This is a genomic window from Achromobacter sp. DH1f, from assembly GCF_000633435.1.
In the GTDB taxonomy this organism is placed as follows: Bacteria; Pseudomonadota; Gammaproteobacteria; order Burkholderiales; family Burkholderiaceae_B; genus Achromobacter; species Achromobacter deleyi.
This window is the reverse complement of sequence record NZ_AYMF01000048.1, coordinates 1-54,420: the sequence shown is the minus strand read 5'-3', so window position 1 is coordinate 54,420 and position 54,420 is coordinate 1. Positions and strand designations below refer to the sequence as shown.

The following is a 54,420-nucleotide window of genomic DNA, read 5'->3' as shown; positions in this document are numbered from 1 at the left end:
TGTTTAATTGTTAAAGAGCGGTACTGCTAAATTCTGTACTGCGTTTACTTCTTACTGCTTCTGCCCCTCAACTTCGGCTAACTTCGCTTTCGCGTCGTCGCTGTCGTTGCAGCAGAGAAAAGAGATTATGAAGAAGTTTTTATCGTTTGTCAAGTCAGCTTTGTTTTCGTTTTTCAACTCGAACTCACCGCCCTGCCTTACGACCTCTTCAGGTCTCGCCCTAGCAGCTATCGAAACATCAGGGTTAACCCTAACTTTTCGGCAACTGCCAAGCCTGAAACTATAACACAACTTTTGCAGATTATGCAACCGGCTTTTGCCTAATTTGCACCCTATCTTGCAACCCCGCTTTCCGGTGAATCGCTTCACTTTCCAGCAGCCCCGGGAAACCCCAGAGGTTGGTTACCGCTCAGTCGGCTAGCAACTTGATTCAGACCACCCTACCGGGTAAACCCTGATTCGCTGTCACCAGCCAAGCCCAAGACTATAGCACAACTTTTGCAGATTGTGCAACTGGCTTCTGCCTGATTTGCACCATCTTTTGCAAAACCCGCTGACTGCTGGTTCGAGAATCAGGTCACAAACTGCTGACCAACTCATCGCCTTGGAGCCCTGCGGCAAATCTGTCTTGCCGAGGCATCCAGATCCGTTGCACTTGCTTGGCTTCGCGGTTCAAAACCGCTTGAACTGCGAAGGAGCGAGACTATAGCACAGAATTTTGCGTTGTCACACGCCGGACGCAAAAAGCTTGATGAATTCCGCTTCGGGCGGCGCAGCAACCGCCTCGCCGGTCCACGATCCCGTCCGCCACCATGGGCCGCGAGCCCCTTACGCGCTGACTTGCCCCACACTTCTCCGTCCGCCACACCAGCCGGCCCTGGCTGGCGGACTGCCCGGGTTGTCGCACAGGGCAGCCATCTACGCACAGAACGGCCTTCTATATATAGAGAGGCGAACTTGCGCTCGTGCGGCGCTCTATATATAGATAGCTGAACTTGCGCCTATATAGATAGAGTTGAACCATCGACTTGCCTGGCCCATAGGTACGTTTACTATTCGGCTTGGCGCCGCGCCCGCGCCCCACCCCTCCGGAGAAGATGCCCCCATGCCCCCAACCATCGCGCTGAGCGAAGATATCCTGATCAACATCACGCCCTTCGAGACGCGCGTCGCGCTGGTCGAGCAGGGATCGGTGCAGGAGCTGCACGTGGAACGCAGCATCCAGCGCGGGCACGTCGGCAATATCTATCTGGGGCGGGTCGTGCGGGTGCTGCCGGGAATGCAGAGCGCGTTCATCGATATCGGCCTGGAGCGTGCGGCGTTCATCCACATTGCGGACTTGCGCGAGAACCGCGGCGAGCGCAGCCAGGGCTTGACGCCGACCCCGATAGAAAAGCTGCTTTTCGAGGGCCAGACCATCATGGTCCAGGTGGTCAAGGACCCGCTGGGTACCAAGGGCGCCCGGTTGTCGACGCAGATCAGCATGGCGGGCCGCATGCTGGTGTACCTGCCGCACGATCCGCACATCGGCATCTCGCAGAAGATCGATTCGGAATCCGAACGCATCCAGTTGCGAGAGCGTTTGCAGGCGCTGATGCCTGCCGAGGAGAAAGGCGGCTTCATCGTGCGCACCCAGGCGGAAGGCGCCAATGACGAAGAACTGACGGCTGACCTGGAATACCTGCGCAAGCTGTGGGCCAGCGTGCAGGCGGCCGCCCGCACACACCCGGCGCCAACACTGCTGCACCAGGACCTGACGCTGGCGCAGCGCGTGCTGCGCGATATGGTGGGGCCCTCGACCGGCTCGATTCTGGTGGACTCGCGCACGACGACTGCCGCCATGCTGGAGTGGGCGCGCATCTATACGCCGTCGGTGGTGGACCGCATCCAGCATTACAGCGGCGAGCGCCCCCTGTTCGACACGGCCAATGTGGACGACGAGATCGCCAGGGCGCTGTCGCGGCGAGTGGACCTGAAGTCGGGGGGCTACCTGATCATCGACCAGACCGAGGCGTTGACGACGGTGGATGTGAACACGGGCGGCTTCGTGGGCGGCCGCAATTTCGACGACACCATCTTCAAGACCAACCTGGAAGCGGCGCAGGCGATTGCCCGCCAGCTGCGGCTGCGCAATCTGGGCGGCATCGTGATCCTGGACTTCATCGACATGGAAGAACAGGAACACCGCGAAACCGTGCTGGCCGAACTGAAGAAGGCGCTGTCGCGCGACCGTACCCGCATGACGGTCAATGGTTTCACGCAGCTGGGCCTGGTGGAGATGACGCGCAAGCGTACCCGCGACTCGCTGGCGCATCAGTTGTGCGAACCCTGCCCCATGTGCGAATCGCGAGGCAATGTGCGTACGCCGCGCACGGTCTGCTACGAGATCCTGCGTGAAATTCTGCGCGAGGCGCGGCAGTTCAATCCGAAGGAGTTCCGCATCCTGGCGTCGCAGGACGTGGTGGATCTGTTCCTGGAAGAGGAAAGCCAGCATCTGGCGATGCTGGGCGATTTCGTCGGCAAGCGGGTGTCGTTGGAAGTCGAGAGCACGTACACGCAAGAGAAGTACGACATCATCCTGGTGTAGGACCCGTCGTGACATCAGGAGCCGGGCGTCGAATCAGACCGAACGCCGCCCTCCGTCAGCAGAACGCCGCCTCCGGGCGGTTTTCTTTTAGCTGCGGCATGGCGGGGTGCCCCGCCCCCTGTGCCGCAAGGTGCAGTGCGCTATCAGTTAACACGCAAACTTTCACGTCAATGTGTGTGAAAGTTGTATCGCTGCGCTTCGATTGAAATGAAGTTTGAAACCCGTGGCAAGGCAGGCGATGACCCGATAAGCTCGCCGGCGGCTGGGCTGGCCTGACGCTTTTCGAGGCCGTGCCCTTTCCTATGCTTTCGGAGAATCACCCCATGAAATCCCTATTCCGTCCGTTCGTTGCACTGGCCCTCGCCTTGCCGCTGATGCTGGCCGCCTGCGGCAGCAAAGAACCCGAACAGCGCGCCGCGTTCATGCAGTTCCTGCAGACCCGCATCGTCGACAAACCCGGCGTGCGCGTGCCCAAGCTGACGGATGAAGAGAAGAAGTCGTTCGGCGACTACGCCTCGCAATACGCGGTGATCACGGACTTCAATTCGGGCATGGATGCGTCGGTCAAGCCGATGGGCAACCTGATGCAGAAAGGCGCGGTGCGTTCGCTGAACGACGTGGTCGCCCGCCGCGATGACCTGAAGACGGTGCAGTCCGGCCTGAAGGACATGGGCGAGGCGCTGACCAAGGAACAGGCCAAGGCGGATGCCGCCCGCGCCCAGCTCAAGCAGCCGGACGACCTGAAGGCGGTCTACGACAAGGCCTACGACAAGACGGTGACCCTGCCGGCCAACACCTTCCGCGAAGTGCTGCCGCAAATCACGGGCACGCTGGATAGCAGCCTGGCGATCGCCGACTACGTGGATGCGCACAAGTCGCAGATCGACCTGTCGGGGCCGGTGGCGCGCGTGCAGGACCCGACCGTGCAGGCCGAGCTGAACAAGCTGCTGCAGGAACTGACTGCCCAGGCGCAGAAGGTGCAGCAAGCGCAGACCCGCCTGCAAGCGGTGATGATGGGCAAGTAAAGACCGCTCACGCGTCGGCGGCCATGACGCGATTGCGGCCCGCCTCCTTGGCCTGGTAGACCGCGGCGTCGGCCGCTTCGACCAGTACGGAGGCGTCATCGCCTGGCTTGGGGGTCACGGTGGCCACGCCGATGCTGACCGTGACGATGCCCCCTTCATTGTCTTCATGCTGGGCGTGCAGGCCGACCACGGCCTGGCGGATGCGTTCCGCGATTTCCACGGCGCGGTCCTGAGCGGTATCTGGCAGCAACGCCACGAATTCCTCGCCGCCGTAGCGCGCCACCAGGTCGCGCGGACGGCGCGCCTTGCCGCGCATCGTCAGCGCCAGGATCTTGAGCAGTTCGTCGCCTTCCTGGTGGCCATAGCGGTCGTTATAGAGCTTGAAGCGGTCCGCATCCAGGAACAGCAGGGACAGCGGCTGGCCTTCGCGGATGGCGCTCTGCCATTCCCGCTGCAGCGTTTCGTCGAAGGTTCGCCGGTTGGCGATGCCGGTCAGGCCGTCGGTCTGGGCTTGTCTTTCGAGCTGGCTTTCGACTTCCTGGCGCAGCCGGGTTTCGCGGCGGTACAGGACGATCTGGGCCATGACCGAGGCGAACAACGCGAGCGTGATGGGGATGATCAGCATCGCGCGCCGCTCCCAGCGCTGGAGCACCTGGTCCACCGCCAACGCCACATCGATGATCAGCGGCGCCCCCGGCACCGTGTCGAAGGTATAGAGCCGTTCGACCCCGTCAGGCGCCAGCGCGCCCACGAAGGCGCCGTCGCGCCGGATCAGGAACTGCTGGAAAGCCTTGGCCTGGCCGATGTCGGCGCCCAGGTCGCCTGAGGAATAGGGCGAACGCGCGATGACGGCGCCGTCGTTGCGCAGGATGGTGATCGAGTCCTGCGGGCCGAGAGACAGCCGCGCGAACCGTTCGCGGAAAAAGGCCAGCCGCAAGGATCCCGTGACGACCCCGGCGAAACTGCCGTCCGGGTTGGACAGGCGCCGGCTGATGCCGATGCTCTCGTCGCCGTCGCGCAAGCGGCTGCGATAAGGCCGGCTGACGTACATGCCGGCATCAGCACTATCGCGATGGACCTGGAAGAAATCGCGGTCGGCGAAATTCGCCTTGGGCGGCTCGATGGTTTGCGAGTCATAGACGACATTGCCGTCGCTATCCAGGATGAGGATGGTGCCCAGAAATTCGGCGCTGGCCGATCGGTCGAACAGAAAACGGTGCAGCGTGGCGCCTGGCAGATCGCGAATGCCTGGTTCCTGCAGGCGTTCGATGACGCCCTGCAATGACAGGTCGTAGACATGGATGGTGCGACCGATGTCGGCCGCCAGCACCTCGGTCAGATTGCTCGCGGACACGTAGGCCTGCGTCCAGGAGGCGCGCCGATCCATCCAGAGCAGCGCGACCGCGGCCGCACAGATGCCGACGGCAATCAGCCCCGCCAGGGCATACAGACTGCGATGTAGTAACCCATGGGACTTCAATACGGCGCTCCTTCGCGATCGCGGGGGGGTGTCGTGCTTTTTTAGGGTCATAATGCCGCAAGCGCGTGTTGACAGGCAAGATGGCGGCGTTCGGTCGCCCCGGCGCGAGCGGCCCGGCCCGTTCCCATTGAACGAATCTATGAATACCCAGGACAGGATTTACAGCTTGCCGAACCGGCGGTTCACCCAGTGGCTGGTGGACCCGGGGCGCAACGTGCCGCCCGATATCCGCGTGGCGTTGCTGGGCGGTCTGTTCGGATCGTTGCCGATCTTTTTTGGCGGCATCATCAATACGCTGCTGGTGGCTGCGCTGATCACCCTGCGCCGGCCGGAACCCCTGTTCTTGCTATGGCTGGGCCTGGAAACGCTGGTGTGCGCCTCGCGCATCGTGGTGCTGGTGTCGGCCCGCCGCCTGGCGCTGACGGGCAAACCGACGCCGACCGACCTGTATGTGGTGCTGGCGCTGTGCTGGGCCGGCAGCGTGGGTTACGGCACCTTTATCAGTCTGACCAGCGGCGACTGGATCGCCGCCACCTTGGCCTGCCTGTCGGCCGCGTCCATGGTGGGCGGCATCTGCGTGCGCAATTTCGGCGCGCCGCGCCTGTCCGCAGCGATGGTGGCGCTGAGCGTGGGGCCCTGCGCCCTGGCGGCGCTGTTCACGCAGGAACCCATTTTCTGGCTGGTGCTGGTGCAGGTGCCGCTGTACATGACGTCGATGTCGATGGCGTCGTACCGGCTGAACCGCATGCTGGTGTCGACCATGCTGGCCGAACGCGAGAACGAACGCCAGGCGCGGCAGGATTCGCTGACCGGACTGCTCAATCGTTATGGCCTGTTTCGCGCGCTGGACCAGGCGGTGGGCCGCGCCAGCCAGGGCACGGCGGAATTCGCGGTGCTTTACCTGGACCTGGACGGATTCAAGGCAGTCAACGACACCTATGGCCACGGGACGGGCGATGCGCTGCTCAAGCAGGTGTCCGAACGGCTGTTGGCGTTGAAGCCGCCCGGCGCGGAAGCCGGCCGTATCGGCGGCGATGAATTCGTGCTGCTGATGCGTCTGGAGGGCGACGAGGACGTCCGGCGGTTTTCCGACCGCATCATCGACAGTGTCCGCCAACCCTATGACCTGCAACAGGGTCTGCCGGTGTTCATCGGCGGCAGCATCGGCATTGCGCTGATTCCGCGCCATGGCGCTGACACCGCCGCGGTGCTGCATGCGGCCGACCGCGCGCTGTACCTGGCGAAGTCGGCCGGGAAAAGCCGGGCGGCGATGGCCCAGCTATAAAGTACTTACTGCCCTGCGGCAAGTCTTGGGCCTTGGCCTGCACCCGCTACCCTACCCTCGCCATCAGGATGCGACGGCAGCGGCGATCCGGAACGGAAAGGCCTTGGCGCCGCGCGCCTTGTCGGTTTCGCGGTGGGCGCTGATCGCCCAGGCCGGACCGGCAGACACCGCAAGTTGGCGCATGGCGCCGGCAGAAAACCCACAGTGCAGGGTCGTGGCTTGACGCCTTGCAAGCTCCATCCCGACAGCGTGTGGGGTCGTGGAAATACGATCCGATTGCAGCATGGCAGCCCCCTGGCAAACGCGCTTCGAAGCGAAGCGCCGTGGAAACCAATCTACCTCAGCCGATCGGGCTTGCGCGTGAAATGATGCGTAAAGTAATGCAAAGAGTCGGTAATAAGCCTGTCATGCCCCAAAAGGATGCAACCTGGGGGCCGTCTGGCTATCAACCGCAGGCGGATTGCCGCCGCCAACGCAACGACGCCGATCAGGCCGGCGCGCCCGGCTCGGCGTGGGAAGCGTGGCCGGTGGTTTCCCGGTCGGGCTGGTCGTTCTTGCCGTCCGCCGGACCCATCATGTTGCCGTAGAGCAGCGACCGGCCGGCAAACAGGCCACCCGCGACTTCCAGTTCGAAGCGATCGGTGTCGCGTTTGCGCACGTCGGCCACGACTTCGGCGGCCTCGTCGGCCGGCACGCCGATGACGCGCAGCGCGGCTTCGCCGAAGGCCAGGGCCGATTCCAGGGTTTCACGCACCTGGTAGTCGACCCCTTCCTTGGCCAGCGCCAGCGAGTGGATCCGGTCGTAGGCGCGCACCACCAATTGCACCAGGGGAAATTCGGCCTTGATCAGCTTGACCATGTGATTGATCGACTGGGGGTTGTCGATACAGATCAGGATGGCCTTGGCGTTTTCGGCGCCCGCCGTGCGCAGCATATCGATGCGCGTACCGTCCCCGTAATACACCTTGACGCCCCACTTGGCGGCGGCGCGGATGGCGTCGGTGTCGGTATCCAGGATGGATACCTTCATGCCGCGCGCGAGCATGGCCTGGGTGACGATCTGGCCAAAGCGGCCGAAGCCGACGATGAGCGCGCACCCGTCCAGGTCCTGGGCGACGTCGACGCCTTCCATCGATGGGGCGGGTTTGGGCAGCAGCCAGCGCAGGGCCAGCACGCACAACGGCGTCAGCGCCATCGAAATGATGACCACCGCGATCAGTACTGCCGCCAGGTGGGCGTCGAAGATGCCAGCGGCTGCGGCGGCACCATACAGGACGAAGGCGAATTCGCCGCCCTGGGCCAGGAGGGCCGCGCGGGTCAGGGCTTCGGCGTGGCTGGCGCGCAGCAGCCGGGCGACCACATAGACGCCCACCGACTTGACCCCCATGAACACGACGACCGCGGCCAGGATCAGCTGCCATTCGCGGGCCACGGCGGACAGGTCCAGCGACATGCCCACGCCCAGGAAGAACAGGCCCAGCAAAATGCCGCGGAACGGCTCGACGTCAGCTTCGAGCTGATGCCGGAAGGTGGATTCGGACAGCAGCACGCCGGCCAGGAAGGCGCCCATGGCCATGGACAGGCCACCCAGTTCCATGACCAGCGCCGCCCCCAGCACTACCAGCAAGGCGGCGGCGGTCATGACTTCACGGGCTTGCGCCGCGGCCAATAGCCGGAACAGCGGATTGAGCAGCCAGCGCCCCGCCGCCAGCAAGGCCAGGATGCAGCCGACGGCGATCGCCGATTGCAGCCAGGGATCGCCGTGTTCGCCGCCGCTCGAAGGCGCCAGCAAGGCCACCAGGGCCAAGAGCGGCACGATGGCCAGGTCTTCGAGCAGCAGGATGGAGACGATGCGCTGGCCCTGGGCGCTGGCGGTTTCGTCGCGTTCGGCCAGGATCTGCATGACGATGGCGGTGGACGACAGCACGAAACCCATGGCCGCCATGAAGGCCGCGGCGCCCGACAGGCCGGCGGCCAGGCCGACCAGGGTCAGCAGCGCACCGCAGGCCAGCACCTGGGCCACGCCCAGGCCGAAGATCTCGCCGCGCAGCTTCCAGAGCCGCGACGGCTGCATCTCAAGGCCGATGATGAAGAGAAACATCACGACGCCCAGCTCGGCGACGTGCAGGATGGACTTGGGGTCGGAGAACCAGCCGATGCCGAACGGGCCGATCACCAGGCCGGCGGCCAGGTAACCCAGGACGGAGCCCAGGCCCAGGCGTTTGAACAGGGGGACGGCCACCACCGCCGCCCCCAGCAAGACCACGACATTGACGAGCTGGTTGCCATCGGCGGGCACGGACATGGGCGGCTCCAGATGGCGCGGCGCCGGGGCGCCGCGCGCGGGGGTCAGTCTTCGCGGAACTGCATCTTGTAGAGCGAGGCGTACAGGCCGTTGGCGGCCAGCAGCTGGGCGTGGGGGCCCTGCTCGACGATCTTGCCGGCATCGAGCACGATGATGCGGTCGGCGTTCTGTACGGTGGACAGGCGGTGCGCGATGACCAGCGTGGTGCGGCCCTTCATCAGGCGTTCGAGCGAGGCCTGGACCTGGCGTTCGGATTCGTTGTCGAGCGCCGAGGTGGCTTCGTCGAGAATCAGGATGGGCGCGTTCTTGATGAGGGCGCGGGCAATCGCCAGGCGCTGGCGCTGGCCGCCGGACAGGCGGGCCGCGTTTTCGCCCACCGGCGTGTTGATGCCCTGCGGCAACCCTTCGACGAATTCGAGCAGGTTGGCGGCTGCCAGCGCATCGCGCACCTGCTGCTCGCTGGCCTGGCCCAGGGCGCCGTAGCCGACGTTGGCAGCGATGGTGTCGTCGAACAGCACGACGTCCTGGCTGACCAGCGACAGGTGCGAACGCAAGCTGCGCAGCTTCAGGTCGTTGATGGGCACGTCATCCACGAAGATGGCGCCGGTATCGGCCAGGACGAAGCGCGGCAGCATGTTGACCAAGGTGGTCTTGCCGCTGCCGGAGCGGCCCACCAGGGCCACGGTCTGGCCGGGTTCGACCACGAACGACACGTCGTTGACGGTATCGCGATCCGCGTCGGAGAAACGGTGCGTGACGTTGCGGAATTCGACCTTGCCGCGCACGGGTTCGGGCAGTTCGCGGGTGCCGGTGTCGCCTTCGGGCACCTGGTCGATCAGGGTGAAGACGCTTTCGGCGGACACCAGCATCTTTTGCATGCGGGCGGCCAGGTTGGTCAGGCGCTTGATGGGGTCGAAGATCTGGGCGAGCGCGGCCATGAAGGACGCAAAGCTGCCCACGGTGAGCGCGCCGCTGTTGGCCTGGCTGAGGGCCACGGCGATGACCGCGCCCACCGAGATCGAGATGCAGACCTGGGTCAAGGGCGTCAGGGCCGCGTCGGCGGTGGCCGTGCGCATGGCGAAGCGACGCAGGCGGGTGCTGACGAAATCGAAGCGGCCGCGTTCGACTTCGTAGCCGTCGAACAGCTTGATGACGCGCTGGCCGTCGATGCCTTCGCTGACCACGCGGGTCAGCTCGGCGTTCATGTTGACCATTTCGCGGTTGATGCGGCGCAGGCGCTTGATGAAGACTCGGGCGATCAGCACCGACACCGGCAGCATGATCAGGATGATCAGGGTCAGCACCCACGACATGTACAGCAGCACGCAGATCAGGGCGATGACGACGAGGGTTTCGCGCACCAGCACCGTGATGACGTCGGTGGCGTAGCCGGTGACGTTGCCCGCGTCGATGGTGAAGCGGTTGAGCAGACGGCCGGTATCGCCGCGCTTGAAATCGGCATCGGGCAGGCCCAGCAGGCGCTCGAACATATCGCGCCGCATCCCCAGCAGCACGTTGTTGGCGACCCACGCCAGCAGGTAATCGCTGAAGAAGTTGCAAACCCCGCGCACGAAGATCAGTCCAACCACCGCCAGCGGCAGGGCCCAGACGTAGTAGGGTTTGGTGCCCGCGAAGCCATCGTCCAGCAGGGGCTTCATAATGACGGCCAGCGTGGGCTGCGTGGCGGCAGCGCCGGCCATCAGCAGGGTCGCCAGCACCAGCCCCTTCCAGTAGGAACCCACCCGGGTGTAGATGCGGCTCCAGAGTTCAGCTTTGACGGGCTGGGAGCCCGCGGGCGCGTTGCGTGCGGCAGAATTCAAGGAATCACTCGCTTTAATACAATTGTGCCCGGGATTGTACCGGCTACGCGCTGCGGCGCGGCGCCCCCATCCCCCCTTCAGCCCTAATTGCGCACCGCGCCTGTCCATGTCCGAAATCAGTTGCCTTTACGTCCGCCTGCCCAATTGGGTGGGCGATGTCTGCATGAGCCTGCCCAGCCTGCGCATCCTTCAGGCCACCGGCGTGCCCCTGGTGATCTGCGCCCGCCCCTGGGCCCGTGATCTGCTGGATGGCGTGGCAAAGCGGGATTTCATTCCCATGCTGGGAAAAGTGGGGCCGGATCGCGCCCAGGTCAATAACCACCGCCGCAGCCTAGGCGCTGAAGGCCGTCGCGCGCGTGGCCTGCTGCTGCCGGATTCCCTGTCCAGCGCCCTGGTGTTCCGGCTGGCAGGCCTGCCGTCGGCCGGCTACCGGGACGACGGCCGCAGCTTCCTGTTGCGTTGGCCGGTGGCCAAGCCGGATGCGCCCCTGCATGCGGTGCAGTCCTGGTACCACCTGACCCGCGAGGCGCTGACGCGCTGGAGCCTGCCCGCCGGCCCCGCCGAGCCGGGCCCGACGCTGGACCTGCCCCTGACGCCCGCCCACGAAAGCGCCGCGTCGCTGGCGCTGGAAGCGGCCGGGCTGGCCGGCCAGCGCTTCGTGCTGATTGCCCCCACGGCCACCGGCCTGCACAAGGGCAAGATCAAGGTGTGGCCGGGATTCGATACACTTACGCGCGCGCTGCAGGCACGGGGTCATACCGTGGTAATGTGCCCTCCTCCAGCGGAAACCGACGACGCCCGACGCAATGCGCCGACGGCGCAGTTGCTGCCTCCCCTGTCGCTGGGCGCCTTTGCCGCCCTGACGGCCCGGGCGGCGCTGGTGATATGTAACGATTCCGGCGTGTCGCACGTCGCCGCGGCCGCCGCCGCCCGGGAACTGACGCTGTTCGGCGTCACCCGCCCGGGCCGCACGGGCCCCTGGTCGCCCAAGGCGGTCTGCGTCGGATCGGAATCGGCATGGCCGTCCTCGGAACAAGTGGAACAGCAGGCAAACCTGCTGCTGGACGGCGCGCAGTAAACGGATTGTTTTGACATGACCCTTTCCAGCTATCTCGCGAATCTGATCATTCCCTACAATTTGTGCGTGACCCTGGTCGTCGTCGGCCTGGTCCTTGGTTTGTTCCGCCTGCGCAAGACGGGCGGCGCCATCATCCTGGCCGGCCTGCTGTGGGCGTTGGCGTGGTCGCTGCCGGCCACGTCGCTGTGGCTGGGCGGCGCGCTGGAAAGCCGCTACCCGCACCTGCCACCTACCGAGTCCCCCACCGCCGACGCCATCGTGGTGCTGGGCGGCAACACCGCCAACGGCCGTGCCAACTGGTTCCTGCCCTACGACAAGGACACGGCGGTCGTGCGTATCGACACCGCCGCGCAGCTGTACCTGGCCGGCCGTGCGCCCAAGATCCTGCTGTCCGGCGGCGCCCTGGAAGGCGACGTCAGCGAAGCCCGCGGCATGGCCCACGCCATCCGCCAGCAAGGGGTGCCGGAATCGGCCCTGATCCTGGAAAACGCCAGCCGCACCACCTACGAAAACGCGGCGCTGACCGAAGACCAGTTGAAAACCCGCGGCATCGGCAAGGTGCTGCTGGTGACGTCGGCGCTGCACATGCCGCGCGCCATGGCGGCCTTCTCCAAGCAGGGCGTGACCGCCATTGCCGCGCCCGCCCCGCCGCAGATCGTGCGCCCGGCCGACGGGTCGCTGAACCCTTGGCTGCCCGACCAGCGCACCTTCGACGCCAGCCGTTCCATCATCAAGGAATACGCCGGGCTGTTCGTGTATTGGCTGCGCGGGTGGGTCTGAGCATGGGCACGGCGCTGGCCTGCCGGCCGGGCTGCGGCGCCTGCTGCATCGCGCCGTCGATCACCAGCGCGATTCCGGGGATGCCGGACGGCAAGCCGGCCGGGGTGCCCTGTATCCAGCTGCTGCCCGACATGCGCTGCGCGATCTTCGGCCAGCCGTCGCGGCCGGATTTCTGCGGCGGGCTGCAGGCCCAGCACGATATGTGCGGCCCGGACCGCGAGTACGCGATCCGCTGGCTGGGCGAATTGGAACAGGCAACGGCGCCGCAGCATTGAAAAACGGGACCTTTCGGGGTCCCGTTTTCATTTGGGGTCCAACCGGAGCGGGCAGAAAGATCAGCCGCGTTCGTCCAGCACCGCCTGATACAGCGCTTCGTAGCGCGCCGCCACGGTTTCCCAGCTTTGGTCGCGGGCGATGGCCAGGCCGCGTTCGGACAGGGCTGCGCGCAGGTCGGGTTCATCGCCCAGACGTTGCAGGGCCTGGGCCAGTTGGGCGCCGTCGCGCGGGTCTTGCAGGATCAGCGCGTCCTTGCCCGCCGAGAGGTACTGGGCAAAGCCGCAGTAGGCGGGCGAGCTGACCACGACCGGCAAGCCATGGGACATGGCTTCCAGGGGCGCCATGGCATAGCTGTCGTTCAGGGTCGGGTGGGCGTAGATGTCGGCCGCGGCGAAATACTGGGCGACGTCGGGCGTGGGGTCGACCAGCGTGACGCGCTGGGCGACCGCCCCGGCCGCGCGCACGCGCTCGCGGGTGGCGTCGTCGGCGCCCACCACCAGCAGACGGTACGGCGCGGGCAAGAGGGCCAGGGCATCGAGCAGCGCGGGCAAGCCTTTGCGCAGCGGGTTACGGGCGACCAGCAGGCAGCCGATGGTGCTGGCATCCCAGCCCAGGCGCGCGCGGGTGGCATCGCGGCCGGCGGCGGCTTCGGGTGCGGGCAGCTTGACGCCGGGCGCGATGATGTCGACCGGCAACTGCGGGCCATAGCTGCGGTGCAGCTGGTCCATGATGAGCCCCGACACGGCCACCACCCGGCGCGCGGGCGCCTGGCGCACGCGGAATTTCTCGAGCAGCAGGTAGGTCGCCAGGCGCGGGCTGAGCCAGGCCAGCGCGCGCTTGGCCGGCTTGACGCGGGTCAGCCGGTTGTAGCGCACGGGGGTGACGTGCATGACCTGGATTTCACCGGCCCAGCCATTCATGTGCGAGTGCACGATGTCGTACTGGCCGCGGGTCAGGCGATCGGCCTTCCAGGCGAAGTACAGCACCCGCATCCAGCTGGGCAGCCAGCCGGGAAAGCGCACGGGCAGGAAAGGGAAAGGCAGGTCGCTGTCGAAGTCGCGGGCGACGATGGAGACGTCGTGGCGCTGGCCGAGCACGCGCATGAGTTCGACGCCGTAAGCCTCGGCGCCGCCGAAGCGGTTGCCGAAGCGGTCGACCAGCAATGCGATGCGCAGCCGCCGCTCAGCCGCGCCCGCGGGAGTCTTCATAGCGGGTCAGGCATTTCTGCAGGAAACGGAAGATGCCGGTGGAACGCGATACCGTTACCCGCGGCAGGCCGAAAGGATCGTCGCTGGCGTTGGCCAGGCCGCGCTTGGTGAGCGTGGCGTTGTCGTAGCCGGCTTCGCGCGCCATGGCCAGGTGCTCGGGGCCGTGGTCGCCGTAGGGATAGCAGAAGGCCGTGACCGGGGCGCCCAGCGCCTGTTCGAGCACGTCTTTGGACTCGACCATCTGGCGGCGGGCTTCGTCGGGCGTCATTTCGGGCAGGTGGACGTGGTCCAGCGTGTGCGAACCGACTTCGTGGCCGGCTGCCGCCCATTGGCGCATTTCTTCGACCGTCATGAGCGGCGAGTGCGGAATGCCGATCTTGGCGTCCCAGACGTTGCCGCCGTCGAACTGGTTGGCCACCAGGTAGTTGGTGGCGGTGAAACCCAGCTTGTCCAGCACCGGCATGGCGTTCTGGACGACGTTGCGATAGCCGTCGTCGAACGTGATACCGAACACCTTGCCGCGGCGTTCGCCCCGCACGTAGGGCATGACGTCGCGCATCGACAGGCCGCGGTAACCCAGGAAACGCATCCAGCGCATCTGCCTGGCGAAGTCGTCGGGGTGCACCGTCAGGCCGCGAAACGGCGTGCCCTTGGGGTTGGGCTCGCCGATCTGGTGGTACATGAGAATGGGGATAGACATAGCGCGGATTATAAAGGCTCAGTGTCCGGCCAATGTACGCTGGTAGACGTCGACGGTGGCTTGGGCGAAACGCGTCAGGTTGAAGTCGCGCAGGCTGGTGGCGCGGGCATTGGCGCCCATGGCCCGGACCTGCTCGGGATGGGCCAACATGTCTTGCAGGCGCGCGGTCATGGCGGCCACGTCGCGCACCGGCACGATCCAGCCGTCGACGCCGTCGGTGACGTTTTCGGGCAGGCCGCCGGCGTTGGTGACCAGGGCGGGCAGGCCCAGGCCCATGATTTCGCGGCAGGCGAACGACAGCGCTTCGCGGTAGGACAGCACGAAGCCCGCATGGCAGGACGCCAGCGCGGCGCGCACGTCGTCGAGCAAACCGGGAAAGCGTACCTGGTCGAGCATGCCCAGCTCGCGCACGCGGGCCAGCTTGGCCTCGTTGGGCGGATCGCCCGCCACCAGCAGCAATACGCGTTCTTTGTCGCCCGGCGGCAAGGCCGCGACGGCGGCGACCAGATCAAGCCAGCCCTTGTCGTAATCGGTGCCGCCCGCGCTGCCCAGGAGCAGCTTGCCGCGCCATTCGGGGCCGAAGAATATCTCGCGCAGCTTGTCCAGGCTGTCGGCCGGCGGCGGCGCGAAGAACTGGGTGTCGATGCCGTGGCGGATGGTGGTGATGGGCCGCCGCTGATAGGGCGAATCGGCCAGCAGGCGATGGATGTAGTCGCTGACCGCGATGCTGTGGTCAGTGGCCAGGGCCACCCGCAGCTTGTGGCCGAAACTGGCGACCGGGTGGTCGTTGTGCTTGGTGAAGACGATGCGCGGCCGGCGCGCCATGGCCAGCGTGGCCAGCATGACCTGCTTGTGGTCGGCCGAGCCGTTGGCGTGGATGACGTCGAAGCGGCCATCCTTGATCAGGCGGCGCAACCGGGCGCGGTCGCCGAACCACGACGACGGGCGCGTGGTGTACCGCATGTCCACGACCGTCACGCCGGGAATCGCCTTGGCGTAGCGGTACAACCGGCTGCTGGCGGGCGCGGCCACGGTGATCTGGTGCTGGGCCGCCAGGGCGCGCGCCAGATTGATGATGTAGGTGACGTGGCCGCCGCCGTTGTTGGCGTGGAAGTTGGTGTAGAGAATCCTCACTTCTTCTTCTCGGCCAGGAACATCAGCTTCGAATAACGGAAGAAGCTGCCGGCGGCGGCGGTGACGGCCAGCACCAGGCCGTGGCGGCCATCCAGGAAGCCGCGCCGGATCAGGTAGATGCGGACAAAGGTCCAGAAGCTGTGGCCCAGCGCGCCGAAGACCGACGTGCGCAGGCCCTTGGCGTACATCATGGCGGCGGCATCGGACGAATAGCGGTTGACCTTGGTGATCAGCGCATCCAGGTTGTCGTAGGGATAGTGATTGAAGTAGCCCTTGAGCTGCAGCGGCTGGCCATTGACCGGCACCACCCGCTCGTGCACCGCGGCGTCGTTGAAACGCGCGGTGCCGCGCTTGAACAGGCGCAGCACGTAGTCGGGCCACCAGCCGCTGTGGCGGATGTCGCGGCCGCAGAAATTCGACAGGCGCGCGATCTCGTAGGTATCGGCGCGCGGGGCGCTGATCGTTTCCTGGATTTCGCGGGCCAGTTCGGGCGTGACGCGTTCATCGGCGTCGATGGACAGCACCCAGTCGCCGGTGGCCAGGTCCAGCGCACGGTTTTTCTGCGGGCCGAAGCCGGGCCAGTCGGGGGTGACTTCGACGCGCGCGCCCAGCGCCCGCGCCAGTTCGACCGTGCCGTCGGTGCTGCCGGAGTCCACCACGATGAACTCGTCGGCGAATGCGACGGACTTCAGGCAATCGGCAATGTTGGCCGCTTCGTTCTTGGTGATGACTATGACTGATAACTTCATCCGCGATTCCTAAGACGCTTTTTCCAGGCTTTCCAGGCGTGATAGCGCGGCCCCCAGAAGGGATCGCGCGACAGCCAGATGCGCCGGTTCAGCCAGGTGCCGCCCTGGTTGCGCACCGCGAAACGGTAGATGTGTTCGGGGTCCGCGGCGGGCGTGTTCTGGCCGAAAGGGTCGGTAGTGTACAAGTGGCGGAAACCCGCCTGCCGGGCGGCCGCGACGTAGTCGGCGTCGAAATACCCCTGCGGCCAGCAGAGGTGGTCGCTGACCTGGCCCAGGCGGCGCGTCAGCGTTTCGCGCGAATCGGACAATTCCTGGGCGATGTGGGCCCGCTTGGCGTCGATATCGGCGCCGCAGACCTTGTCCCAGCGCGTGTGGGTGTGGGTGTGCGAATGGAATTCAAACGTGCCAGCCGCCTGCATGGCTTCGACTTCGCTCCAGCGCAGCATGACGTCGTCGCTGCGGCCTTCGGCCACCAGCTTCTTGCAGGCGTCATGGTCGGGCGTGGCGGGCAGCGGCAGGCCCTGCCCCGCATGCGGACGCACCGGACCATCGCCGATCCAGCCGGTGATGGTGAACAGCACGGCGCGCATGCCGTGGCGCGCCAGGATCGGGTGGGCGTGGACCCAGTTGTTCAGGTAGCCGTCGTCAAAGGTGATCAGCACCGAGCGTTCGGGCACTGGCGCGCCGGCCAGGTAGGCGGCGAACTGGTCGGTGGACAGCGACTGGTAGCCCGCCCGCGCCAGGCGCGAGATCTGGGCCTCGAACACGTCGGGCACGGCGTTGATCATGCCGCCGGCCGGCGTGACGTGGTGGTACATCAGCACCGGGACGTTGGGCGCATTCATGCGCGGCGCTCCGCCAGCCACTGGGTATAGACGGCTTCGGTGGTTTCGGCCAGCCGGGCGGGCGAGAACACGCCTTCGTCCCAGACCATCTTGCGGCCAGCCTCGCCCATGCGGCGGCGCAGGTCGGCGTCGTCGATCAGCTTTTCCAGCGCGGCGGTCAGCGCGGCCGGGTCCTTGGGTGGCACCAGGATGCCGGTTTCGCCGTTGCGGAACATCTCGGACACGCCGCCCACGTCGGTGCCGATGACCGGCAGGCCGCTGGCCTGGGCCTCGACATAGACGGTGCCGGACGCTTCCTGCTGGGTCGCCAGTGCGAACAGGTCGCAGCCGGCCAGCAAATTGGGCACATCGCGGCGGGTGCCCATCAGGTGGATGCGATCTTGCAGGCCGCGCTCGGCCACGTAGGCCTGGGTCTGCTCGAACACGGGCGAACCGCCCCCCACGAACACCAGGTGCAGTTTGGGCCGGCTGGCCATCAGCGGCGCGATGGCGTCGATCAGGTCTTTGTGGCCCTTGGTGGCGCGCATGACGGCCACGCAACCCACCACCAGGTCGTCCGGCGCCAGGCCGAGCTCTTCGCGCAGGGTGGAATGTTCGACCGGCGGCGGCAGCACGATGGGTGAATACACGGTGGCGACCCGGCCGGGGGGCACGCCGCGTTCGATCAGGTGTTCGCGCACGTGGTCGCTGACCGTGGTGACGCGGTGCGGCAGCCGGGTGTAGGACCAGAGCGAGCCGACCTTGTTGGACAAGTGACGGGTACGCACGATGAGCGGCGTGCCCGCCAGCCGGCCGGCGGCGGCGGCAATGACGGTATCGCGGCGGCTGTGCGTGTTGAGCACGTCGAAACGGCCTTCGCGCAGGATGCGGCGGATGGTGGCCACGCCCTTCAGGTAGTTGAGCGGGCCGTCCATGTCCAGCGTGTGCACGGTGAAGCCGGCTTCCGACAGGCGCTGGGCCAGCAGCGCGTGCGGCTGGCAGATGGCTTCAAGGTGATGCCCGCGCGCGCGCATGGCATTCATTTCCTTGAAGATACGCCCTTCCTGGCCGCCGAAACTGGTGGCGGCTTCAGAGTGAACGATACGCATCAGTACGTGACCTCCACGCCGTTCGGCTTGGTCCAGGCGCTCAGGTTGGCCAGCAGCGTGTCGGCCATGCGAACCCGCCATTCTTCGCCCAGCCGCACCGTGCACAGGAAATTGTTCTTGGTGTAGACGATGTCGACCGGCACGCCGGGGATGCCGTTTTCGGGCTCGGCGCGGAACGGGTTCAGCATCTGGCGCAGGCGCACGGCATCGGCCGCGCCGTTGAGCTTGACGCGCAACGACTTGGCGCGCGCCTCGCGCGCCAGCTGCAGGTCATAGAGCTGGTCGGCCACGATGCGCATGCCGCCGGAATAGTCGTCGTTGCTGACCTTACCCTGCACGATGACCAGTTGGTCTTCGCGCAGCCGGTTGCGGTGCTTTTCGTACAGCTCGTTGAACACCGAGATTTCGACCTGCGCGGTGCCATCGTCGAGCACGGCGAAGACCATCTTGCCGCGGCGGGTCATCATGACGCGCACGCTGGCCAGCACCCCGCACATCCATTGCAGGTCGCGCTGCGGTTCGACCCGCGCCAGCTGCATCGGCACGATCTGGCGCACTTCGTCGCGCCAGGCGTCGAACAGGTGACCGCTGTAGTAGTAGCCCAGCGCGGACTTTTCCTCGGTAAGCTTCTTGTGCAGGTCCCAGGGCGCGACCTTGGCCAGTTCGCCGGCCACCACGTCGCTGCTGTCGTCGCCGAACAGGGACGACTGGTTGGCGCTGCGCGCGGCCTGCTCGGCCGCTTCCATGGCGGTGGGCACCGACGCCAGCATGGCGGCGCGGTTCGGTTCGATGGTGTCGAACGCGCCCGCCTTGATCAGGGCTTCGATGGTGCGGCGGTTGACGGCCTGTTTGCCGACGCGGCGGCAGAAGTCGAACAGGTTCTGGAACGGGCCGCCTTCCTTGCGCGCGCGCAGGATGTCTTCGACCGCGCCCTGCCCCGTGCCCTTCACGGCGCCCAGGCCGTAGCGCATGGTGCGCGGCGGCTTGCCCTTTTCGGTGTACTTGTCGGCCACCGGCTCGAAGCGGTAGCCCGAGAAGTTGACGTCGGGCGGCAGGACTTCCACGCCGTTGTCCTGCGCGTCGCGGCAGAAGATCTGGACCTTGTCCGTATCGTCCATATCGGACGACATCGTGGCGGCCAGGAATTCGGTAGGGTGATAGGCCTTGAGCCAGGCGGTCTGGTAAGAAATGAGCGCGTAGGCGGCCGAGTGCGACTTGTTGAAGCCGTAGCCCGCGAACTTTTCCATCAGGTCGAACAGCTTGACCGCCAGGTCGGGATCGTGGCCCTTTTCCTTGGCGCCCTGTTCGAACAGCTCGCGGTGCTTGGCCATTTCCTCGGGCTTTTTCTTGCCCATGGCGCGGCGCAGCAGGTCGGCGCCGCCCAGCGAGTAGCCGCCGATGATCTGCGAGATCAGCATCACCTGTTCCTGGTAGACGATGACCCCGTAGGTGCTCTTGAGGGTCGCTTCCAGGTCGGAGTGGAAATAGTCCACCGCGGCACGGCCGTGCTTGCGGTTGACGAAGTCGTCCACCATGCCCGATTCCAGCGGCCCCGGACGGTACAGGGCCAGCATGGCGATGATGTCTTCGAAGGTGTTGGGGCGCAGCTTCTTGAGCAGTTCCTTCATGCCGCGCGATTCCAGCTGGAACACCGCGGTGGTGTTCGCGTCGCACAGAATCTTGTAGGCGGCCGGGTCGTCCAGGCTGAGCGCCATGACGTCGAAGTCGCGCTTGTCGTCGTTGAACTGGCGCACGTAGCGCACGGCCCAGTCCAGGATGGTCAGGTTGCGCAGGCCCAGGAAGTCGAACTTGACCAGGCCGGCGGCTTCGACGTCGTCTTTGTCGAACTGCGAAACCGCGCTGTTTTCCTGGCCGGGCTGGCAGTACAGCGGGCAGAAGTCGGTGAGTTTGCCCGGGGCGATCAGCACGCCACCGGCGTGCATGCCGATGTTGCGGGTCAGGCCTTCGAGCGGCTTGGCCAGGTCGACCAGGGCGCGCACTTCTTCTTCCTGCTCGTAGCGGTCCTTGAAGGCGGGTTCGTCCTTCAGGGTGCGTTCCAGCGTCCAGGGATCCATCGGGTTGAACGGGATCAGCTTGGACAGGCCGTCGCAGAACATGTAGGGCATGTCCAGCACCCGGCCGGCATCGCGCACCACGGCCTTGGCGCCCAGGGTACCGAACGTGGCGATCTGGCTCACGGCGGCGCGGCCGTACTTTTCCTTGACGTAGTCGATGACCCGTTCGCGGTTGTCCTGGCAGAAGTCGATATCGAAGTCGGGCATGGAGACCCGCTCGGGATTCAGGAAGCGCTCGAACAGCAAGTCGTAGCGGATCGGGTCCAGGTCGGTAATGCCCAGCGCGTACGCCACCAGCGAGCCGGCGCCGGAACCCCGGCCGGGGCCCACGGGCACGCCGTTGTTCTTGCCCCAGTTGATGAAGTCTTGAACGATCAGGAAGTAGCCGGGAAAGCCCATCTGGATGATGGTCTTGCATTCCCAGCGCAGGCGTTCGTAGTACTGCTCGCGCTTGGACTCGCGCTCGGCGACGTTCGGGAACAGGAACTCCATGCGCTTTTCCAGGCCTTCCTCGGACAGCTGGACGAGATAGTCGTCCAGCGTCACGCCGTCGGGCGTGGGGAAGTTGGGCAGGCGCGGCTTGCCCAGCACCAGGCTCAGGTTGCAGCGCTTGGCGATTTCCACCGTGTTGGCCAGCGCCGAGGGCACGTCGGCGAAGCGGCGGGCCATTTCCTCGGAACTGAGCAGGTATTGCTCTTTGGTAAAGCGGCGCACCCGTCGCGGATTGGCCAGCACGCCGCCTTCGGCGATGCAGACCCGCGCCTCGTGCGCCTGGAATTCGTATTCGTCCAGGAACTGCACCGGATGCGTGGCCACCACCGGCAAGCCGGCTTCGGCCGCCAGGCGCATGGCGGCCTGGGTGTAGGCTTCGTCGCCGTCCATGCCGACGCGCTGCAGTTCGATGTAGTAGCTGCCCGGGAACATCAGCGCCCATTGGCGCGCCAGCGCCAGCGCCGACACGGCGTTGCCGGCGTCCAGCGCCTGGCCGACGTCGCCCCCGCGCCCGCCCGACAGCACGATCAGGCCTTCCTGGCCCTGCAGCCATTCGCGGCGAATTTCGGCGCGGCCCTTGCCCTGGTTGGTCAGGAACGAACGCGACAGCAGTTCGCACAGGTTCAGGTAGCCCTGGTGGTTGCGCACCAGCAGCAGTACCCGGAAGGGCTTGGCGGGGTCTTCGTCGTTGGTCAGCCAGACATCGGCGCCGGCGATGGGCTTGACGCCCGCGCCGCGCGCGCCCTTGTAGAACTTGATCAGGCCGAACAGGTTCGACAGATCGGTCAGGGCCACCGCAGGCTGGCCCAGCTTGGCCACGCGCTTGATGAGGTCGGGGATGCGCACGATGCCATCCACCACCGAGAACTCGGAGTGGACGCGCAGGTGGACAAATGGGGACGGAGTTGTTACGGCTTCGGACATAGCGGAATTGTACCTAGTCGAACGGCCCAAAAACGCGTCGTCGGCGATTCCGCCGCCGCCTGCCGGGCGCCCCTGTGTAACAATAGACGATTGGACCTGACTCACCCGCCGCAGGACGAGATTTACGTATGAAATGGCTGATACCCGGGATCTGGCTCGCCGCCATCCTGTTCGCGCACTTCCGTGGCCGCGTCAAGCTGCCACTGGGCCGGCAATTGCTGGATCACTCGGTGCTGCTCGCGCCCGTCAATGCCTTCATGGTGCTGGCGTCGCGCGTGCCGTCCACGCCCTATCTGACCACCAGCGAGATCGCCGAGCTCAAGGTCCTGGACGACAACTGGGAAACCATCCGCGACGAAGCCGTGCAGATGGCCGAGCTGCGCCGCATCAAGGCGGCCGACAGCCACAACGACATCGGCTTCAATTCGTTCTTCAAGTACGGCTGGAAGCGCTTCTACCTGAAGTGGTATGACGCGCGCCATCCGTCGGCCGAAGAACTGTGCCCCAAGACGGTGGCGATCCTGAAGACGCTGCCCAAGGTCAAGGCCGCCATGTTCGCCGAGCTGCCGCCGGGTGGCCAGCTCAACCCGCACCGCGACCCGTTCGCCGGTTCGCTGCGCTACCACCTGGGCCTGGTCACGCCCAACGACGACGGCTGCCACATCATCGTCGACGGCGAACAGTACAGCTGGCGCGACGGCGAAAGCGTGGTGTTCGACGAAACCTACGTCCACGAAGCCTACAACCGCACCGACCAGAACCGCATCATCCTGTTCTGCGACGTCGAGCGACCGCTGAAATGGGGCTGGGCCGAGGCCTTCAACCGCTGGTTCGGCCGGGTGGTGATGTCGGCCGCCAGTTCGCCCAACGACGGCGGCGACCAGACCGGCGCCATCAACAAGCTGACCCACGCGCACTGGGTCATCGACCAGAAGCGCAAGGCCTTCAAGGCCTGGAACCGCACGGTGTACAAGGCCACCAAGTATGGCCTGATCGCGCTGGTGATCGTGGGCTTCATCGCGCTGTAACGCGCCGCGGCGGGCCGCCCGGCCGGCCGCCCCTTCCCTTCTCTACCCCGCGTCGCGGTCCGGCAGCGTCAGCAAGCCGGTGTGGTAGTCGTACCCGTAGATTTCGCCATAGCGGCCCCATTCCACCGCGATCTTCAGCACGCGCTCGGCTTCGTCGGGCTTGAGGAATTCTTCCAGCGAATCCAGGAAGTTCTTTTCCGGCAACGCGCCGGCAGGCTCCTGTTCCAGGCTGTGGCGGATGTGCGCGGCCAGCGGCACGTGCGCCAGCAGCTGGCGCCCGAAGATGATCTGCTTCTGCCCCTGGTCGGCGTGCACGTAGCGCTGGCCCAGCGGCGTCAGGAAGATATCGCCCTTGTCGATCTGGGCCAGCCCGAACAGCCCCAGCGCTTCGCAGGCCGGCAGCAGGTCGTCGTCGGAAATCTCGGCTTCCTCGGCCAGCTTGGGCAGGTCGGCGCGGCCGTTGAAGGGGTCTTCGGCCAGCACGTCCAGCACGCCTTCCATGCGCTCGACCTCGGTCTGCGGGAAGCGGTAGCCCAGGCCTTGCTGGCGCGGGGTGGGCACGTCGTGGGCCGGACGCTGGGTCATCAGCGCGTAGACCTCGTCGATCAGCGCGCGCACCTGCGGCGAATCGGCATTGCGCGGCCGCGGCAGGCCGATCTGGACCTGACTGCGGATGCGGCCGGGATCGCTGGAGAAGATGATGATGCGGTCAGCCATCATGACCGCTTCTTCGATGTTGTGCGAGACGATGAGGATGCCCTTGGTCGAGATGCGGCTTTCGTCCCACAGCTCGAGCATGTCGTCGCGCAGGGTTTCGCCGGTCAGCACGTCCAGCGCCGAGAAGGCTTCGTCCATCAGCAGCACGTCGGGGTTCATGACCAGCGCGCGGGCAATGCCGACGCGCTGGCGCATGCCGCCGGACAGTTCGCGCGGCAAGGCGCCCCCGAAGCCGCCCAGGCCCATCAGGTCGAGCACGGCGTCGGCGCGCTTGGCGCGTTCGGCCGGCGCCACGCCCTGGGCTTCCAGCCCCAGTTCGACGTTCTGCTGCGCGGTCAGCCACGGAAACAGCGCGAACGACTGGAACACCATGGCGATGCCCGACGCGGGGCCATACACCGGCTGGCCGCGATAGGTGACGGTGCCCTGGTCGGCATTGACCAGCCCCGCCATGATGCGCAGCAGCGTCGATTTGCCCGAGCCGGACTTGCCCAGCAAGGCGACGATCTCGCCTTCGTGCAGGATGAAGTCCACGTGTTCCAGCACGTTGCGGGCGGTGCCGTCCGCGGCGCGGAACGATTTACCCACGTCGTGCAGTTCGATCAGGAGATTGGCATTCATGAGGACTCCTACCGGCCGCGGTCTTCGGCCAGCAAATACAGTTTTCGCCAGAAGAACCGGTTCAGCAGCATGACGAAGATGCTCATGACCCCGATGCCGAGCGCGATGCGGTGGAAATCGCCCTGCTCGGTCATCTGCTTGATATAGCTGCCCAGGCCGTCGGCCACCAGCGAGGTATTGCCCCAGGACACGTATTCGGCCACGATGCTGGCGTTCCAGGAGCCGCCGCTGGCGGTGATGGCCCCGGTGATGAAGCTGGGGAACACGGCCGGCAGGTACACCCGGCGCCACAGCAGCCAGCCCTTCAGGCCCAGGTTGCTGGCCGCCAGGCGCAATTCATTCGGAATGGTCGACGCCCCCGCCACCACGTTGAACAGGATGTACCACTGGGTGCCGAAGATGATCAGCGGGCTGAGCCAGATGTTGGGGCTGAGTTTCAACGCCACCATCACGAACACCACGGCCGGAAACAGCAGGTTGACCGGGAATGCCGCCAGGAACTGCGCCACGGCCTGCACCCGCTGCGAATACTTGGGCCGCAGGCCGATCCAGACGGCGATCGGCACCCAGATCATGGACGCCAGGCCGATCAGCACCATCACCCGCACCAGGGTGATGCCGCCCAGGCCCACCACGTGCAGCACTTCGGCCCAGCCCACCTCCGCATGCACGAAGACCACCAGCTTGTAGGTGGCCAGCAGCGCGCCGGCAGCCAGCAGCGAATCCCAGACCCGGGTCCAGCGCGGGTCCGGGGCCTTGGCGCGGGCGCGGATCGAAGTGCCGTCATAGGACACGCTGAACCAGCCCAGCGCGCGGCGCATGCGGGCCCAGAACAGGTTGGACAGGGCCTGCATCCAGCGGCTGCGGCGGGTCCAGTCCAGCAGCCAGGACTGCTGGGCGACGTCGGCCTGCGATTCCTCGAAGCGGAACTTGTCGGCCCAGGCCAGCAGCGGGCGGAAGAACAGCTGGTCGTACAGCAGGATGCCGGCCATCATGGCGCCGATGGCCCAGGCGATGGCGGTGCCGTTCTCGGCATCGATGGCCACGGCGATGTACGAGCCGATGCCGGGCAGCTTGATGTCCTGCCCGGCCACCGAAATGGCTTCGGCGGCGACCAGGAAGAACCAGCCGCCGGACATGGACATCATCATGTTCCAGAGCAGGCCCGGCGTGGCGTAAGGCAATTCCAGGCGCCAGAAGCGCTGCCAGCCCGATAGCCGGAAAACGCGGGCGGCCTCGTTCAGTTCGGCCGGCACCGTGCGCATGGACTGGTACAGGCTGAACGCCATGTTCCAGGCCTGCGAGGTGAAGATGGCGAAGATCGCCGCGCATTCCACCCCCAGCAGGTTGCCGGGGAACAAGGCGATGAACGGCGCGATGGCGATGGCTTGAAAGCCCAGGATGGGCACCGACTGCAGGATGTCCAGCATCGGGATCATCGCTTTTTCGGCCGTGCGGTACTTGGCGGCGATGGCTGCGAAGACGAAGCTGAACAGCAGCGAGAAGGCCAGCGCCGTGAACATGCGCAGGATGGTGCGCAGCAGGTAGTACGGCAGGTAGATCGGGTCCAGCGAGATGGGCAGTTCTTCGCCGACGGCGAAGGGACGGCTCATCTGCGAGGCGCCGTAGGCCATGGCGGCCAGCACCACCAGGACCAGGGGCAGTAGCGCCCAGTCCCAGCGGTTGGGCGAGGAGCGGGACGACGAGGACGGGCGGGTCCGGGTGCTGAAAAGCTCGAACATGTCGGCAATGCTCCAGGGAGCGGCGGGGAAAGGCCCGCGCATTGAAGCATAACCAGATGACGCGTCTCTGAACGGAAAACGACTGAAATCTGTCTGTAATACGGGACGGCTCGCGCCGCCCCGTCGTCAGCGTTGCAGGGACTCCCAGCTTTTCATCAGGCGCTTGACCGAAACCGGCATGGGCGTGCGCAATTCCTGCGCAAACAAGGCCACTCGCAGCTCTTCGAGCAGCCAGCGGAATTCGTCCAGGCGGGGGTCGGGCGCCCCCTTCAGGGCCGAGCGCGCCCGCTGGTACTGGGTGAGCAGCGGCGCCATGTCGGCCACCAGCTTGGCATCCCGCCCCGGGTCGGCGCGCAGCTTGTCGATGCGCGCCACCGCCGCCTTCAGGTAGCGCGGGTAATGGGACAACTGGGCGTAGGGCGTGTCGCGGATGAACCACTTGGGCATCAGCGCCCCCAGCTGCTGCTGCAGGTCGGCGTAGGCGGACGCGTGCGGCTTGGCTTGCGGCAGCTTGCGCTGCAGGGCCGCGTATTCCGTCAGCACCGTGCCGGCCAGGCGCGCGACTTCCTGGGCCAACAGGCCCAGGCGGCCCTTGCCTTCGGCGCGGCGGGCCTCGAACTGCTGCTCGTTGACTGGCCAGGGCTCGGCCAGGCAGGCCTGGCCCAGGGCGCAGTCGATGATCTGGTCGCGCAACTCTTCCTGCGTGCCCAGCGTCATGTAGAGCATGCTGATCCTGGTCAGGTCGGCCAGGTTCTTTTCCAGGAACTTGACCTGCTCGCGCAGGCCCAGCCGGAACAGCTTGAGCAGGCCGGCCCGGTGGGCCTTGCGGGCTTCGTCGGGGTCGTCGAACACGTCCAGGTCGCAATGCGCGCCCCGGTCCACCAGCGCCGGATAGCCGATGACCGACTGGCCGCGGCGCTTGATCTCGAGGATTTCCGGCAATGGGCCGAACGACCAGGAGGTCAGGTTTTCATGCGCCAGCGCCTGGGCCACCTGGGTGTCGCTGGCGGCCAGCTGCTGGAAGGTGGCCTGGGCCTGCTTGCCGAATTCGGCGCGCAGCTGGGCCAGGTTGCGGCCGGCGGACAGCATGCGGCCGTGTTCGTCGACCACCCGGAAGTTCATGAACAGGTGGGCCGGCAGGGTTTCCAGCTTGAAATCGGCCACGGCCGGGCGCACCTGCACCTGGTCCCACATGTCGGCGATCAGGGCATCGACCAGGCCCATCTGGGGATCGGCCATGCGCTCGAACCAGCGGTCGTAGAAGCCGGCGGCGTAGTCGGGCAGCGGCACGCAGTGGCGGCGCAGCTTCTGCGGCAGCGACTTGAGCAGCAGGTGCGCCTTTTCCTTGAGCATGCCGGGCACCAGCCACTCGCAGCGCGCCGGATCGATCTGGTTCAGGGCGAACAGCGGCACCGACAGCGTCACGCCGTCGCGCGGCGAGCCGGGTTCGAAGTGATAGTCCAGCGCCATCGACACGCCCTGCCACTCGACCTTCTTGGGGAAGACGTCGGTGGTGACCCCGGCGGCTTCGTGCCGCATCAGCTCGTCGCGCGTCAGCATCAGCTTGGCGGCCGCGGCCTTGTCCAGGCCGCCCACCCACTTTTCCAACGTGGCGGTCTGCGAGATGTCGGCCGGCAGCTGACGGTCGTAGAAGGCGTAGATCAGCTCGTCGTCGACCAGGATGTCCGGGCGGCGGGTCTGGTGTTCGAGCTTTTCGATGCCGGCGATCAGCTTGCGGTTGTGGGCCACGAAGGCCAGGCGCGTGTCGATCTCGCCCGGCACCAGCGCCTGGCGGATGAACAGTTCGCGCGCCTCGCGCGGATGCACGCGACCGTACTGGATGCGCCGGCCAGTGTAGATGGTCAGCCCATACAGCGTGGCGCGTTCGTTGGCCACGACCTGGCCGGCCTTCTTTTCCCAGCGCGGGTCCGACCAGTTCTTGCGAATCAAGTGGGCGCCCACCTTTTCCAGCCAGACCGGGTCGATGCGGGCCACGCAGCGCGCGTACAGGCGGGTCGTCTCGACCAGTTCGGCGGCCACGATCCAGCGGCCCGCCTTCTTGACCAGGCGCGAGCCGGGGTGGATATGGAAGCGGATGTCGCGGGCGCCCTGGTAATGGCCGCCCTCGTCGCTCTTGAAGCCGATATTGCCCAGCAGGCCCGACAGCAGCGCCAGGTGCAGCTGTTCGTAGGTGGCTTCGACCTGGTTGACGCGCCAGCCCTGCTCGCCCACCAGGGCGGCCAGCTGGGTATGGACGTCGTGCCATTCGCGCAGCCGGATCGGCGACAGGAAGTTCTGCCGCAACAGGCCCACCAGCTTGCGCTGCGAGGCCTTGTGCTGGACCTGTTCGCCGTACCAGCGCCACAGCTTCAGGAAGGAAATGAATTCGGACTTGTCGTCGGCGAACTTGGCGTGCGCGGCCTCGGCGGCCTCGCGTTCCTGCATGGGGCGGTCGCGCGCGTCCTGCACCGACAGGGCCGAGGCGATGATCAGCATTTCGGCCAGGCATTGCTGTTCGCGCGCGGCCAGGATCATGCGGCCGATGCGCGGGTCGACCGGCAGCTTGGCCAGTTCGTGGCCCGTCTGGGTCAGCACGAACGAGGCGCCGGTGCGGGTGGCGTCGGTGTCGTCGTCGGCCGTGGCCAGTTCGATGGCGCCCAGTTCCTGCAGCAGGTGGTAGCCGTCGGCCACCGCCCGCCCCGGCGGGGCCTCGACGAAGGGGAACTGCTCGATGTCGTCCAGCTTGAGCGACTTCATCCGCAGGATGACCGAGGCCAGCGACGAGCGCAGCACTTCGGGGTCGGTGAAGGCGGCGCGGGCGTTGAAATCGGTTTCGTCGTAGAGCCGGATGCACACGCCCGGCCCCACGCGGCCGCAGCGGCCGGCGCGCTGGTTGGCCGAGGCCCGGCTGATGGGCTCGATGCGCAGCTGCTCGACCTTGTTGCGCCACGAATAGCGCTTGATGCGGGCCAGGCCGCTGTCGACCACGAAGCGGATGCCGGGCACGGTCAGCGAGGTTTCGGCCACGTTCGTGGCCAGCACGATGCGCCGCGCGTTGCCGCGCGGATGGAAGATCTGTTCCTGTTCGGCCTGCGACAGGCGTGCGTATAGCGGCAGCACCTCGGTGCCGGCCGGATGGCGTTTGCGCAGGGCCTCGGCCGACTCGCGGATCTCGCGTTCGCCGGGCAGGAACACCAGCACGTCGCCCGGGCCGTGGCGGGCGCATTCGTCCACCGCGTCGACGATGGCGTCGATCAGGTCGCGCTCTTCGTCGCCGGACATGCGTTCGCGGTCGCGCCCGGCCTTGGCGGGCGCTTCGTCTTCGGCGGGTTCTTCCCGCACCGGGCGGTAGCGCAGTTCAACCGGGTACAGGCGGCCCGAGACCTCGATGACCGGCGCGGGCTTGTCTTCGGACGCCGCGAAATGGCGGGCAAAGCGCTCGGCGTCGATGGTGGCCGACGTGATGATGATCTTCAGGTCCGGGCGCCGCGGCAGCAACTGCTTCAGGTAGCCCAGCAGGAAGTCGATGTTCAGGCTGCGTTCGTGCGCCTCGTCGATGATGATGGTGTCGTAGCGGCGCAAAAGCGGGTCGCGCTGCGACTCGGCCAGCAGGATGCCGTCCGTCATCAGCTTGATGGACGCGTTGGGGCCGGTGCGGTCGTTGAATCGCACCTGGTAGCCCACCACCTCGCCCATCGGCGTATTCAGCTCTTCGGCGATGCGCTTGGCCACGGATGTCGCGGCCAGCCGGCGCGGCTGGGTGTGGCCGATCATCTTCTGGCGGCCGCGGCCCAGTTCCAGGCAGATCTTGGGCAGCTGGGTGGTCTTGCCCGAGCCGGTCTCGCCGCTGACGATCACCACCTGGTGATTGGCGATGGCGCGCGCGATCTCCTGGCGCCGCGCACTGACGGGCAGGTCTTCGGGGTAGGAAACGGCCGGAATGGGCCGTTCGGGGCGAGGCGCCCGGCGCTCGGCCTGGGCCGCGCCGTCGGCCCGCGGTTTTCCGGGGGCACGGGTCGACCCGTCGGCCGCTACAGGCGGCCGCGGGCGGGAAGATTCTGGCATGTACGATTTGTCCGGTTAGCTGCCTATTATATAAACGCCCCGCGGCCATATAATTTCGGCACGCCGCCCTTGCGACGGCGCGTTGACGCGGCCCCTGCCGCGTTGTTGCCACTCTCAGGAATTGCCCCACCCATCATGCCCGACCTGGAACCAGACACTGTCTCCGCCCTTGAAGCCCCTGAATTCGCCCCTGCCCAGTTCGTCCGATGGTTCCGAGATGTGGCGCCCTATGTGCATGCGTTCCGAGGCAAGACCTTCGTGGTGGCGTTTGGCGGTGAATTGGTGCAGGCCGGCGCGCTGAACGCGCTGGTCCAGGACTTATCGCTGCTGTCCTCGCTGGGCATCCGGCTGGTGCTGGTGCACGGCTCGCGCCCCCAGGTCAACGAACAACTGCGCCTGAAGGGCTTCACCCAGCAATTCGACCGCGGCCTGGCGCCCACCGACGCCGCCGCGCTGGAATGCGCCAAGGAAGCCGCCGGTGAAATCCGCCTGGACATCGAGGCCGCCTTCAGCCAGGGCCTGCCCAATACGCCGATGTCGCACGCCCACATCCGCGTCATTTCGGGCAATTTCGTCACCGCCCGCCCCACCGGCGTGCTCGAAGGCGTCGACTACAAGCACACCGGCCAGGTGCGCAAGATCGACGTCGACGCGCTGAAGTTCGCCATCGAAAAGGGGTCGTCGGTCGTGCTGCTGTCGCCGCTGGGCTTCTCGCCCACGGGCGACGCCTTCAACCTGGCCATGGAAGACCTGGCCACCAGCGTGGCCGTGGCGCTGCGCGCCGAAAAGCTGATCTTCCTGTCCAGCGGCCAAGGCGTGCTGAACGAAGACGGCACAGTGGACACTGAACTGGCCCGCGTGGACGCCGACGGCCTGCTCGCGGCCGGTTCGCTGGACGAAGAAACCGGCGCCTACCTGCAGTATGCGTCGCTGGCGGTCAAGCGCGGCGTGGCCCGCGCCCACCTAGTGCCCTTCGCGCTGGACGGCAGCGTGCTGCTCGAAATCTTCACCCACGACGGCGTGGGCACCATGGTGGTCGAAGACACCCTGGACGACCTGCGCCCGGCCACCATCGACGACGTCGGCGCCATCCTCAGCCTGATCGAGCCCCTGGAAGCCGACGGCACGCTGGTGCCGCGCCCGCGCAGCGTGGTCGAGCGCGACGTGGAAAACTTCACCGTGCTCGAGCACGACGCCGTGATCTACGGCTGCGCGGCCCTGCACACCTTTGCCGACGAGCAGATGGCCGAAATGGCCTGCCTGATCGTCCACCCCGAATGGCAAGGCTCGGGCGAAGGCGAAATCCTGTTGCGCCACATGGAATCGCGCGCCCGCGCCACCGGCGCCAAGCGCCTGTTCGTGCTGACCACACGCACGTCGCACTGGTTCATGAAGCGCGGCTTCGTGCAGGGCGGCATCACCGACCTGCCGCGCGAAAAGCAGAACCACTACAACCGTTCGCGCAACAGCCTGGTGTTCATCAAGAAGCTGTAGCGCCCGGCCCTACCCGCAGGGCCCGAAGGGGCTTGGCGCCGTCCGCGCGCCAAGCCCGCTAAAATGCCCCATTACCTATTCTTTCCGGCAGCGAACCATGGCCCGTACCGTCAACTGTGTGAAATTGAAGCGTGAAGCCGAAGGGCTGGATTTTCCGCCCTACCCCGGCGAACTCGGCACCCGTATCTGGCAAAGCATTTCCAAGGAAGCTTGGGAAGAGTGGAAGCAGGTGCAGACGCGCCTGGTCAACGAAAACCGCCTGAACCTGGCCGACGCCCGCGCTCGCAAATACCTGCAGCAGCAAATGGAACGTTTCCTGTTCGAGGACGGCAGCGTCGAGGCCCAGGGCTACGTTCCGCCCTCGGCCTGAGCCCCGCCGCGCCGCCGCGCGGCACGCCTGTGAAGCCCCTCGCCCGCGAGGGGCTTCGCGCTTTTGCGGCCCGCCCGGCCGCCCGCCCCCGCACTGGCCTTAAGATTCCGATATCGCAGGCCGTATTAATGCTGTCATGAACGAAGAACCGAGTTCCGCCGCCACGCCCGATCTGCCGCCGGCCATCCGGCGCGCGTTGGGCATTGCCCCCGACCGCAAGCGCGGCACGCTCGACGACGTGCGGCACGTCGTCATCCTGATGCAGGAAAACCGGTCCTTCGACCATTATTTCGGGGCCCTGCCGGGCGTGCGGGGGCTGGCCGACCCGCATCCCGTGCCCACGGCCGCCGGCAACATCCTGACCCAGGCCCATGGCCGGCAGACACTGCGCCCCTATGCGCTGCACGCCGACTACGCCAGCCACACGCCGGTGGGCTACATCACCCCGCATACCTGGGACGACGCCCAGCGCGCCTGGAACGACGGCCGCATGGACCAGTGGCTGGCCGCCAAGAGCCGCCTGGGCCTGGGCGCCTACCGGCCCCACGAAGTGCCGTTCCAGACCGCGCTGGCCAACGCCTTCACCGTGTGCGATGCGTATCACTGCGCCATCCATGCGGGCACCAATCCGAACCGGCTGTTCCTGTGGACCGGCACCAACGACCCGCTGGGACGCGCCGGCGGCCCCGCGCTGGTCAATACGTTCGACCGCCTGGGGCCGGCCGACCAGGGTTACGGCTGGACCACCTACCCCGAGCGCCTGCAGGCCGCCGGCATCGACTGGCGCATCTACCAGGACATGGCCGACAACTTCCACGACAACCCGCTGGCGGGCTTTCGGCAATACCGCCGCCAGCATGCCAGCACGGCCCTGGACGCCCCGCTGCGCGACCGCGCCCTGTCGACCCATACCCTGGATGACCTGGCGCGCGACGTGGACCAGGGGACGCTGCCGCAGGTGTCCTGGATCATCGCCCCCACCGCCGATTCCGAGCATCCGGAAGTCTCGTCGCCGCGCCAGGGCGGCGCCTATACCGAACGGGTGCTGGATATCCTGACGCGCAACCCCGCCGTCTGGAGCGGCTGCGTGTTCCTGGTCACCTACGACGAAAACGACTGCTTCTTCGACCACATGCCGCCGCCCGCGCCGCCGGCCCGCCCCCAGGGCGGCCAGGCGGGCAACCACTCGGGCGGTCTGTCGACGGTGGAACTGGACGGCGAATACCACGACGCCCGCCACGGTCCCAGCGCCGGCACCCCGGACGATCCTCCCGCCCTGCACGGCCGCGGCTTCGGCATGGGCCCGCGCGTGCCGATGCTGGTGGTGTCGCCCTGGAGCCGGGGCGGCTGGGTCAATTCGCAGGTGTTCGACCACACCTCGGTGATCCGCTTCCTGGAGGCCCGCTTTGGCGTGCCCGAACCCAACATCAGCGCCTGGCGCCGCGCCGTGGCCGGCGACCTGACGTCGGCCTTCGACTTCGCGGGCGACCGCGGCTCGCTGCACGCCGACAGCATCCGCCACGCCTGCGCCCTGCCCTACGCGCTGGAGGCCGTGGGCCGCATGACGGCCGACGGCGAGCACTACCGCCTGACCTTCCGCAACCCCGGCACGGCCGGCGCCGTGCTGCACGTGTACGACCGCCTGGCGCTGGACCGCGCCCCGCGCCGCTACACCATCGGCGCGGGCGCGCGGCTGGACGACGGCTGGCGCCTGGACGCCCATGGCGCCTACGATCTGTGGCTGCTGGGCCCGGATGGCTTTCATCGCCAGTTCCGCGGCGACGCGCGCGACGCCGGCCTGCTGGAAACGCAATTGGTGCCGGTGACCTCCGGCGTGCGCCTGCGCCTGATCAACCACGGCGAACACCACCAGCCGGTGCTGATCGAATCGCGCATGGGTGACGGTTGGCGTGCCATGGCGCACGTACAGGCCGGCGGCGCGCTGGAACTGAAATACGCCGGCTGCGAAGGCTGGTACGACCTGGAAGTGACCGCGCAGGCGCTGCCCATGTTCGGCCGCCGCCTGGCCGGACGCATCAACCCCGGCAAGTCCGGCGTACCCGACCCGAGGCTGTGCCAGGGTGCCGCGCTGCCCTCGGCGGCCGCTGCCAGCCTGTAACGCCGACGCCCCCCAAATAAAAAACCCCAAGACGCCAACGCGCTTGGGGTTTTCTCTTGCCTTGCCGGCCTGCGGCAGGGCGTTGGCGCAGATCAGGAATCCTGCGATTCGGCCGGCGTGTCTTCTTCGCCGCGCGCCAGGCGCTCGGTGTTCTTCACGCCGGTGTGGCGCACGTCGGCGCCCTTGACCATGTAGATCACGCGTTCGGACATGTTCTTGGCGTGGTCGCCAATGCGTTCCAGGGCGCGGGCAATGAAGATCATGTCGATGGCGCGCGAAATGGTGCGCGGGTCTTCGATCATGTAGGTGATCAGGTGGCGCAGCGCGCCCTTCCATTCCTTGTCGACTTCCTTGTCGCTGCGCACGACGGCGGCGGCCAGGATCGGGTCGAGGCGGGCGAAAGCGTCCAGGGCCTGGTGCAGCATGGTGCGCACGTTGGAGGCCATGTGGCGCAGTTCGATCACCGGAATGTGCGGCATGTCGGCTTCGTGGATGCGGCGAGCCACGGTGGCCACTTTCTCGGCCTCGTCGCCCGAGCGTTCCATGTCGGTCAGCATCTTGGACACGGCCATCAGCATGCGCAGGTCGATGGCGGTGGGCTGGTGGCGGGCCAGGATGCGGCTGATGCTTTCGTCGATCTCCACTTCGTGGCGATTGACTTCCTTTTCGCGCTCGCGCACTTTTTCAACCAGCGTCAGATCGCCGCTGGCCAGCGCGTCGATGGCCTCCTGGATCATGGCTTCGACCACGCCGCCCATTTGCAAGAACTGCGAACGGACGCTTTCCAGATCAGCGTCGAACTGCTTGTTTGTATGCTCCGTCATCCGGGCTCCCTGCGTGGTTGATCTCATTGCATTGCCCCGATATGAAAGAGTTTCTCGAGATGGGCCTGCACAACCGGCAAGGTTATGACCCAAGTGTGACAGGATTATGAATCGCGGCCCCGCCCCCGGCAAGCGCGGGCGGAGCGCACCGCCCGCACGCTCAGGCGCGGTGGTCCAGGCGGCGGATGCCGCTTTGCGTGGCCAGCAGCGCCACGTCGGCGCCGGCGATGGCGAACAGGCCGACGGTCACGACGCCCGCCAGGTTGTTGATGCGGGCTTCCAGGCCCGGCGCGTCGGTGATCGACAGGCCGGCGACGTCCAGGATGATGTTGCCGTTATCGGTGACGAAACCCTCGCGCAGGCGCGGCTGGCCGCCCAGGGCGACCATGGCGCGGGCGACGGATTCGCGCGCCATCGGAATGACTTCGATCGGCAGCGGGAACTTGCCCAGCACCTGCACCAGCTTGGATTCGTCGACGATGCAGACGAAGCGCTCGGCCACCGAGGCCACGATCTTTTCGCGCGTCTGCGCGCCGCCGCCGCCCTTGATCATGTGCAGGTTGGCGTCGATTTCGTCGGCGCCGTCCACGTACAGGGGCATGGAGGTCACGTCGTTCAGGTCCAGCACCTTCAGGCCGTGGCCCGCCAGGCGCGCCGCGCTGCGTTCGGAACTGGCGACCGTGCCACCGATACGGCCCTTGAAACGCGCCAGGCCGTCAATGAAAAGATCGGCCGTGGAGCCGGTGCCCACGCCGATGATGACATCGGGGCCGGCGACCTGTTCAACGAGTTCCAGAGCCGCGTCGGCGGCTTGCTGCTTGAGTTCTTGCTGGGTGAGCATGGCGGGAAAAAATGCGATTCAGGTGAGTAGAGCGGGGAAATTTAGCATGCGGCCGCGGCGGGCCACGCCCGCGCCAGGATCGCCGCCACGTCGGCGCCCCCCGCCAGCTCGCCGAAGATGCCACCCATGGCGCCCAGGCGGTTGGCGACGAAGCCCTGCGCCACGGCCTGGGGCGCGTGTTGGATCAACAGCGCAGCCTGCCACAGCCGCGCCAGGCCGCCGGCGATGCGGCGGGCCTGGAACTCGGCCTGGGCCGGGTCCGCCAGCAGCGCGCGCCAGGCCGCCAGCGCGGCATCGAACTCGCGGTACTGGCCGGCGGCGAGCGCGAATTCGGCTTCCAGCGCCGGCAACGCTTCAGGTTCGCGCTGCAGCGCCCGCAGCACGTCCAGCGCCATCACGTTGCCCGAGCCTTCCCAGATGGAATTGACCGGGGTTTCTCGATACAGGCGCGGCATCGGCCCTTCTTCCACATAGCCGTTGCCGCCCCAGGCTTCCATGCATTCGGCCACCGCCGCGATGGCCCGCTTGCACACCCACAGCTTGGCGGCCGGCGTGCCCACCCGCGCCAATGCGCGCGCCGCGGCGTCGCCGCGCTCGTCCACCGCCCGCGCCAGCCGCAGCGCCAGCGCCTGCGCGGCCTCGGATTCCAGCGCCAGGTCGGCCAGCACATTGCGCATCAGCGGCTGCGCCAGCAGCGGCTTGCCGAAGGCCTGTCGGTAGCCCGCATGGTGCAGCGACTGCACCACGGCCTGGCGCAGCAGCGCCGCGCTGCCCAGCACGCAATCGAGCCGCGTGGTCGCGGCCATTTCCAGCAGCACCGCCAGGCCGCGCCCGGGTTCGCCCACCATGGCGCCCCAGGCGTCTTCGAACTCGACCTCGGCGCTGGCGTTGCTGTGGTTGCCCAGCTTGTCCTTCAGGCGCCGGATGCGGATGGCGTTGCGCGGCCCGCCCGGAATCCAGCGCGGCACGAAAAAGCAGCTGAGTCCGGCATCCGTCTGCGCCAGCACCAGGTGTGCGTCGGCCTGCGGCACCGAAAAGAACCACTTGTGCCCGACGATGCGGTACGCGCAGCCGCGGCCAGCCGGGCCCAGCGGTTCGGCCCGGGTGGTGACGGCGCGCAGGTCCGACCCGCCCTGCTTCTCGGTCAGCCCCATGCCGATCAGGGCGCCCCGCTTACCGGCCAGCGGCGCGTCGGCGCCATCGAATTCGCGCGAGAACAGCGCCGGCAGCCAGTCGCCGCCGTAATCGACCACGCCCGCCGGTTCGCGCTGCAACAGCGGCACGGCAGCGAACGTCATGGTGGTGGGACACAGCGTACCGGCCTCGACCTGGCCCTGCATCAGGTACGCCGCCGCGCGCGCCACCTGCGCCCCCGGCACCGGTTGCGCCCAGGCCCGGCTGTGCAGGCCGCGCGCGGCGATGCCGCTCATCAGCAGTTGCCAGGCCGGATGAAATTGCACATGGTCGATGCGATGGCCGCTGCGGTCGTAGGCCTGGAGCCGCGGCGGGCAGCGGTTGGCCTCGGCGCCTGCGGCCAGCGTCTGGGCGCGGCCCAGCCAGGCGCCATGCGCGGCCAGGTCGCCGGCCCAGGCGCCCGCGCCCTCGCGCTGCGCGGCGTCACGCAGCGCCGGATCGGTCTCGTACAACGAATAGTCTTCCAGGGGCGGAACCTGGTTCAGCACAGTGTGGGTCGCGAACGAAGTCATGCTGGCTCCCGGCGATGCGTTGATGCGCCGCGCGCGATGGGCGCGCGGCGTTGCCCTGCCCGGCGCCCCCCAGCCTATCTGGCGATGGGCGCCACCCGCTGCCACGGCCGCAGGGCTTCGACCTGGGCGGCCAGTTCCAGCAGCCAGGCCTCGCTGCCCAGCGGCCCCATGACCTGGATGCCGATGGGCAGGCCGTCGGCCGACAGGCCGAACGGAATGGAAATCGCCGGCATGCCCGTCAGGTTGGCCAGCGGCGCGAAGGGGGAATAGCCGATCACGCCCTTCTTGCCCAGACGGTAGGCCAGGTAGTCGGCATTGTCCATGGCGTAGCGGCCGATGGGCGCGGGCAACTGCGCCAGCACCGGCGACAGGAACAGGTCGTGCCCCTGCGCGCCGTCGCGATGCAGGAAGCGGCCGATGCGCCGCGTGATCTCGTGGCAAGCATCCACGCAGGCCACGTACTGCGCGCCGGAAATGGCGCGCGCATATTCACGAGCCCCCAGCGTGGTGGGCTGCAGTTCGTCGGCGGCCAGGCGGCGGTTGCGGGCGCCGACGAAGCTGTCGATGGCATTGGCCGCGGCGCTGGCGATCAGCGGCAGCATGGGCGACAGTACTTCCTCGGACCCCACGGGCGGCGCAGCCGTGACGAGTTCGTGGCCCAGGCCGGCGAAGAACCGCGCGGCCTCTTCGACGGCGGCCGCGACTTCCGGGTCGATCGCCGCGCCTTCATAGGTGGTGCTGATATAGGCGATGCGGCGGCGCGGCGCGCTGGCGGGGTCGGCGCCCACGCGCGAGACGATGTCCAGATAGCTGTCCTGCGGCTTGGCGGGCGACGCATACGGCGCGCCCACATCGGCGCCAGCACTGATATCGAGCGAGGCGGCGCAATCGCGCACCGACAGCGTCATCATGTGCTCGGTGGCCAGGCCGCCCCAGCCTTCGCCCTTGAGCGGACCCAGCGGCATCATGCCGCGCGAGGGCTTCAGGCCCAGCACGCCGCAACACGAGGCCGGAATGCGGATGGAGCCGCCGCCATCGCTGCCGTGCGCGATGCGCACCATGCCGCTGGCCAGCGCCGCCCCCGCGCCGCCGCTGGAACCGCCAGCGCTATGCCCGGTCTTCCAGGGGTTCTGCGTGGGCGCGCCGTAGACGGGCGATTCGGTGGTGGGGCTCAGGCCGAGTTCCGCGCTGGTGGTGCGGCCAAACGGAATGAGGCCGGCGCGGCGGTAGCGCTTGACGATGTCGGCATCGACCGACCAATCGACCTGGCCGTATAGCACCGACCCCATCATGCTGGGCAGGCCCAACGCAGCGGTGCCCAGGTCCTTGAGCAAGGTGGGTACACCCAGGAAGGGGCGTTCACGCAGCAAGGCCAGCCGTTGGGCAGATGTCAGGGCGGCCAGTTCCTGGTCCAGCGCTCGGGCCAGGTCCAGCCCCAGTTCGGCCTGCACGCCGCAGGCCGCATTGATCACGGGGTTGCGCGCCGCCACCCTTTCCACGGCTTGCTGCATCGCGGCAAGCGCGGTCGTGGCTCCTTGGGCGATATCGGCGCCCAGCGCCATCGCGTCGAAGGAAGAGGAATCAAGTCGGTCAGCGGTGCCCATGCTTACGATGCTCCAGATATCGACGGCGAATTGCCGCAATGATGAGGATATCGACAGACCGCCCCGGTCACAAGCGCGAACGGGGTCGGATCAGGCGCCAGGATCAGTTCGCAGACGGCGGCGTGGCGCCGCCTTCGCCCTCGGCTTCGCTGCCGGGTTCGGCATCCGCCGCATCCAGCCCCTCGCCGCCCAGCAGGCGCTGCGCATCCGCTTCCGGCAGCGCCTCGACGCTTTTCAGGTTGCGCAGCATGGCGCGAGTGCGCACCTCGGTCTGGCCGATCTTGCTGCTGGCGGTGTCCAGCGTCTTCTTGACGCCGGCCAGCGCGTCGCCGAACTTGCCGAATTCCGTCTTGACCGCGCGCAGCACCTGCCAGACCTCAGACGAACGCTGCTCGATGGCCAGCGTGCGAAAGCCCATCTGCAGGCTGTTCAAAAGCGCCGCCAGGTTGCTGGGCCCGGCGACGTTGATGCGCAGGTCGTGCAAGCGGTCCAGCAGCCCGGGACGCCGCAGCACTTCGGCATACAGGCTTTCGGTGGGCAGGAACATGATGGCGAAATCGGTGGTGTGCGGCGGCGCCACGTACTTGGACGCGATCAGGCGCGCCTGCACCTCGACCGCCTTGCCCAGCGCGGCGCCCGCCGCTTTGACGCCCTCGACGTCGGCGGCGTCCTGCGCATCCATCAGGCGTTCGTACTCTTCCTTGGGAAACTTGGCGTCGATAGGCAGCCAGACCGGCGCGCCGCCGTCGCCGCGGCCCGGCAGGCGGATGGCGAATTCCACCACCGCGTCGCTGCCCGGCACCGGCTTGATGTTGCTGGCGTACTGCTCGGGCGTCATGTTGTCTTCGATCAGCCGCGCCAGCTGCACTTCGCCCCAGGTGCCGCGCGACTTGACGTTGGTCAGCACCCGCTTCAGGTCGCCCACGCCGGCAGCCAGCGCCTGCATTTCGCCCAGGCCCTTGTGCACGGCTTCCAGGCGGTCCGAGACCTGCTTGAACGATTCGCCCAGGCGTTGCTCCAGCGTGGCATGGAGCTTTTCGTCCACCGTGCGGCGCATTTCATCGAGCTTGGTGCTGTTGTCTGCCTGCAACGCCTGCAGGCGCTGGTCCACCGTCGTGCGCACTTCCATCAGGCGGCGCTCGTTGATCTGGATCAGTCCCTGCAATTGCTCGCCGAAACCCGTGGCGAAACGGCCCAGCGAGTCGGCGGATTCGGCGCGGGCCGCCTGGGCGTCGCGGTTCAGCGCGGCGCGCAGGTCGCCGTGGGACTGGGCCAATTCCTGGCGCAGCGCACGGGTGGATTCCGCGAATTCGGTGCGCAAGCCGCGCTGGCCCTCGGCGATATCGGCGCGCAAGGCCCGTTCCGTGCGCTCCAACCCGTCCAGCAGCGCATCCAGGCGGCCATCGTGGCTGGGGCGCGACAGCCATGCCATCAGGGCAGCCAGGCAGGCCAGCACCGCGCCACCGGCGGCAATCCACAGCAAAACATCATTGGACAAGGTCATTCCCCACGCCGCACCCACGGCGGCTGCCTGAAATTATAGGGCCGCATCCCTGCCCCCTGTAGCCATCCGAAACGACTTGGCCGATCCAACGCAAGACCAATGGCAAGCAACGGCATTAAACTGTTAACAACACAGATAAAAACCTTAAAAAGAGTTGAATACCGCTGATCTCCCCACATCCTGTCCGGCCACCGTCGACTTCGGCTCCGTCTTCGGACCCTTGAATCTCAATGACGAGACACCCGTCGCCATCGGCGGTGACCGCCATATCTTCCAGCACCCCCATGCGCCTTCGCTGCTGGTCAAGGTGATGGACATGCAGGCGCGCGCCGTCTACCTGGAAGCGCGCCCCTTCAAGCGCTGGTACAAGCAGTACCAGCGCGAAAGCGCCTACCGCGTCTACCTGAACGAATTTACCGAATACGTCACCACCACCACGCGCCCGTCCGGCGTGTGGCAGGTGCCGATGGCGCGCATCGTCGGCGTGGCCCAGACCACGCTGGGCCTGGGCCTGCTGGTCGAAAAGATCACCGATGGCCAGGGCAATATCGCCCCCACGGTGGCCGACCTGGCGCGCCAGGGCAAGATGGACGCGGACCTGTCCGCGCAACTGGATGAGTTCGTCGAAGACCTGGCCGATGCACACGTCGTGCTGCATGACCTGTCGGCCAGCAATATCGCCTGTGGCCAGAATGCGGACGGCAAGGCCGGGCTGTTCCTGATCGACGGCTTTGGCGTGCTGCCGCTGGTGCCGGTGTATGCCTGGAGCAAACGGCTGAACCGCAAGCGCATCCAGCGCAAATATGCCGACATGCGCGCCGCCATGGCGCGGCGGGCACGCGAAGCTGCCCTTCGGGCGGCCGCGCAGGACGGCTCGCAAGCGCAGGTCTGACGCCCCGCATCGAACGCCCTCGCGCCGCGAAGCGCCCGGTTCAGGGCGCGTGCGGCAGCAGCGCCCCGTCGCGATCCACCCATTGGTAATCACGCCCCGCCACCTGCCCCCGGCGTAGCGGGTTGCGGGTGCAGAAGGCCGCGTAGGCCGGATCGACGTAGCGGTATTCCAGGTGTTCGTCGCGCCCCGGCGGTATGCCCAGCCGGGTGGTGCTGATGAGCGCCGCGGGCGCCTGGCCCACGTCTTCGACATACAGCGCTTGCGGATCGAAACGGCGCGCGTCCCAGTCCGGCACCTTCAGGCCCAACGCCCGGCATAGCAGCGTCTGTCCCGCGCACAGCCTGGCCGGCGGCCGCGGCTGCCCCTGGGCGTCGGGGTTCAGTTGCTGCATGCGGGCCAATGCCTCGGGGCCGGACAGCGCGTCGGACCAAGGGTAGGCGGACTTGATCAGCACGGCGTTGCCGGGCCCGGCGGCGCTGAAATTGAGCGAATCGCCGCCGCGCGCGTAATACATGTAGACCACGCCCCCGTCCATGAACAGGGCGCGGCGCTTGTGCGTGTAGCCCAGCGACGCGTGGCTGCCCTTTTCTTCCAGGTAGTAGGCTTCGGTTTCGATGATGCGGGCCGACAGCCACAGGCCGTCGACCCCGTGGCGCACCACCTTGCCCAGCAGGTCGCGCGCAAGCGTGCGGGCGTCGCGATTGAAAAAGGCATCGGGCAGCGCGTTGCCCGCGCGGCGCGATGCCTGGTTGGCCGAGGGAGCCACGGCGTCAGGCGAAACGTTCGCCGTAACGCTTTTCGCTGAAGCCGACGCCGACCTCGCCATCGGGCGTGACGGTGACCGGCCGGCGCACCAGCGCGGGGAACTCGGCGATCAGCTGGGTCCATTGCGCATCGGTGGCGGGGGTCTTGCGGTCGTCGGGCAGGTTGCGCCAGGTCATCGAGGCGCGGTTGACCAGTTTTTCCCAGCCGCCGACCTTGCCGGACCAGGCCTTCAGGGTGGCGGCAGGCACGGGATGGTCGCGGTAGTCGATGAACTGGTGGTCGACGCCGTGCTCGGTCAGCCATTCGCGCGCCTTGACGCAGGTGCTGCACTTGGTCAGGCCATACAGGGTGGTTTGCTTCATTTGGGTTCGGACTCCTTGCGCCATTGCATGCGGTTGGCCAGGATCACGCAGGTGCCCACCGCCAGGATGAACAGGGTGGCCAACGCATTGATCTCGGGTTTCAGGCCCAGCCGCACGCGCGAGAACACTTCCATCGGCAGCGTGCTGGAACTGGGGCCGGACAGGAACGACGCCAGCACGACGTCGTCCAGCGACAGGGTGAACGACAGCAGCCAGGCCGAGGCCAGCGCCGGTGCGATCAGCGGCAGCGTGATCTTGAAGAACACGGTGATGGGCGTGGCGCCCAGGTCCAGCGCGGCCTCTTCCAGCGAGCGGTCCAGGTCGCGGATGCGGGTCTGGATGACCACCGCCACGAAGGCCATGCACAGGGTCACGTGGCCCACCCAGATCGTGAAGATGCCGTTTTCGGCGGGCCAGCCCAGATGGCCGCGCAATTCCACGAACATCAAGAGCAGCGAGATGCCCAGCACGACTTCGGGGATGACCAGCGGCGCGCTGAGCATGCCGACGTACAGCGCGAAGCCGCGGAACCGGCCCATGCGTCCCAGCACGTAGCCCGCCCAGGTACCGATGATGACGGCGGCCGTGGCGGTCATGGCGGCGATGCGGAACGACAGCCAGGCCGCGCGCAGCAGCGCATCGTCGTTGAACAGCGAGTGATACCAGCGGAACGAGAAACCGGTCCAGGACGTGACGGCGGGCGATTCGTTGAACGAGAACACCATCAGGCTGATGATGGGCACGTACAGGAAGAAGTAGCCCAGCCCCAGCACGACGGCGCGCAAAGTCTTGTTGGGACCGTTCATTTGCGGCCTCCGGTCGCCAGTTCCTGCTGCTTGACCTGGTTGTACTGGAACAGCGCCAGGGGCACCAGCAGCAACAGCACCATCACGCAGGTCACCGCCGAGGCCATCGGCCAGTCGGTATTGTTGAAGAACTCGTTCCACATGACCCGGCCCATCATCAGCGTATTGGCGCCCCCCAGCATTTCAGGAATGACGTATTCGCCGACCGCCGGAATGAACACCAGCATGGCGCCGGCAATGACGCCCTGGCGCGACAGCGGCACGGTGATCTGCCAGAACGCCTGCCACGGCTTGGCGCCCAGGTCGTAGGCGGCTTCCAGCAGGCGCAAGTCCATCTTCACCAGCGTGGCATACAAAGGCAGGATGAAGAACGGCAGGTACGCATAGACCATGCCGATGTACACCGCCAGGTCGGTGCGATAGATTTCCAGCGGGCTGGAAATGATGCCCAGCCATTGCAGGAAATTGTTCAAGAGGCCGTCGTTGCGCAGGATGCCGACCCAGGCATACACCCGCAACAGCAGCGAGGTCCAGAACGGCAGGATCACGCCCAGCAGCAGCAGGTTGCGCACGCCGGGCGACGAACGCGCGATGTAGTACGCGATGGGATAGCCGATCAGCACGCAGGCCAGCGTGGTGATCGCGGCGATCTTGACCGAGCTGAGGTAGGTGGCGAAATACAGGCTGTCGGTGAACAGCAGGATGTAGCCGCGCAGGTGCAGGCTGAACTGCACCGCTTCGTCTTTGAATTCCGCCAGCGACGTGTACGGCGGAATGCCGAACTTGAGTTCGGCGAAGCTGATCTTGAACACCAGCAGGAAGGGCACCAGCAGGAACAGCACCAGCCAGGCGAACGGCGGCACCACCGCCAGCGTCCGGCCCGAGGGCAGCCAGTCGCGGGGCGAAAAGCGGATCATGACGCCAGCACCGTCGCGCTGTCGGCGTCCCAGCTGACGAAGATTTCTTCGTCGATGCCCGGGGCGTCCATTTGCGCCAGCAGCAGGCTGGGCACGCTGGCCTCGACCATGGCGCCGGAATCCAGGCGGATCTGGTAGAGCGCGTAGCTGCCCATCCAGGCCATGTGGCTGACCATGCCGTGGGCCCAGTTGTAGTCGCCGTCGGGCTGACCGCGCGACACCACCATGCGCTCGGGGCGGATGGAAACGTGCACGTCCATGCCCAGCGGTTCGCTGACGCCGTGGCTGACGTACAGCGGCCGGCTCAGTTCGGGGCTTTCGATGGCGACGTGGTCGGGTTCGTCGACCACGATGGTGCCGGTGAACATGTTGGTCGAGCCGATGAAGCTGGCCACGAAGCGCGAGTTCGGGAAGGCGTAGACGTCTTGCGGCGTGCCGCACTGGACGATCTGGCCTTCGGTCATGACAGCCAGGCGGTGGGCCATGGTCATGGCTTCTTCCTGGTCGTGCGTGACCATGATGCAGGTCACACCCACCTGTTCCAGGATCTTGACCAGTTCGATCTGGGTCTTCTGGCGGATCTGCTTGTCCAGCGCCGACATGGGCTCGTCAAGCAGCAACAGCTTGGGCCGCTTGACCAGGCTGCGCGCCAGCGCCACGCGCTGCTGCTGGCCGCCGGACAGCTGGTTGGGCTTGCGGCGCGAATAGCCCGCCATCTGGACCAGGTCCAGCGCCTCGAACACGCGGTCGTGGATTTCGGCGCGGTCCACACCTTCCTGCTTCAGGCCGAAGGCCACGTTGGCCTCGACCGTCATGTGCGGGAACAGCGCGTACGACTGGAACATCATGTTCACGGGCCGGCGGTACGGCGGCACGCTGGTGATGTCTTCGCCGTCGAGCAGGATCTGGCCGGAGGTGGCTTCCTCGAAGCCGGCCAGCATCCGCAGCAAGGTCGACTTGCCGCTGCCGGAGCTGCCCAGCAACGCGAAAATCTCGTTGCGCTTGACCGAAAGATTGACGGAACGAACGGCGACCACATCGCCAAAGATCTTTACTACATCGGCCACCCGGACGAATTCGTCCGGGTCAGCCGAATGCGGCGCCGGGTAACGGCTATCGGTCATGATGGCTATCGTCCAGACTTCAGCTCGGCCCACATGCGGGTTTGCAGGCGCTGGATGTTCAAGGGCTGAGCCTTGATGACGTACAAGGTCTTGGAGACCTCGGGCGACGGGTAGATCATGGGGTTGTCCGCCACGTCCTTGACCACGTACTTGCGCGCCTCTTTGTTGGCGTTCGGATAGAACATGGTGTTGGTGATGGCGGCGTGCACCTGCGGCGTTTCGATGTAGTTGATGAACGCCAGGGCCTCTTCCGGATGCGGGGCGTCCTTGGGGATGACCATCAGGTCGAACCAGGCCGGGGCGCCGCCCTTGGGAATGAAGTAGTTCACTTCGTAGGACTTCTTGGCTTCCTGGGCCCGCTTGCGCGCGATCATGACGTCGCCCGAGAAGCCGTAGACCATACACAAGTCGCCCACGGCGAGTTCGTCGATGTAGCCGGACGAGCTGAACTGGCGGATGTACGGACGGATCTGTTTCAACACGTCCAGCGCGGCCTTGTAGTCGTCGGCGTTGGTGGTGTTGGGGTCTTTGCCCAGGTACTTGAGCACGGCCGGGAACACCTGCGCGGCTTCGTCCAGCATCGAGATGCCGCACTCTTTCAGCTTGGCGGCATTCTCGGGCTTGAAGATCATGTCCCAGTTGGCCAGGTCGACGTTGTCGCCCATGATCTGCTTGACCTTGGTGACGTTGTAGCCCAGGCCGTTGGTGCCGTAGCCCCAGGGCACGGCGTATTCATTGCCGGGGTCGACCGTGGCGACCAGCGCCATGACGTCGGGATCCAGGTACTTCAGGTTGGGCAGCTTGGACTTGTCCAGTTTCTGGAACAGGCCGGCCTCGATCTGACGCGAGGCATAGTGCGTGGACGGGACAACGACGTCGTAACCCGATTTGCCGGCCAGCAACTTGGCCTGCAGGGTGTCGTTGCTGTCGTAGACGTCGTAGCGGACCTTGATGCCGGTTTCTTTCTCGAAACCCGGAATCGTGTCCGGGGCCGTGTACTCGGCCCAGTTGTAGACGTTGACGACCTTGTTCTGCGCCACCGCGGCCGACGTGGCTGCCATGACCAGCATCGTCCCTAGCGCCCAGCGCATTCCCGCCCTTAGTTTCATTACCAGCCCCCCAGCTATCCGCCGTAAGTTACAGGAGTACCAAAAGGCGAAATCATAAAGCTTTTTAGCAAGGACCTGACCAACTTTACCGGCAGATTTAGCCGAATTTGCCGCAATTAGGCCCCGATTGCGATGAACCGGGCGCCCCGCGCCTTACGGCTGCACGCCCACGCCCCAGGCGGTCCAGTAGCTGTCGCGCAATTTGAGCCAGAAGCGCTCGCCCTCGTCGCCGGCCACCTTGACCAGCGAACGGCGCAGGCGGTCCAGGTTGCCCTGGCGCTGGCGGTCGGACAGGCCGCCTTGGGTGCCGCGGTCGAAGTCGATCAGCCAGACCCGGCTGTCGGAACCGATCAGGATATTGAAGGCGTTCAGGTCGGCATGCCAGACGCCGGCCCGGTGCATCTGCACGATGGCCTCGGCCACCGGCTGCCAAAGCGGTTCGGCCAGGGATTGCGCCAACGGCCGCACGCCCGGGATGCGTTCGACCACGATGGCCGCACGATAGGTGGGCCCCTGACGCCAGTAGGCGGCGGCCAGCGGCGCGGGCACCGGCAGGCCATGGGCGCGCATCGCGGCCAGCAAGCGGAATTCGCGGAAGCTGCGGCTGCGGTCTTCGCCGGCCCACAGGTAGGTGTCGCGGCTGATCCTGGCGATGAGGCCGCCGCGGCGATAGCGCCGCAATACGCCCTGCCAGCCCTGCCCCTGCACGAACCAGGCGGCCTGGCGGCCGCCGGCATCCACGGGCCGGGCCCGGTCGCCGTAATGGGATGGGTTGAAAATGTCGGGGCCCGACTCGCCCAGCCGGGCGTCGCTGAGCATGGCGCCGGCCAGCGGCGCGGGCCAGGCCTGGCGCCGGGCGCCCGAGGCGTCCGGCTTAGCCTTCACGGTTGCGCATCCAGTCGGCCACGCCGAAGAACGACTGCAACAGGCGCTCGACCAGCGCGGGCTCGATGCCCTCGTCTTCCATGGCCCGGCCCATGCAGGCCACCCATTGGTCGCGCTCGACGATGCCGATCGAGAACGGCAGGTGGCGGGCCCGCAGCCGTGGATGGCCAAAGCGCTGAATATAGTGGTCGGGGCCGCCGAAGTAGCCGCACAGGAACCAGAACAGCTTGTCGCGGGCCTCGTCCAGGCTGGGGCCGTGGGCGGCCCGCAGTTCCTTCAGGTCGGGCTCGATGTCCATCAGGTCGTAGAAACGGTCGACCAGGGCGCGCACGCCGGGTTCGCCGCCCAGAAGGTCGAAAATGCTGCGGGAAATATCCACGGGTTCGGTAATGATCTGCACGCGGGAACTCATCAGGTTTCTCTCAGGGTGACCAGGGGCGGGGTGCGCAGCACGCCGCGCAGCGCCAGCGCGCCGCCGGCCCAGGCGCCGAGCATACCTGCGCCGACCCCGACCAGCCAGGGCCAGAGGCTGAGGGTAATGGTGAAATCGAACACCTGAGTTGATAAAACCCAAGCGATCGCGGTGGCGCCGGCTGCGGCCAACAGGCCGGCCAGCCCGCCCACGGCCCACAATTCAAGGCGCTGCGACCGCGCCAGCTGGCTGCGAGTGGCGCCCAGTGCGCGCAGCACCGCGGCTTCGCGCATGCGTTCGTCGCGGGTGGCGGTCAGGGCGGCCGACAGCACCAGCACGCCGGCGGCCAGGGTGAACAGGAACAGCAGCTGCACCGCCCGGCCGACTTCGCTCAGCACCGACTGCAATTGCTGCAGGATGGCGCCGACGTCGAACACCGTCAGGTTGGGAAACTGCCGTACCAGCCCGGGCAGCACCTGCGCCTTGTCGGGCGGCAGGTAGAAAGACGTGATCCAGCTTTGCGGCATGTCGGCCAGGGACTTGGGCGTGAGGATGGCGAAAAAATTGACGCGCATCGTATCCCAATCGACCCGGCGGGTGCTGGACACCGCCACTTCCACCTGCTGGCCGGCGACGTCGAAGGTCATCTTGTCGCCCAGCTTGATGCCCAGCGTCTTGGCCAGGCCCGATTCCAGCGACACCTCGGCCGACCCCGGCGTCAGCCAGCGGCCCTGCTCGATGCGGTTGGACGAGGGCATCTCTTCGCCGTAGGACAGGTTGAATTCGCGGTCCACCAGCCGCTTGGCGCGCGGTTCTTCGTAATCGTCCGGCCCCACCGGATTGCCGTTCACGGCGATCAGCCGGCCCCGCACCATCGGCGACAGCACGATGCCGCCCAGGCCTTCGCGGGTCAGCGCATCGGTCACGGCCTGGCGCTGGTCGGGCTGCACGTTGATCAGGAAACGGTTGGGCGCATCCGGCGGCAGCGTGCGCTGCCAGCCCTGGATCAGGTCGGTGCGGGTCATGGCCAACAGCAGCAAGGCCATCAGCCCGATCGCCAGCGCGCAGACCTGGGTGATGGTGGCGGCGCGGCGCCGCACCACCCCGGCCAGCGCGAAGCGCAGGGCCGGCAAGCCCGCCGCCAGGCCGCGCAGCCGCGCCAGGCCCAGGATGCACAGCCAGGCCACCAGCGCGAACACGGCGAATGCGCCCAGGAACCCGCCCGCCACCACGCCGCCCAGCTTGGCATCCCCCGCGAACCACCAGATCAGCAGCGCAAAGCCGACGGCGCCCACGATGTACCCGGTGGCGCTGCGGGCGCTGATCGAATCCGCGTCGCGCCGCAGCACCCGGGCCGGCGGCACATGGCGCAACTGCGCCAACGCCGGCAGGGCAAAGCCCAGCAACAGCAGCAGCCCGGTCAACAGCCCTTGCAGGGCGGGAATCGCCGACGGCGCCGGCAAAGCGGTATCGATCAGCGAGGCCAGCACCATCACCAGCACCTGGTGCACGGCGTAGCCCAAGAGGCAGCCCGCCGCCGAGGCGAACAGGCCGACCAGCGCGAATTCCAGCGTCAGCATGCGCGACACCTGCGACTGCACGGCGCCCAGGCAACGCATGACGGCAATGCCGTCGCGATGCCGGGTCATGTAGCGGCCCGCCGCCAGCGCCACCGCCACCGCGGAAATAAGCACGGCCAGCAAGGCCACCAGCGACAGGAAGCGCTGCGCCCGATCCAGCGTGCGGCGCACTTCGGGTCGGCCGGATTCCAGCGTGGCGACCTTTTGGCCGCGCTTCAGGTTCTGGTTGAGCCAGGCGGAATACCCCGCCACCGCATCCGGCTCGCCGGCAGCCAGGAGGGCATAGCCGATACGGCTGCCCGGCGCGATCAGGCCGGTGGCCGGCAGGTCGCTGGCGCGCAGCAGCACGCGCGGCGCCACGTTCACAAACTGCATGCCGCGGTCGGGTTCGTAGGTAATCACGCGGTCGATGCGCAGGTGGGCATCGCCCACGTTCAGGGTGTCGCCCACTTTCAGGCCCAGCAGCGACAGCACCTGGGCATCGACCCAGACCGCGCCCTCGGGCGGAATATCGCGCGTCGGCGCGTCCGGGCTGAATGGCGCATCGGCCACCCGCAGCGCGCCGCGCAGCGGATACCCCGGCTCGACGGCTTTCAGCGCAGCCAACTGGGCACCGTCGCCGGCACTGACCATGGACGGGAACTGCCAGGTGCTGGACACCTGCAGGCCGCGCTCGCGCGCCTGGTCCATGAAGGCCGCCGGCACCGGCTCGTCGGCATCGAGCACCAGGTCCGCCCCCAGCATCTGGCCGGCATCGCGCTCCAGCGCCCGGCTGACGCGGTCGGCCAGGAAGCCGACGCTGGTCACGGCGGCCACCGCCACCACCAGGGCCAGCACCAGCAGCCGCAGCTCGCCGGCCCGCGCGTCGCGCATCATCATGCGGGCGCCCAGCGCCAGGGTGGTCCAGAAACCGGGGCGCCGGGCCCGCGAGACATCAGGGAAATCCATCATCTGCCAATGTTAACCAACGGCCGAAATGGGGGCCGAATCCCGCTATCATGCGCGAAGCGCCCTGCGGCGCCGCACGTCAAACTGCATAAAAATACCCAAAATCCTGGAGAAGACAATGCGTAAATCCTGGCTCGCGGCCACGATTCTTGCCGCCTGCGCGGCTGCCGTTCCCCTGGCCGCCTCGGCCCAGACCCCTCTGAAGATGGCTTATGCCCTGTCCACGTCGTCGCACTACGGCGCCGGCGCCGACGCCCTGGCCAAGTCCATCGAGGCCTCCAGCAACGGCAAATACAAAGTACAGCAATTCGCCAACAGCGCGCTGGGCGGCGAACGCGAAGTGATCGAAGGCTTGCAGATCGGCACGATCGACCTGGCCATCGTCTCGACCGGCGCCACCCTGAACTTCGTGCCCGAAACCGGCGTCTTCGACATTCCCTTCCTGCTGCGCGACCTGCCGCACGCCCGCAACGTGCTGGACAGCAAGATCGGACAAGATATGCTGGCAAAGTTCCCCAGCCGCGGCATCATCGCGCTGGCCTGGGGCGAACAGGGCTTCCGCCATCTGACCAACAACGTGCGCCCGGTGAAGACCCCGGCGGACGCCAAGGGCCTGAAGATCCGCACGACGGAAAACCCGATCCACATCACGGCGTTCCGCCAGATCGGCATCCTGCCCACCCCCATGGCCTGGCCCGAAGTGGCCACCGCCCTGCAGCAGGGCACCATCGACGGCCAGGAAAACCCGCTGTCGGTGATTACCTCGGCCAAGCTGTCGCAGATGCAGAAGTACCTGTCGCTGACCGGCCACGTCTACGGTCCGGCGCTGGTGCTGATGTCGTCCAACGTCTACGACGGTCTCTCGGCCGCCGACAAGGCCCAGTTCGACAAGGCCGGCAAGGAATCCGCCCAGGCCATGCGCGCCTATGTGGACAACATCGAGAAGACCGGCGTCGAGCAGTTGAAGAAAGAAGGCATGCAGGTGTCTGAAGTCGACCGCGCAGCCTTCGCCGCCGCCGTCGAACCGGCCTACCCCGAGTACTACAAGAAATTCGACAAGAAGCTGATCGAAGCGATCCGCGACACCAAGTAAACCGGCGGCACGCGCTACGGCCGTGATGGAACCCGTTCCATTTCGGCCGCGGCCCTGCGCCGGACCGCGGCGCGCGTCCGCGACCGCTGCGCCGAAGGCGTGACGCCAGGCCGGATGCCTATTGAGGCCGATGGCCGGGGCACTCCGTCCCGGCGTGCTTGCGCCCAGGGCGCCGCGTTCGCCCGCCTTGCCTCTCGCGTTGTCTTGCCCCCTGTTATTCGCTACCGGAAACTCCCATGCGATTGCTCTGCGCCTTCGACCGCATCCTGTTCAAGCTGGTGTCGGTTGTCGCCCAACTCCTGCTGGTGGCCGCCGCGGCGGCCGCCTTCTATCAAGTCATCGCCCGTTTCGTGCTGCACTCGCCTGCGGACTGGAGCGAGGTGCTGACCCGCGCCCTGCTCATCTGGACGGTGCTGCTGGGTGTGGCCCTGGCGTTTCGCCACGGCGCGATGATCAGCGTCGAACTGCTGCGCAACCTGCTGGGCGGCATGCGCCGCCGCGTGCTGGAAGCGGTGATCGGCCTGACCTGCGCCGGCTTCCTGGGCTTCATCGCCTGGATCGGCGGCCAGATGACCTACCGCGTGCGCTTCCAGAATGTACCCAGCCTGGACATCTCGATTTCCTGGATCTACTCGGCCATCCCGGTCGGCGCCGCGCTGGCCGCCATCGCCGTGCTGGCCCGCTGGTGCGCCGGCGAGGAAGAAGACGTCCCCGTGCGCAACGACGCGCAAGGTTGAGCCCCCGCCCCGAATCCAAGCAGACGATATCGCCATGTCCCAATTAATGATTGTCTCGATGCTGATTTTCTTCGGGCTGTCCGTGCCGGTCGCCGTGTCGATCGGCCTGGCCAGCCTGGCCGGCGTCGGCGCCGCCAACCTGCCCTGGCTGGTGGTGGCCCAGCAGCTGTTCGCCGCGCTGGATAAATACCCGCTGGTCGCGATTCCCTTCTTCATCCTGGCCGGCAACCTGATGGAAGCCGGTGGCATTTCCGAACGCATGGTGGAATTCGCCAAGAGCGTGGTGGGCGGCATCCAGGGCGGGCTGGCCTGCACCTGCGTGCTGACCTGCATGATCTTCGCCGCGGTCGCCGGTTCGAGCGTGGCGACCACGTTTGCCGTAGGCGCGATCCTGATCCCCGCGATGATCCGCCACGGCTACCCTGCCCCCTTCGCGGCGTCGTTGCAGGCCAGCGCGGCCGAACTGGGCGTGATCATCCCGCCGTCGATCCCGATGATTCTGTTCGCGGTGTCGACCGACACGTCGACCGGCGAGCTGTTCATCGCAGGCGTCATGCCCGGCATCCTGATCGGCGTGGCGCTGATGTTCTACGTCTGGATCTACGCCAAGCGCAACAACCTGGGCAAGCGCGACGGCGAAGGCCGCCTGCCGCTGTGGCCGGCGTTCAAGCGCGCCTGGCTGGCGCTGATGATGCCGGTGATCATCCTGGGCGGCATCTACGGCGGCGTGTTCACGCCGACGGAAGCGTCGGTGGTGGCAGTGATGTACGCGGTGGTGGTGGGAAAATTCATCTACCGCCGCCTGAGTTTCAAGCAACTGTCGGACACGCTGCACAAGTCAGTGGTATCGACGGCGGTGATCATGTTCGTGATCGCCAACGCAGGCGTGTTCAGCTTCCTGCTGAACCGCGCGGGCATCCCGGACGCGCTGGGCATCTGGCTGTCGCAACTGTTCGACACGCAGTTCACGTTCCTGATGGGCGTGAACGCAGCGCTGTTCGTGATCGGCATGTTCATCGAAACCTCGGCCTCGATCGTGGTGCTGGCCCCGTTGCTGCTGCCGGTGGCACTGAAGTTCGGGGTAGACCCGGTGCACTTCGGCATCATCATGGTGGTCAACCTGGCCCTGGGCATGATCACCCCCCCATTCGGGGTGAATCTCTTTGCTGCGTGCGCGGTGGCCAAGTTGCCGTTGGAGAGGTTGATCAAGCCATTAGTGCCGTTCGTGGGGGTGGTGATTGTTTGCCTTATGGTGATTACTTATTGGCCTGGGTTGTCGTTGGGGTTGCGGGATTTGGTTTATTCCAAATAGGTTTGTGGGTGCGTGGGTTGTCTCTTCGTAGGTCGCCCCTTGCGGTGGCGGCATGCGGAGTGGGCGCCCACGATTGCGGTCCGGAGCCTTCGCTCCGGACTGCCCCGTCGTCATCTTCGTCCGCCTTCGGCTCCCTTCAGATTCCCTCGGGCGCATCGAGGTTGCCCACTCCGCATGCCGCCACCGCAAGGGGCTACGTGCGTCTCGGGTCGTCGCGCTGCTAGACCTGTGGTCGGGGAATGAGATCTACAGGGTCGCCAAGCCGCGGCCGCGCGGGCGGCCATGTTTGGCATTGCGTTTTCGGAGAGTGTTTCGATGACGCTTCGCGCGGGTGGAGGTTGGTTTTCTGGTGGTGCGCACATCAAGAGGGAGGGGCGGTGATGGGCGGCGCGGCGAAGGTCGGCTTGCTCGTGCTGACCGTCTCGCGCGCCGCCCATCGGGCGCTGGAGGTCACTTTGGTAGTTACGGTGTCCACGCCAGTGACGTAACGACTTTTGGGTATCACGGTAGTGATGGCCAAGCTGGCTAACCCACGCCACCAAGGAATCTGTCGCCCCCGTCATCTAACGGCACGGATGCGCGGGAATCCAACAAAACCTCCAGCGCCTGATGGGCGGCGCGCGAGACGGCCAGCATGCGCAAGCCAGTGCCACCACGCGCCGCCCATCACCGCCCCTCCCCCCTGACTGCGGACCCACTAGAAAACCAGTCCCCACCCGCGCGAAGCGCATCCGCAACACTATCCAGAAACGCAATGCCAAACGTGGCCGCCCGCGCGGCCGCGGCTTGGCGACCCTGCAAATTCCATTCCCTGCACACAGGTCTAGCAGCGCGACGACCCGAGACGCGCGTAGCCCCTCGTGGCGGCGGCATGCGGGGCGGGCAACCTCGATGCGCCCGAGGGAATCTGAAGGAGGGGCCGAAGGCCCGGACGAAGATGACGACGGGGCAGTCCGGAGCGAAGGCTCCGGACCGCAATCGTGGGCGCCCGC

At 66.8% G+C, this 54,420-nt stretch carries 42 protein-coding genes; 14 read left to right on the top strand and 28 right to left on the bottom strand.

What is annotated here, in order from left to right:
• The first annotated feature begins 1,123 nt into the window (after positions 1-1,123).
• A complete protein-coding gene (gene rng / locus U858_RS0131960; protein WP_025141179.1) occupies positions 1,124-2,587 on the top strand; it encodes a ribonuclease G in 1,464 nt (487 codons plus the stop codon).
• Between the two features lie 323 nt (positions 2,588-2,910).
• Positions 2,911-3,612 (top strand): DUF3053 domain-containing protein, encoded by a 702-nt coding sequence (locus U858_RS0131955; RefSeq protein ID WP_025141178.1) that lies wholly within the window; start codon positions 2,911-2,913, stop codon positions 3,610-3,612.
• 7 nt (positions 3,613-3,619) lie between these two features.
• On the opposite strand, the gene U858_RS0131950 is transcribed toward U858_RS0131955, so the two are convergent.
• Positions 3,620-5,092: a sensor domain-containing diguanylate cyclase gene (locus U858_RS0131950; protein WP_025141177.1), complete on the bottom strand. Its 1,473-nt coding sequence runs from the start codon at positions 5,090-5,092 to the stop codon at positions 3,620-3,622.
• Between the two features lie 139 nt (positions 5,093-5,231).
• Between U858_RS0131950 and U858_RS0131945 the strand changes: the two genes are divergently transcribed.
• Positions 5,232-6,377: a diguanylate cyclase gene (locus U858_RS0131945; RefSeq protein WP_025141176.1), complete on the top strand. Its 1,146-nt coding sequence runs from the start codon at positions 5,232-5,234 to the stop codon at positions 6,375-6,377.
• Between the two features lie 63 nt (positions 6,378-6,440).
• Here the strand turns inward: U858_RS0131945 and U858_RS0131940 are convergent, their stop codons facing one another.
• The 3 genes from U858_RS0131940 to msbA all read right to left on the bottom strand — a co-directional run bounded on the left by U858_RS0131940 (position 6,441) and on the right by msbA (position 10,502).
• Positions 6,441-6,662: a hypothetical protein gene (locus U858_RS0131940; RefSeq protein ID WP_025141175.1), complete on the bottom strand. Its 222-nt coding sequence runs from the start codon at positions 6,660-6,662 to the stop codon at positions 6,441-6,443.
• Positions 6,663-6,864: 202 nt separating this feature from the next.
• Positions 6,865-8,682 carry a monovalent cation:proton antiporter-2 (CPA2) family protein gene (locus U858_RS0131935; protein ID WP_025141174.1) on the bottom strand — a complete coding sequence of 606 codons (1,818 nt, stop codon included), beginning with the start codon at positions 8,680-8,682 and terminating at the stop codon, positions 6,865-6,867.
• A gap of 44 nt (positions 8,683-8,726) precedes the next feature.
• On the bottom strand, positions 8,727-10,502 hold the full coding sequence (gene msbA / locus U858_RS0131930; protein WP_025141173.1) for a lipid A export permease/ATP-binding protein MsbA: 1,776 nt from the start codon (positions 10,500-10,502) through the stop codon (positions 8,727-8,729).
• A 106-nt stretch (positions 10,503-10,608) separates the two neighbouring features.
• Here msbA and U858_RS0131925 point away from each other — a divergent pair, with 106 nt between their 5' ends.
• From U858_RS0131925 to U858_RS35825, 3 genes are read left to right on the top strand one after another with little or no spacing between them, the layout of a single operon-like run.
• Complete coding sequence (locus tag U858_RS0131925) at positions 10,609-11,580, top strand: glycosyltransferase family 9 protein (protein WP_025141172.1); 972 nt, start codon at positions 10,609-10,611, stop codon at positions 11,578-11,580.
• 15 nt (positions 11,581-11,595) lie between these two features.
• A complete protein-coding gene (locus U858_RS0131920; RefSeq protein ID WP_025141171.1) occupies positions 11,596-12,360 on the top strand; it encodes a YdcF family protein in 765 nt (254 codons plus the stop codon).
• A 2-nt stretch (positions 12,361-12,362) separates the two neighbouring features.
• Entirely contained in the window at positions 12,363-12,635 is a 273-nt protein-coding gene (locus U858_RS35825; protein ID WP_042885931.1) for a YkgJ family cysteine cluster protein, read from the top strand.
• A gap of 60 nt (positions 12,636-12,695) precedes the next feature.
• Here U858_RS35825 and U858_RS0131910 read toward each other — a convergent pair whose 3' ends face one another.
• From U858_RS0131910 to dnaE, 7 genes are read right to left on the bottom strand one after another with little or no spacing between them, the layout of a single operon-like run.
• The gene (locus U858_RS0131910; RefSeq protein WP_025141169.1) at positions 12,696-13,844 is read right to left on the bottom strand and encodes a glycosyltransferase family 4 protein; all 1,149 of its coding nucleotides are present in this window, start codon (positions 13,842-13,844) and stop codon (positions 12,696-12,698) included.
• Positions 13,819-14,544, bottom strand: a complete 726-nt coding sequence (locus tag U858_RS0131905) for a polysaccharide deacetylase family protein (RefSeq protein ID WP_025141168.1) — start codon at positions 14,542-14,544, stop codon at positions 13,819-13,821. The genes U858_RS0131910 and U858_RS0131905 overlap by 26 nt, the downstream gene beginning before the upstream one ends.
• A gap of 18 nt (positions 14,545-14,562) precedes the next feature.
• Positions 14,563-15,678, bottom strand: coding sequence for a glycosyltransferase family 4 protein (locus U858_RS0131900; RefSeq protein WP_025141167.1), 1,116 nt, complete (start codon positions 15,676-15,678; stop codon positions 14,563-14,565).
• A complete protein-coding gene (locus tag U858_RS0131895; protein WP_025141166.1) occupies positions 15,675-16,427 on the bottom strand; it encodes a glycosyltransferase family 2 protein in 753 nt (250 codons plus the stop codon). The genes U858_RS0131900 and U858_RS0131895 overlap by 4 nt, the downstream gene beginning before the upstream one ends.
• Positions 16,424-17,272 (bottom strand): polysaccharide deacetylase family protein, encoded by an 849-nt coding sequence (locus U858_RS0131890; protein WP_025141165.1) that lies wholly within the window; start codon positions 17,270-17,272, stop codon positions 16,424-16,426. The genes U858_RS0131895 and U858_RS0131890 overlap by 4 nt, the downstream gene beginning before the upstream one ends.
• Positions 17,269-18,360 carry a glycosyltransferase family 4 protein gene (locus U858_RS0131885; protein ID WP_025141164.1) on the bottom strand — a complete coding sequence of 364 codons (1,092 nt, stop codon included), beginning with the start codon at positions 18,358-18,360 and terminating at the stop codon, positions 17,269-17,271. Before U858_RS0131885 ends, U858_RS0131890 begins: the two co-directional genes overlap by 4 nt.
• Positions 18,360-21,851, bottom strand: coding sequence for a DNA polymerase III subunit alpha (gene dnaE, locus U858_RS0131880; RefSeq protein ID WP_025141163.1), 3,492 nt, complete (start codon positions 21,849-21,851; stop codon positions 18,360-18,362). Before dnaE ends, U858_RS0131885 begins: the two co-directional genes overlap by 1 nt.
• A 128-nt stretch (positions 21,852-21,979) precedes the next feature.
• Between dnaE and lpxO the strand changes: the two genes are divergently transcribed.
• The gene (lpxO, locus tag U858_RS0131875; RefSeq protein ID WP_025141162.1) at positions 21,980-22,879 is read left to right on the top strand and encodes a lipid A hydroxylase LpxO; all 900 of its coding nucleotides are present in this window, start codon (positions 21,980-21,982) and stop codon (positions 22,877-22,879) included.
• Between the two features lie 42 nt (positions 22,880-22,921).
• Here lpxO and U858_RS0131870 read toward each other — a convergent pair whose 3' ends face one another.
• The 3 genes from U858_RS0131870 to hrpA form a co-directional block, all read right to left on the bottom strand.
• Positions 22,922-24,217 carry an AAA-associated domain-containing protein gene (locus tag U858_RS0131870; RefSeq protein WP_025141161.1) on the bottom strand — a complete coding sequence of 432 codons (1,296 nt, stop codon included), beginning with the start codon at positions 24,215-24,217 and terminating at the stop codon, positions 22,922-22,924.
• An 8-nt stretch (positions 24,218-24,225) separates the two neighbouring features.
• Positions 24,226-25,959 (bottom strand): ABC transporter permease subunit, encoded by a 1,734-nt coding sequence (locus U858_RS0131865; RefSeq protein ID WP_025141160.1) that lies wholly within the window; start codon positions 25,957-25,959, stop codon positions 24,226-24,228.
• Positions 25,960-26,085: 126 nt separating this feature from the next.
• A complete protein-coding gene (gene hrpA / locus U858_RS0131860; RefSeq protein WP_025141159.1) occupies positions 26,086-30,024 on the bottom strand; it encodes an ATP-dependent RNA helicase HrpA in 3,939 nt (1,312 codons plus the stop codon).
• 135 nt (positions 30,025-30,159) lie between these two features.
• On the opposite strand from hrpA, the gene argA reads away from it, so the two are divergent.
• From argA to U858_RS0131845, 3 genes are all read left to right on the top strand, one after another.
• A complete protein-coding gene (argA, locus tag U858_RS0131855) occupies positions 30,160-31,518 on the top strand; it encodes an amino-acid N-acetyltransferase (RefSeq protein WP_025141158.1) in 1,359 nt (452 codons plus the stop codon).
• A gap of 97 nt (positions 31,519-31,615) precedes the next feature.
• Positions 31,616-31,888: an oxidative damage protection protein gene (locus U858_RS0131850; protein WP_006384045.1), complete on the top strand. Its 273-nt coding sequence runs from the start codon at positions 31,616-31,618 to the stop codon at positions 31,886-31,888.
• 136 nt (positions 31,889-32,024) lie between these two features.
• Positions 32,025-34,007 (top strand): phosphocholine-specific phospholipase C, encoded by a 1,983-nt coding sequence (locus U858_RS0131845; RefSeq protein ID WP_025141157.1) that lies wholly within the window; start codon positions 32,025-32,027, stop codon positions 34,005-34,007.
• Positions 34,008-34,099: 92 nt separating this feature from the next.
• Here the strand turns inward: U858_RS0131845 and phoU are convergent, their stop codons facing one another.
• The 5 genes from phoU to rmuC all read right to left on the bottom strand — a co-directional run bounded on the left by phoU (position 34,100) and on the right by rmuC (position 40,486).
• Positions 34,100-34,831 carry a phosphate signaling complex protein PhoU gene (phoU, locus tag U858_RS0131840; RefSeq protein WP_025141156.1) on the bottom strand — a complete coding sequence of 244 codons (732 nt, stop codon included), beginning with the start codon at positions 34,829-34,831 and terminating at the stop codon, positions 34,100-34,102.
• A 160-nt stretch (positions 34,832-34,991) separates the two neighbouring features.
• Complete coding sequence (rpiA, locus tag U858_RS0131835; protein ID WP_025141155.1) at positions 34,992-35,672, bottom strand: ribose-5-phosphate isomerase RpiA; 681 nt, start codon at positions 35,670-35,672, stop codon at positions 34,992-34,994.
• A 41-nt stretch (positions 35,673-35,713) separates the two neighbouring features.
• The gene (locus U858_RS0131830) at positions 35,714-37,378 is read right to left on the bottom strand and encodes an isovaleryl-CoA dehydrogenase (RefSeq protein ID WP_025141154.1); all 1,665 of its coding nucleotides are present in this window, start codon (positions 37,376-37,378) and stop codon (positions 35,714-35,716) included.
• Between the two features lie 74 nt (positions 37,379-37,452).
• Entirely contained in the window at positions 37,453-38,982 is a 1,530-nt protein-coding gene (locus U858_RS0131825) for an amidase (protein ID WP_025141153.1), read from the bottom strand.
• A gap of 103 nt (positions 38,983-39,085) precedes the next feature.
• On the bottom strand, positions 39,086-40,486 hold the full coding sequence (gene rmuC, locus U858_RS0131820) for a DNA recombination protein RmuC (RefSeq protein WP_025141152.1): 1,401 nt from the start codon (positions 40,484-40,486) through the stop codon (positions 39,086-39,088).
• Positions 40,487-40,640: 154 nt separating this feature from the next.
• Between rmuC and U858_RS0131815 the strand changes: the two genes are divergently transcribed.
• Positions 40,641-41,378, top strand: a complete 738-nt coding sequence (locus tag U858_RS0131815; protein ID WP_025141151.1) for a PhoP regulatory network YrbL family protein — start codon at positions 40,641-40,643, stop codon at positions 41,376-41,378.
• A gap of 40 nt (positions 41,379-41,418) precedes the next feature.
• On the opposite strand, the gene U858_RS0131810 is transcribed toward U858_RS0131815, so the two are convergent.
• The 9 genes from U858_RS0131810 to U858_RS0131770 all read right to left on the bottom strand — a co-directional run bounded on the left by U858_RS0131810 (position 41,419) and on the right by U858_RS0131770 (position 50,289).
• Positions 41,419-42,144, bottom strand: a complete 726-nt coding sequence (locus tag U858_RS0131810) for a DNA-3-methyladenine glycosylase (protein ID WP_025141150.1) — start codon at positions 42,142-42,144, stop codon at positions 41,419-41,421.
• A 4-nt stretch (positions 42,145-42,148) separates the two neighbouring features.
• Positions 42,149-42,505, bottom strand: a complete 357-nt coding sequence (locus tag U858_RS0131805; RefSeq protein ID WP_025141149.1) for a Spx/MgsR family RNA polymerase-binding regulatory protein — start codon at positions 42,503-42,505, stop codon at positions 42,149-42,151.
• Positions 42,502-43,311: an ABC transporter permease subunit gene (locus U858_RS0131800; protein ID WP_006384055.1), complete on the bottom strand. Its 810-nt coding sequence runs from the start codon at positions 43,309-43,311 to the stop codon at positions 42,502-42,504. The genes U858_RS0131805 and U858_RS0131800 overlap by 4 nt, the downstream gene beginning before the upstream one ends.
• Positions 43,308-44,228, bottom strand: a complete 921-nt coding sequence (locus U858_RS0131795; RefSeq protein WP_025141148.1) for an ABC transporter permease subunit — start codon at positions 44,226-44,228, stop codon at positions 43,308-43,310. Before U858_RS0131795 ends, U858_RS0131800 begins: the two co-directional genes overlap by 4 nt.
• Positions 44,225-45,352, bottom strand: a complete 1,128-nt coding sequence (locus U858_RS0131790; protein WP_025141147.1) for an ABC transporter ATP-binding protein — start codon at positions 45,350-45,352, stop codon at positions 44,225-44,227. The genes U858_RS0131795 and U858_RS0131790 overlap by 4 nt, the downstream gene beginning before the upstream one ends.
• A gap of 5 nt (positions 45,353-45,357) precedes the next feature.
• On the bottom strand, positions 45,358-46,461 hold the full coding sequence (locus U858_RS0131785; RefSeq protein WP_025141146.1) for a polyamine ABC transporter substrate-binding protein: 1,104 nt from the start codon (positions 46,459-46,461) through the stop codon (positions 45,358-45,360).
• Positions 46,462-46,614: 153 nt separating this feature from the next.
• Positions 46,615-47,280, bottom strand: coding sequence for a 3-deoxy-D-manno-octulosonic acid kinase (locus U858_RS0131780; protein WP_051593736.1), 666 nt, complete (start codon positions 47,278-47,280; stop codon positions 46,615-46,617).
• 55 nt (positions 47,281-47,335) lie between these two features.
• Positions 47,336-47,758: a group II truncated hemoglobin gene (locus U858_RS0131775; RefSeq protein ID WP_081821791.1), complete on the bottom strand. Its 423-nt coding sequence runs from the start codon at positions 47,756-47,758 to the stop codon at positions 47,336-47,338.
• Positions 47,758-50,289, bottom strand: a complete 2,532-nt coding sequence (locus U858_RS0131770) for an ABC transporter permease (protein ID WP_025141144.1) — start codon at positions 50,287-50,289, stop codon at positions 47,758-47,760. The genes U858_RS0131775 and U858_RS0131770 overlap by 1 nt, the downstream gene beginning before the upstream one ends.
• 115 nt (positions 50,290-50,404) lie before the next feature.
• On the opposite strand from U858_RS0131770, the gene U858_RS0131765 reads away from it, so the two are divergent.
• The 3 genes from U858_RS0131765 to U858_RS0131755 all read left to right on the top strand — a co-directional run bounded on the left by U858_RS0131765 (position 50,405) and on the right by U858_RS0131755 (position 53,428).
• A complete protein-coding gene (locus U858_RS0131765) occupies positions 50,405-51,379 on the top strand; it encodes a TRAP transporter substrate-binding protein (RefSeq protein ID WP_025141143.1) in 975 nt (324 codons plus the stop codon).
• A 236-nt stretch (positions 51,380-51,615) separates the two neighbouring features.
• Positions 51,616-52,116 carry a TRAP transporter small permease gene (locus tag U858_RS0131760; protein ID WP_025141142.1) on the top strand — a complete coding sequence of 167 codons (501 nt, stop codon included), beginning with the start codon at positions 51,616-51,618 and terminating at the stop codon, positions 52,114-52,116.
• A 34-nt stretch (positions 52,117-52,150) separates the two neighbouring features.
• Complete coding sequence (locus tag U858_RS0131755; protein WP_025141141.1) at positions 52,151-53,428, top strand: TRAP transporter large permease; 1,278 nt, start codon at positions 52,151-52,153, stop codon at positions 53,426-53,428.
• The last annotated feature ends 992 nt before the right edge of the window (positions 53,429-54,420 follow it).

Bases quoted from the DNA above. Each gene is read 5' to 3' on its own strand.
- U858_RS0131955 (WP_025141178.1), top strand. From the start codon at position 2,911: ATGAAATCCCTATTCCGTCCGTTCGTTGCACTGGCCCTCGCCTTGCCG.
- U858_RS0131945 (WP_025141176.1), top strand. From the start codon at position 5,232: ATGAATACCCAGGACAGGATTTACAGCTTGCCGAACCGGCGGTTCACC.
- U858_RS0131940 (WP_025141175.1), bottom strand. From the start codon at position 6,662: ATGCTGCAATCGGATCGTATTTCCACGACCCCACACGCTGTCGGGATG.
- U858_RS0131935 (WP_025141174.1), bottom strand. From the start codon at position 8,682: ATGTCCGTGCCCGCCGATGGCAACCAGCTCGTCAATGTCGTGGTCTTG.
- U858_RS0131925 (WP_025141172.1), top strand. From the start codon at position 10,609: ATGTCCGAAATCAGTTGCCTTTACGTCCGCCTGCCCAATTGGGTGGGC.
- U858_RS0131920 (WP_025141171.1), top strand. From the start codon at position 11,596: ATGACCCTTTCCAGCTATCTCGCGAATCTGATCATTCCCTACAATTTG.
- U858_RS35825 (WP_042885931.1), top strand. From the start codon at position 12,363: ATGGGCACGGCGCTGGCCTGCCGGCCGGGCTGCGGCGCCTGCTGCATC.
- U858_RS0131910 (WP_025141169.1), bottom strand. From the start codon at position 13,844: ATGAAGACTCCCGCGGGCGCGGCTGAGCGGCGGCTGCGCATCGCATTG.
- U858_RS0131905 (WP_025141168.1), bottom strand. From the start codon at position 14,544: ATGTCTATCCCCATTCTCATGTACCACCAGATCGGCGAGCCCAACCCC.
- U858_RS0131895 (WP_025141166.1), bottom strand. From the start codon at position 16,427: ATGAAGTTATCAGTCATAGTCATCACCAAGAACGAAGCGGCCAACATT.
- U858_RS0131890 (WP_025141165.1), bottom strand. From the start codon at position 17,272: ATGAATGCGCCCAACGTCCCGGTGCTGATGTACCACCACGTCACGCCG.
- U858_RS0131885 (WP_025141164.1), bottom strand. From the start codon at position 18,360: ATGCGTATCGTTCACTCTGAAGCCGCCACCAGTTTCGGCGGCCAGGAA.
- dnaE (WP_025141163.1), bottom strand. From the start codon at position 21,851: ATGTCCGAAGCCGTAACAACTCCGTCCCCATTTGTCCACCTGCGCGTC.
- lpxO (WP_025141162.1), top strand. From the start codon at position 21,980: ATGAAATGGCTGATACCCGGGATCTGGCTCGCCGCCATCCTGTTCGCG.
- U858_RS0131870 (WP_025141161.1), bottom strand. From the start codon at position 24,217: ATGAATGCCAATCTCCTGATCGAACTGCACGACGTGGGTAAATCGTTC.
- U858_RS0131865 (WP_025141160.1), bottom strand. From the start codon at position 25,959: ATGTTCGAGCTTTTCAGCACCCGGACCCGCCCGTCCTCGTCGTCCCGC.
- hrpA (WP_025141159.1), bottom strand. From the start codon at position 30,024: ATGCCAGAATCTTCCCGCCCGCGGCCGCCTGTAGCGGCCGACGGGTCG.
- argA (WP_025141158.1), top strand. From the start codon at position 30,160: ATGCCCGACCTGGAACCAGACACTGTCTCCGCCCTTGAAGCCCCTGAA.
- U858_RS0131850 (WP_006384045.1), top strand. From the start codon at position 31,616: ATGGCCCGTACCGTCAACTGTGTGAAATTGAAGCGTGAAGCCGAAGGG.
- U858_RS0131845 (WP_025141157.1), top strand. From the start codon at position 32,025: ATGAACGAAGAACCGAGTTCCGCCGCCACGCCCGATCTGCCGCCGGCC.
- phoU (WP_025141156.1), bottom strand. From the start codon at position 34,831: ATGACGGAGCATACAAACAAGCAGTTCGACGCTGATCTGGAAAGCGTC.
- rpiA (WP_025141155.1), bottom strand. From the start codon at position 35,672: ATGCTCACCCAGCAAGAACTCAAGCAGCAAGCCGCCGACGCGGCTCTG.
- U858_RS0131830 (WP_025141154.1), bottom strand. From the start codon at position 37,378: ATGACTTCGTTCGCGACCCACACTGTGCTGAACCAGGTTCCGCCCCTG.
- U858_RS0131825 (WP_025141153.1), bottom strand. From the start codon at position 38,982: ATGGGCACCGCTGACCGACTTGATTCCTCTTCCTTCGACGCGATGGCG.
- rmuC (WP_025141152.1), bottom strand. From the start codon at position 40,486: ATGACCTTGTCCAATGATGTTTTGCTGTGGATTGCCGCCGGTGGCGCG.
- U858_RS0131805 (WP_025141149.1), bottom strand. From the start codon at position 42,505: ATGAAGCAAACCACCCTGTATGGCCTGACCAAGTGCAGCACCTGCGTC.
- U858_RS0131800 (WP_006384055.1), bottom strand. From the start codon at position 43,311: ATGAACGGTCCCAACAAGACTTTGCGCGCCGTCGTGCTGGGGCTGGGC.
- U858_RS0131795 (WP_025141148.1), bottom strand. From the start codon at position 44,228: ATGATCCGCTTTTCGCCCCGCGACTGGCTGCCCTCGGGCCGGACGCTG.
- U858_RS0131790 (WP_025141147.1), bottom strand. From the start codon at position 45,352: ATGACCGATAGCCGTTACCCGGCGCCGCATTCGGCTGACCCGGACGAA.
- U858_RS0131785 (WP_025141146.1), bottom strand. From the start codon at position 46,461: ATGAAACTAAGGGCGGGAATGCGCTGGGCGCTAGGGACGATGCTGGTC.
- U858_RS0131780 (WP_051593736.1), bottom strand. From the start codon at position 47,280: ATGCTCAGCGACGCCCGGCTGGGCGAGTCGGGCCCCGACATTTTCAAC.
- U858_RS0131775 (WP_081821791.1), bottom strand. From the start codon at position 47,758: ATGAGTTCCCGCGTGCAGATCATTACCGAACCCGTGGATATTTCCCGC.
- U858_RS0131770 (WP_025141144.1), bottom strand. From the start codon at position 50,289: ATGATGGATTTCCCTGATGTCTCGCGGGCCCGGCGCCCCGGTTTCTGG.
- U858_RS0131765 (WP_025141143.1), top strand. From the start codon at position 50,405: ATGCGTAAATCCTGGCTCGCGGCCACGATTCTTGCCGCCTGCGCGGCT.
- U858_RS0131760 (WP_025141142.1), top strand. From the start codon at position 51,616: ATGCGATTGCTCTGCGCCTTCGACCGCATCCTGTTCAAGCTGGTGTCG.
- U858_RS0131755 (WP_025141141.1), top strand. From the start codon at position 52,151: ATGTCCCAATTAATGATTGTCTCGATGCTGATTTTCTTCGGGCTGTCC.